This window comes from Bombilactobacillus sp. ESL1202, from assembly GCF_058107125.1.
In genome coordinates this window covers 1,903,161-1,960,831 of sequence record NZ_CM176590.1, presented here as the reverse complement: position 1 = coordinate 1,960,831, position 57,671 = coordinate 1,903,161, and the positions used below count along the sequence as shown (strand labels likewise).

The following is a 57,671-nucleotide window of genomic DNA, read 5'->3' as shown; positions in this document are numbered from 1 at the left end:
TACTTGCCGAATAATGATGTGCTTCATCGGCTAGAATGGCAACTGAATGAACTTGATAGTCATTTAAGCCCATCGTATTTTCTTTTAAAACAAATAGATCATCGGATATTTTTTGAACCGAAGCCAACTTGATATAAATGGTATTATCTTGCTGAATACGTGGAAAACAGTCTACTTGTTGAATCAAAATTTTGTGACCAGCAATTTCAATTTTATCTGTAAATAGATATTTTTCACTGTTTGAATTGACTAAATTATCCTTAGTTTTCATCAATACCGAATTAGTATTAACAGTAAACAAAAAATTACGATAATTTTTTTCTTGATAGAGATATAAAATAAGTGCTGCCATTAAGTCTGTCTTACCTGAACCCGTTGCCATATTAAAAAGAACATGCTGTGGGTTCGGATTAATATAGGTTTGCGTGTAATGATAATTGCTAAATGCTTGTTCTTGATATGGTCGCAAAGTATGGATTAAATTACTAACAATATACTCTGGAGTTGTGTACCCTTGGTGTTGACTCAACAAATCGTTTTGTGCTTGTTCTGCTTGTTCAACTAGAGGAAAACGCAAAACTTGTGGGTTATTCTTTTTAGATTTAGCCATAGTTATTTCCCCGCCTCATAAAAGTTCTTATTAAACTGATAATCACTATCAGACAAAAGATCTCGCACATTGGCATCATCAATTTCCGAATAATTATAGTACAAGCTATTTTTATCAAGGAGTTTAACTAATAAACGTTTTTGATCATCAAATTTAACAGCACCAGACCAATCAATTTTGTCTAAATCTGCCTTAAAAGAAAGATCAGCGTCATCATTTGAAATCATACGGTCATAGACTGTTTTTAATTCATCTGTCGTTTTAGCTTTAATAATATCTTTTAAATAACCCATATTTTTAGGCAGGAGTTCGGCATACACAAAAGAGCCACCGCCTTGCCAGTTAACGTCTTTAGAGATACCGCCTTGCTCGCCAGCAATGACTTTTTGCAGACGTGGAACTGATACTGTATTGATATAATCCATCTGTTCAATGCCAATGAAACGACGATTCATTTTCATCGCAACTGCTTGAGTGGTTCCAGATCCCATGAAGAAATCAAGTACAATATCTCCTTCTTCACTACCGCTATCTATAATTCTTTGAAGTAATCTTTCTGGCTTTTCTCCGTTATTAAAATCAACTCCTCCTTCTTTTTTTATACTACTCCAAGATATATCTTCCCAAAGAGTACCAGCTTTCTCAGTCTTATAAGCTCTACCATCTTGAATGTAACTAGTTTCACTCAAAAAGCTCACTAAACGCTTGGTTGGTCCAATAAACCCAACATCAGTCACCTTACCTTTATTTTTACCCGATATTGGCACATAACGCGCAATAGTATATCCATCATCTTTCACAGCATACCTAACTCTATCACGAATGGAAGTTTGTGCATTTTCTGTGGTATAAATCTCATCTAGATATTTAACATAAACTTCATCTTCTGACAATCCTTCCTCTTTTGCTAATCTTGAAACAGATTTTGTTTCATACCCTTGCACGTCATATAGTTCAATTACATTATTATGACCGTCAACAGTTTCTCCTATTTTTGTTAATGTCCCTTTATTTATCAAAACCTGTGTATAAGCAAAACTTTTACCTTGTTCCTTACGTTCCAAAATATAATCACTTAACAAAAAAGGTTTTTTCTGAACTTTTATTCTCGCATCATTATTGGCATACACCAAAATAAATTCAACATTTTTCTTTAATCGCTTATCTTCTCCACCACCACTTGCTCCAGATGAAGCTTTGGCCTTTATTACTATTGTATTAAGATATTTATTTATGCCAAAAATCGTATCTGCTAAAACTTTTAAATAGGCATGCTCTTTATCATCAGTCTGTATAAAAATCATTCCATTTTTAGAAAGCAATATCTTTGCTATATCTAGACGATTTTTCATAAACGTCAACCATGCAGAATGATTAAACTTATCATTATATTCAAAAGAGTCTGATCCAGTGTTATACGGTGGATCAATATAAATTAGCTTTACTTTACCTGCATATTTGTCAACTAACGTATGCAATGCTAACAGATTATTGCCTTTGATAATTAGATTGTCTTTCTCCTTATCAAAAGAAACAATCTCATTATCTACAATCTGCTCTGCTCTGCTCTGCTCTGCTCTGCTCTGCTCTGCTCTGCTCTGCTCTGCTCTGCTCTGCTCTCAGTGGATCCGTATCTCTTCACATTTGTCAAGATTTTTTTGTCAAATAACCGATCAATTTCATCCTTTTCGATAATTTCGTTTAAAAAAGCATCATCATATCCATTCTCACTATCTTCCTTCGTCATAGAAGCTGTTAATACACCATCTTTAAATGGAAAATCTAAAACCACATCTTGGCTATCTTGTAAAAATTTTCCTTGGGAAGTCAATCCGACTCGATTTTCATATTTTGTATAACTGGTATCCCAATAATCGTTATAAAGTATGGCTTCTTCCAGTTGGTCAATTTGAAAAATCTTTTGCCCTGAAATTTCCTTGATAAAATGTTGCTTAATATAATCAACTTCCAATAACTTACCCAATAAGTCTTCATCATAACTTCTCAAGTCATCTGCAACCTTGGATCGATTTAACTCATCGCCAAAGAAATACTTATCACCAAATGAAGCAAGCGCTGCCTTTAACTCATCAAAAATTTTTGGTTCAATTTTTGCCATTTTATGCATCTCCTTACATTGTTATTATAAATTGTAACATTATATACTAAAGATCCATTACATTTTTCAATTGAACACAAAATAGTTAGTTACTTATGTCCTAAATCGTTAATGTGAGCCAAATCAAATTCCAATTAAGACTAAATATCTTATCAATTACTAAAATATCATTAGATTCTTGAAATTTCACTTGATTCCTTAATAAAATAAAAATCAAAAGAGCGCCGATAAAATATTTATCAACTATAAATTATTCATACTATTTTTAATTATTTAATATTCTACTTTAATTTTAGTAGTAAAATAAGCTTATGTAAGCGCGATCAATAATTTCTAAAAAATCAAGCAATAAAAAAATCCCAGCCATAGGGTTAGGGATAAGTGTTGAAACTTTGCATTCAAGAATGCATTGTTTGATTTTAAACTATAGTTGTTAGATCAATGAGATTTAGAGTTGGGAGCTACCCAACACAGATAATATAGCACGAATAAAAATAAAAGACAAGGAGAAATTAAAATTTATGGCGTATCAATCAGTTGTTATTACCCCCCCAACATACAAAACTAACACTAATTACTAATTTTCATGTTTTGTTCAAATAATAATACTGATCCATTTAAACTTAAAATTTAACCTTCCAATTTATGATGGATTTTTTGTAATTTAGTTTCGATCGCATCCGTATGGCCTGTGCGAATATCCGCATTTAAAGAAACATAAGCCCTAATATTCTTATCAGTTAAAGTTTGTACTGCTTTTTGGACAGTCGCCATCACTTCCGACCATTCGCCTTCAATTTCGGTTCCCATGGCCGTAGTCTTATAAGTTAAACCAGAATCCTCAATTACACCGATGATATCATCTACATAACTACTGAGATGTTCGCCCACTCCAAGTGGTGCAATCGCTACTGAAACTAAAGTATTCATCTTAACTCACACTTTCTTAAATAATTAATCATGATCAATATTAGCTTATACTTAAATTGTTTTTAAGTAAAATATGACTCTTACAAAGTATAGTACTTCATCATCATTTTAATATTTTCCACCAAAATAATAAACCAGCTACTGTTGGTAAAGTAACCCACCATGGTATATTAACTGTAAGGTAAATATGCCGTCCACCATCAGAATCAACTTTATTTTGATAAACAAAAATTTTTTTCATCATTATTTTATTTTCCTTAATTTTAATTAAAGCAGCAATTAAATATAACTAATCAAATATCAGAATTAATTATATAACTAATTTGCAAAAAGTTAAATCATAATTGATTTAAAAAATTGCTTTTCAATATTATTTAATTTGAACTATTCATAAAGATCGCTGATTTACTTTATGATGAAAAAATTTTGAACCCAAAAAACAGATAATCGCCAGATATTAATCTTCCAACTAATTATCTATTTTTCTTAATTTTTAGGAACTATAAATTCCGTATATTTACCCAAAGTTTTATCTGTTCGATCTGAAATTAACGTTATATCTTTTAAATCTAAAGCATGAACCGTTGAAAATTTATGAAATTTACTACTATCACAAAGTATGTAGGTTTTACGAGAATGTGCGCTAATAATTCGCTTTTTCTCAGCTTCATTAATATTAGGAGTTGTCACTCCTTTATCTAGGTCAACTCCATTAGCACCTAAAAAGGCGCAATCAAAAAATAAATTTTCTAAATTAGCATTAGTCAAACTACCACTTAATGAAGAGATGACTGGATTATAATTGCCACCTAAAACAATAATTTTAGCAACTATCTTATTTGAAATATTAAATACCGTGGTATTAGTCGTATAAATAGTTATTTCTTTATTAATTACTTCATTCAATAATAAAGCATTATTAGAACCAGAATCAATATAAACACTATCACCAGTGGAAATTTGCTGTGCTGCCAATTTAGCAATTAAAGTTTTTTGTTCAATATTCAATGCTGTCTTGCGCACAATAGATAATTCTCCCGAATTATCAAGACGTCATAATAACAGTAATGTTTTAGCTTTTGGTGCGCGGGTGATTGGTAGTGAGTTAGCAAAAATGATCGTTAAGTCTTGGCTTGACGCCCAATATGAAGGCGGTCGTCATCAACGAAGAGTTGATGAGTTAAGCGTTGAAGATCAAAGAAATAACGAACTTTTTCAACAAACCGTTAATTCAACTGCTAAAAAATATCAAGACTAATCAAAACAAAAAACTTTATGCTAAAGTAAATTGATATACTTAACATAAAGTTTTTTTATTTTGGAGTTTTTAATATGACAAATCAGAGCAAAGTTTCAATTAGAGATATCGCTAAATTAAGCGGTGTTTCTGTATCCACGGTATCTAGAGTCATCAATAATAACGGGCGTTTTTCTGAAGCTACTCGACAAAAAGTTCTTCAAACTATTCAAAAATACCACTACCAAACTAACACCGCTGCTAAAACCTTACGCATGAAAAAATCCAATACAATCGGTATTTTAGTTCCTGATTTAACTAATTCTTTTTTTGCCGACTTAGTAGAAAACATTGAACAAACTCTATTTAACAATAACTATGCTACCGTAATTTGTGACACTAACAAAAATTCTCAACGCGAAGATACCTATTTAGAAATGTTAGAAGCTAAACTAGTTGATGATGTGATTATGATTTCTGGTCAAGCTTTGGAAAAAAACACCAATTTGAACACTTCAATGCCTACAGTTTACATTGACCGCAATGCAAACACTGAAAATATTTATGTTGGTTCTGATAACGAACAAGGTGCCCATTTGGCTACTAAAAAATTAATTCAAGCTGGCACCATTCCTATTATGTTAACTTCATCCAATCAAAAAATTTCTTCTAATAATGCACGTATCGAAGGTTATCGCAAAGAAATGTTACAGAACAATTTTGGTAAAAACAAGCAGACTATCATTGATATCCAGACAAATCGTAATGAAATCAAGCAACGAGGCATTGAAATCCGCGGTATTTTGCGTCAACTAATAGCAAAACAACCTTTACCGTTAGGCATTTTTGCCATTAGTGATACGATTGCTGCCGAAGTTATCTTAGCTGCCCATGAACTCAACTTAAATATTCCTCAAGATTTGAAAATCATTGGCTTTGATGATGCTCCGATTGCCCGTTATTGTTATCCGCAATTAACAACGATCAAACAAAACACCGCAGCCATCGCTCAAAATGCTAGCAACTATTTATTACAACTAATTCAAGGTAAATTAGATAATTCCGATATTACCAAAATTGTTGATGTTCAATTGATTGAACGAGGAACTGTTTAAATTGTAAGATTATTAATCCGTCTCATTCTTCCTACTAAAATGATTAACAACATTAGTATAAACTTTTGCCGTAATTCCATAGATTATTCCGTAATAGGCAGCCACTAATACTATCAGCGTCGATGAAATAATGGCAAGTAATTTAAAGCTATAAACAAAGAACACTACTAAGACGTTTTTGATTGCTGGTAATGCAAAAAGTAAATTCATAATAGCCCCAACTAACGGCAACAGAAACAACAATAAAATTTGACTATGAATAGCCTTTTTAGTTTCTAATTTACTCAGTCCTACTTCTTGCATAATCAAAAAACGTTTTTGATCAGCATAACCTTCTGACAATTGTTTATAATAAATCAGTAGTGCCATGACAATAATCATACTTAAACTAATCAAACCACCAACAAACAAGACGCTGCCTACTAACGAATTCATATATTGTTCCATTTGTACTTTAGCTGAATATTTATCGCTATCCAATTTTAGTAGTGACGGTATCTGGCTTGCAAATTTTAATTTCTGATTTTGTGTTCCTTGAATATTTTGTCCTTGAACATATAACCAAGGTTGGGGATTAATTTGATGTGCTACTTGCTGATTAGCTGTAATAATAAAAATGGGGCGATAAATTGAACGCTGATAGCTAAATCCTAACTTAAATTGCGAAATAATTTTAACCTGATAGCGTTGATGATTGAAATCCAAAGACTGCTTTAAAGCTAAATGATCAGCCGAATATACTAAAATTTGGTGCTTTTTTAAATGCAAGTCAGTTTTTTGAATTCTATTATAATCACTAACACTGATTGTACTGACTTGATAAATAAGATCCAGACCACCAGCCATTGGACGTAATTGTCCATCTTTAATCACGGATGGTATTGGAATAGTCATTTGCATTTGCTCTGGTTGTTGCAAATTAATTTGATTTTGATTAGCCGCCTGACGCAACATCCGCTGCTGTTGGTGCGAAAAAGGATGCTGTTGAACCATCATTAAATCGGCGGGATTATACGTACTAATCATTTTTTCCTTGCCCAAATAAAGTCCTGTACTGCCAACTAAACTAACTAGAATAGCACTACACAACAAACAGATAGATGCCAAGCTTAACGCGTTTTGTTTCATTCGATATAATAATCCAGACAATGCAATAAAGTGCTTAGGTTGATAATAAAAATGTGGTCGTTGCTGTAAAAAATTTAATAACCAAATGCTGGAAACTAAAAAGACCAAGTAAATTCCCACAACAACCAATACTACTGCCAATAAAAATTGGGAAAATGCAACAGCCGTAGGTTTTGTTTTAACAGCTAGATAGTAACCCACCACTAAGAGCAACACACCTAAGCTACCTAATAAGCCATTGCTTTTAGGCTTAGTTTCAACCTGATTAGTTTGTTGCCACAAAACTACTGGTTGTAATTTACGAATTTGCCAAAAGTCACTGAGTAATAACCACAAAAATAGCAAACTAAAAATGACAATAACGGCTAACAAACCAGTTTGCGAAAATTGTTCAATAATCGCTTTGGTTTGGAGCAGACTACATAAAATTAAGAAAAATAACTTATTAAACACTAAGCCACTAACTAAACCACCTACTAAACTAACAATTAATAAAAAGAAGATTTCGATGGTTAGAATTAAATTCAAATCTTTGGTAGCTAGACCTAACATTTTATATAATGCTAACTCATGAACCTGTTGTTTAATCAAAAAACGATTAACATAAATCATTAAAAATATAGTTAATAAAGTAACAAAAACAGTACCCAAGATCATTAACAAATGGGTCTGTTGGCCTAATGCCAACTTGTTCAAACTAGTATTAAAACAGGTATTCCAAAAAATGTAATTGACGACAACCAAAGTAATACTAGCCAAGATAAACGGTCCGTATTGTTCACGGTGGTGCGTTAATGCATGCCAAGCTAATTTAAAGTGAATCATTGTTGTTCACCTCCAACTAGTAAGGTGGTACTTGCAGTGATTTGTTGTAAATATTGACTAGCTGTTTGACTACCGCGAAAAAGTTCATGAAAAATCAAACCGTCTTTAATAAATAAAACGCGTTTGGAATGACTGGCAGCCAAAGCACTGTGCGTCACCATTAAAATAGTTTGTCCTTTAGCGTTAACTTGTTCAAATAAATCCAACAATAATTCAGAATTATGTGAGTCTAAGGCACCTGTAGGTTCATCAGCTAAAATTAATTGTGGTTGCGTGATTAAAGCCCTGGCTGCTGCCACTCGTTGTTGCTGCCCACCAGATATTTCGTAGGGATAACGCTGCAATAAATCATTAATTTGTAAAGCCTTAGCCAGTGGTTGTAAACGCTGTTGTATAATTTTAGGATCAGTTTTAGCTAGTACCAACGGTAATAAAATATTGTCTTGATTATTAAACGTATTAAGCAGATTAAACTTTTGAAAAACAAAGCCTAAATGTTGTCTACGATATAAAGCGGCTTGATTTTCTGTTAGTTGAGCTAAATTTTGCTCATTTAATTGAATTAAACCACTAGTTGGCTTATCTAAAGTAGCAATCAAATTTAAAAGCGTTGATTTACCAGATCCAGACTCACCCATTATCGCTACATATTCTCCCGATTCAACTGTCAAAGAAATATCTTTCAAAGCTTGTACTTCAACTTGATGCGGTTGTGTAAACTTCTTTTGCACATGCTGTAATTGTAATAAACTCATCGTTTACCCTCCCTAAGTTATTCGATAAGTTTATTTTAAAAAGCTTTCACTTTAACAACAAGTTACAATCTCCGCCGTTAAGTTACAGTTTAGCAACCTCTTTAACTTGATCTAATGGGAAAATCAGACTAACTGTCGTTCCTTGCTGATATTTGGACGATATCGTTAACTGATCGTGAAACTTTTGACTAATTTGTTGTGCCAAATATAACCCCATTCCTGTTGCATTAGGATTATTCCGGCCATTAACTCCAGTAAATCCCGCTTCAAATACGCGTGGCAAGTCACTAGCCACAATTCCAATACCTGAATCAATAACCTTTAAGCAATTGTGTTCCCAAACCAACCTAATTTCACTTTGATTGTCCGAATACTTCCAAGCATTAAAAATTACTTGTTCCAATATTACTTGCAGCCATTTAGCATCTGTCAAAACCTGAACCGTTGGAACTTTAATCCGTGGAAAAATTTGGCGTTGAATAAAAAGCGGCGCAAATTTTTGCAAAACAGCTTCTATAACTTGTGTCAAAAAAATCCAACTAAAATGTAAATCATGTGTTAAATTTAAAAAACGATCATAATCTAACATCGAATCTAATTGTTGCTGAATCAACTTAGTTTGCGTTCGAACTACGGCAGTATTCAGCTGCTCGATAATCTCACTCATTAATAACAGATCTGTAACTGGAACTTTAATTTCATGAGCCCAATGCGTTAGATAATCTTGTTGAGACTGAGCCTTTTGCTTTTGCACCTTTTGGTCAGACTTTACTTGCTGCTGCAAAGTTTGTAATTTGTGCAATAAAAGATAGTTTTCCCAATTACTAACCGATAAATCACGAAACAATTCTGGCTGGGAAAAAACTGTTTGCTGCAACTTTTGACCCCTACGCCACTGATAATAAATTTTCAAACCGCAATAAACCAATACAAGTAGTAAACTAAAGCGAATAAAATCACCCAAAATAATTATCGGTAAATGATACAAAACAAATAAAATACTTAGTAAAATTAACAAGCCACAATAACTCAGTAAGCTTAGCAAGGCCGGTTTAATCAAGAGCCACATTTCTTTTTTATCCATAAGTACACAACCGATAGCCACTACCAGGTTCAGTCACAATATATTGTTGCAAGTCAATTGGTTTCAGTTTACGTCGCAAGCGGCTAAAATTAACTCGCAAAGCTTGCTCATCCAAAAATAGTCCACCCTGCCAAAAAGTCTCCAAAAAGTGTTGCGTAGAAATTACTTGATTAACATTTAAAAATAACAATTGTAAAATATTACCTTCAGTCGGTGACAAACTAACACGTTGCTGGTTAAAAACTACTTCATTTCCTAAAGTGTACAGGGTATAAGGTCCAAACTGTAATTGACCACTTTGAACTTGTTGATCATAAGTCTGTAATCGACGTAACATCGCTTGAACTTTAGCAAGTAAAAGGCTAATCGTAAAAGGCTTAGTAACATAATCATCTCCACCTTCAGCTAGTGCTCGCAACATACTGGTTTCTTGATCAATAGCTGACAAAAATAACAATGGTACTGTCGAGATTTGACGTAACTGTTGCGCCCAATAGAAACCATCAAAATATGGCAAATTAATATCCATAATAACCAAATCTGGCTTTAATTGTTTAAATTCTTCGATAATCTTTTGAAAATCTGAAGCGCCAACTACTTTCAACGACCACTTAGCGAAGTTTTTTATTACGGTTTGCAACAAAGTACTGTCATCATCAATCATCATAATTGTTTGCATCTGGACTGCCTCTCCCCCAAATTTATGCATTAACGTTACAGCTAGCTCTAATTTACCATAAGTTGACTAAAATTAACTCCAGATTAACAAATATCTTTCTTAGAAATTTTTCTGCAAGATTTTTTTGAATTTCACTAAGATATGAAATCTTATAGATATAATTTTATCCGGTAACTCACCCCGAGAGGGGGCTATCATGATTCCAATGATCTTCTTAAACGTTATTGCTCCCTTAATTGTAAGTTGAATCACGCAAACGTTTATTTATTGGTTGAAAAATAAGAACAAATAAAAGTTTTATCACTCAGTCCTGACGATATTACTCAAGCAGTTAAATATATGATTTACCCACCCGAACACGTTACCATTAGTGAGATGCTAATTCATCCAACTAAGCAAAGTGTTTAATTAAAGGCTATTACTTCCTAAATAAAAAACTCTATAATAATTGTAGTACGGTTTTTTGATGTTTTAATTTAGCAATTTAATATAGAAGGAATAATGATGACTCAGACTACTTCCACCGATACTGATATTGGTGATTACTTGAAAACTTTTGCCTGTACAGCAGTCATGCTGCAGTCAATTTTGGCACAAGTCTTACAAACTTACTGTACCAATCCGCAACAAATTGGCATTGGCAGCACTTATAATTTAATTAAATTCACGGCACCAGCTTTCATTTTTGGTATTATTTTTTCGACTGTCAAAAATACACCATCGCAAATTTGGTACCAATATCCGACGTATTTGAAACAACAGTGGCACGCACTCTTTGTCCCCAGTATTTGGTGGACTTTAATTTATTTGATAATCTTCCCTAACGTGCAACAAATCAAACCATATCATCATCTGTCCACTTTTTTGTGGCAAATGATTAACGGCAATGCCGCACCGCATTTATGGTACAACACAATGATGTTGCAATTTATCATCTTAATGCCACTTTTTTGGTGGCTCCAAAAATTTACTCAGCAAAATAAGAAGCGCTCATTTTGGGTATTAGTTATTAGCAGTGTATTGTATGGTGGATGGCTAGTTTTTTATCAGCTAAATGTTTTTCATGGTCCACACCAACATGATTGGTATTTATTAGATCGCCTTTGCTTAAGTTTTTTTATCTATGCAATTTTGGGCGTCTTAACTTGGAATTGGCAAAAACAGATTGCTAAATTTTTACATAAAACTTGGTCATTACTCGAAATCTTGCTGCTTTTAATTTGGCAGTGGACAAACTTTGAATTATTTAGTTACGGTTATCCAATCATGTTGCAAAATGCGCCCTATTATAAATTATCTATGACTTTATATTGTGTCATCGTTATTAGCTTAATCGCAGCATTAGCACTACATCATTTAAATCAGCAAGCCAAAATTTTACCAATCATCCACTTTTTAGCACAATATGCTTATCGCGCTTATTTATCAAACCTTTGCTGGCTTCAAATCATTTGGAAACTACTGGGACGGTGGTTGCGTTATCACAGTAATCTAGCACTAACAATCACTATCGTTTACCTATTAACCTGGTGTTTAGCATTTTTATCGGCCTTTAGCTTACACTGGATTTGGTCACGAATAAAACTAATTTTATCTAAAAAAATCTTTAATCTTTAATTTGAATAACGTTGTTGAATTGTTGCTAAAGCTTGATATTCAGCCTGCAAACTCGGAGTTAAACGAGTATAAATCGAAAACAGCTCTTGATAAATGCCTTGATTAGCAGGATTAGGAACATAGTCGGTCATGGGACCAACAAAACGCTGAGTTTCACTTAAATCGTTAATGATTCCTAAAGATTTCAATGCTATTTCAGCTGCTCCTAGACAAGAAGATTCAAAATTTTGTGGAACACTTATGGGCTGACCCACAATATCTGCTAATAACTGACACCAAAAAGCGGAGCGCACAAAGCCACCAGTAGCGATGATAGAATCTGTTGTCCCTACTAAATCTTCAACCATCAGTAAGACCGTTTTTAGATTATAAATAATTCCTTCTAAAATTGCGCGAATTAAATGAGCTTTGGTATGTAATTGATTTAACCCAAAAAATGATCCACGCGCATCAGCATCCCAAATTGGTGCTCTTTCACCACCCAAAAAGGGATGAAAGATTAAACCACTCGCACCAGCAGGAACCGTAGCAGCCATTTGTGTCAGCAAATCATAAGCATCCAACTCTAACAATTTAGCTGTTGATTTTTCTGCGTCAAACAACTGATCTCGTGCCCATTGAAAAACTACACCACCATTGTTAACCGGACCGCCAACAACAAAATTTTTATTATCTAAAGCATAACAAAATAATCGCCCCTGTTTTTCAAGCAACGGTTGTTGTGTCATTACGCGTACCGCACCAGAGGTTCCAATGGTAATTGCAATTTTATTTGGATCTAATGCTCCTACTCCTAGATTGGATAAAGCTCCATCAAATGCCCCTTGAACAAAAATGGTTTCTTGTGCACAACCAATTTTTTGAGCTAATTGCATTTTCAAACCCTTAAATTGCGTATACGCATCCACCACCGGAGGCAATTGTTCAACTTTTAAACCAGTTAATTGTAAAAGTTCTTTATCCCATTGCTGTTGTTGTAAATTGTATAGACCCGTTCCGCTAGCGATGGAAACATCCATTTGCCACACGCTGCACAAGCGATACAAAACGTATTCCTTAATGCCACAATAATAAGCTGCTTTTTGGTAAATTTCTGGCTTTTGATCCTTGAGCCATAATATTTTGCATAATAGTGACATCGGATGAATGGGAGTTCCCGTCTTTTGGTAGATCAGTTTTCCTAAGTCAGTTTGCTTAATTCTTGTAGCATATTGGCTAGAACGACTATCACCCCAAGTTTGCATGCGCATTAGTGAATGATGTTTTTGATCTAAGGCAATCAAACTTTGATTGGCACTAGAAAAAGCAATTCCTTTCAAAAGCTTAGTTTGTCCATGAAGTCCAGCTACTATTCGCTGTAAAACTTGAATGACAGCCGTTAAGATTTCTTCCTGATCTTCTTCAGCTGCCCCCGCTTCCGTATTATATAACGGATATTTTTGATAAGCTTGTGCCTGAACTTTGCCAGCTTCATTATATAGAATAGCTTTGGTACTAGTCGTACCAATATCAACACCAATTACATAAACCATTCTTTTGTCTCCTTTTATTTGTTGGAACAGCTAAATCTTTTTTAACAATTTCACTATTATAGCCCAAATAATCAACTCTTAACTAAATTAATTCTAGCTAATTCCGAACAAAATTCAATTCCTTAGGACAATAAATTAAATTCTAATCTTAATTGCACTACTTTTTATTTTTGCTTAAAATGATTTTAATATTGAAATTAAAGAAAGCTGGGTCAAAAATTGCACTATCCTAAAGACTTGATTAGCCAAGTTAAAAAAAGAAGTACTGGTTTGCAATTGGAAGGTTTAAATGAAGGTGCTGGTCCGAAAAATCCCATAATCATGATTATTGGTGAAGCACCTGGACGTGATGAAATACAAAGTCATATTCCATTTCACGGTCGTTCCGGTCAAGAATTAATGAAATCACTAGCTTTATTGAATTTAACTCGGCAAGACGTTTACATTACGAGTGTCGTTCGCAGTCGCCCTTATGCCATTAAAAAAACAGTCAGTAAAAAAGAGCAAAAAGTAGTTACCAAATCCCCTAATCGTAAGCCTAATCAAAAAGAAATTTTAGCTCATGCTCCCTTTCTAGATTACGAAATTAATTGGGCTCAACCAAAGATAATTGTCACCGTTGGCAGTACGGCACTGCAACGTTTATTAGGCCAAAAGATCCAAATTAGTCAAGTCCATGGAAAGATTCTGACTCAACAAAAAATTCAACAATTAAATTCAACACAAGACGGTTTTGGGCGGTCCCAAAAACAATACACAATTTTACCTACTTATCATCCGGCGGCTATATTTTATAATCGTCAGTTAACTCCTATCATTAAACAAGATTGGCTAAATTTAAAATCTTATTTAAAATTATAATTAACTGGTCACTTAGCTTCAGTAATTGCTGCTATAATTTTCATAAGAAAGAAATAGAAAGGAATTTTACAATGACTAATAAAATTTACCAATTAAAATCTGCTTTAAATTTAATCCCACATCCTGAAGGCGGTTATTTTCGAGAAACTGCCCGTAGCAAACAATTAATTGCTACTCCTCAAGGCAAGCGTTCACTATATACGTCCATTTTATTTTTACTAACTGAAGATAATCCCTCACACCTGCATCGTCTGAAATCAGATGAAACCTGGTATTATCATGGTGGTTCAGTTCTCAGCGTTCACTGTATTTTTGCCGATGGTTATTATCAAGAAATACAAATTGGTCCTGACGTTACTAAGGGGCAACTATTATCTTACACTGTTCCGCAAAATACAATCTTTGGTTCTAGTGTTAAACATGATTATAGTTTGGTCAGTTGTGTGGTGGCTCCTGGTATGATGATCGTGATTTTGAATTATTTACACAAAAAGAGTTGCTGACCAAATATCCTCAACACACAGCCATCATTCAAAAAATGGCTTATCAAAATCTTAATTCGAAATAAGTATCAATAGCAATAACAAGAATCGCTGAAAAATCATAGAACCTATTAAAAAAGTTGAGAACTTAATTATTAAAAGTTTACACTATTCCCAACAAATTGCTCATAATACAAATCTTGTCGTAATTTGTCGTCATTAAGTACAAACTGTTAATTATTCTCAACTTTTTAAATCAGCATTAAATTCAAAAATCACTTGGCCTACAATCATAAATTAATATTCATTAGTTTTACAATGATCAACCTTAACTTTTTATTATCACTCAGGTTTTGTCTTATTGAACAAGATAGTTTTTACCCGCTCAATCACTATTTCAGCAATTTCAGATTTAGCTAATAAGGGCGTAACTTGCGGAGTTTTTTCAGGTTGAATTAATGTCACTTGGTTGGTATCACTATTAAAACCTACTCCTGGTTTAGAAACATCATTAGCCACAATTAAATCTAAATGTTTTTGCAATAATTTAGTTTGCGCATTAGTAATTAATGATTGCGTTTCGGCAGCAAAACCAACCACCACTTGTTCAGGACGCTTAATTGCAACCACTTGTTTTAAAATATCTGCTGTTTGTTCTAATTCTAATGACCAGCGGCCTGTTTTAGTTTTTTTAACCTTTTGTTCAGCTACTTGCAACGGCCGAAAATCAGCAACTGCAGCCGCCATAATTAAAACATCACTGTTAGTAAAAGCCTGCAAAACAGCCGTCTGCATTTGTTGCGTAGTTACTACTGAAATAAATTCCACCCCGATTGGCGGTGCTAAATTAGTTTTTCCGGATATTAATGTTACCTGTGCTCCTTGTTGTTGCAATACTTGTGCCAACGCATAACCCATTTTTCCTGAAGACTCGTTACCCAAAAACCGAACTGGATCAATTTGTTCACGAGTTCCACCAGCGGTAACAACAACCCGCTTTCCTTTTAGTTCATCATTGGTAAGTACTTTTGCATTGATTGTTGCCATAATTTGCTCTAAAGGAGCGATATGACCTTTACCATTGTAACCTTCAGCCAAAAAACCAATAATTGGTTCAACGATTTCTACATCATCAGCCTTTAAAACTTCCAAATTACGTTGAGTGGCCGGATGAGCTAACATTTGGTTATTCATAGCAGGAACGACAATTTTAGGTGCTTTGGTTGCCAACAAAGCCAAACTAGCCAAATTAGCGGCAGAACCATTAGCCATTTGGGCAATAAAATCTGCACTCGCAGGCATGACCACTGCCAAATCCGTCCATTGTGCTAATTCAACATGTGGCACTTGCATTGTTTCCATCATCTGAAAAGTATCTGTTAAAACTGGGTGCTGGGACAACACTTGAAAGCTTAAAGGAGCAACAAATTTAACTGCGGCTTCAGTCATAACTACTCTCACTTGGGCTTGTTGTTTAATTAAGCACCGAACTAATTCTAGAGCTTTGTAAGCAGCAATACTACCGGTAACATATAACGTGATATTTTTATTTTTTAACATTTTACATTCCTAATTTCTTCTAAATGAAACCTGACGTGAACTACATCACAAAAATAATAGTGATTTTTAATCCAACTTTTTATTAAATTAGCCTTCACTTAATTTTAGCCAAATCAACAGGTAATAATCAACCCCCAAATTATTTATGGTTGAGTTGAATTAAAAATAGTTACACTGAAAGTTTTTCAATGATCTTGTAGGTTGGACTACAACTTGGATAGAGAATTAGGCAATACTCGTGGTTTCAAACCATAAATTACCGCCATAATAATGGCTAATTCATAATTAGCACACAATGAACTACACCGTAACTTTTGAATGATTTCAGCTACAGGCGGCCACTTTTGATGCGTTTTTTGTTCAAAAAATTGTTGAGTAATTTCTATTTGGCGCTGATCAGGCCAAATATACATTAATTCTTCAAAGGGACTCATGAGCTTGGATTCAATCTGTTCTAAGATGCGAATTCGCTCTTTAACAGCCGTTGGCAATTGACTCGCCGGCGAAACCAGCTGGTGTTGATCATTTATCCGCCATGCAATTAAAGATTGCCAAAGCTGCGCTTGTTCATTCACCAACGGCGCAAAATTATTCGCTTGTTGTGTTTTAATATATTCGCCAAGAATTGCAACTAAAATATCTACTTCATATTGATTACTGCTAGGGCTATTTTTTAATTGCCAAACCTCATCGGTCACTGGCAACCATTCGCAATTAATTCGTCGTTCAAAACTACGCTTAATTTCAGTAATTTGTTCCTGCTCTGGAAAAATATACGTCATCAGCGTAAAAGGTTGTAATTGTTCAAATTTAGCAAAAAATGTCATCCGTTTTTGTAAAGAAAGTGGTAATAAACCTTGCGGTGCAATCACAACTCCGCGGTGATCAAGTTGCCAATTATAATCTGAAAGCTTCGATTCTAAAAATTTATTCATCATTTTCATCCTTAATTTTAGAGTTAAGTGTTTCAATAAAATCATACAGTTTTATTGATGATTTTTCATTATTACTTCAATAAAACAGCTAACTTCAATTAAAATATTTTTAATTTTTAAAACTTTTTATCACCATAATATTTAGTAATCATAAATCAAAAGAATATTTCTTACATATTTTAACAAAAAAATGTCAAATAATCTGCTTCAAAGCGGATAACTCATTGACAAAGTTGTAAATTATGATAGATTAATATCAATTTACGTAGTATTTTTCAGGAGGGATATTGTGCAAGCTAAAGACAAATTTTTAAAACAAGGATTGACTTTTGATGATGTTTTGTTAGTACCTGCTGCCAGCGATATTTTACCACGAGAAGTTAAACTAGAAACACAATTAGCTTCCAATCTAAAATTACATTTACCTATTTTAAGCGCCGGTATGGATACCGTTACTGAAGCAGAGATGGCGCAAGCCATGGCTTTGCAAGGCGGATTAGGCGTTATTCATAAAAATATGAGCATCGAACAACAAGCTCAACAAGTTAAACAAGTTAAAGCTGAATTGGCCACTGGCAAAACAGCTGCCGTAGACGAAACCGGTCATTTATTAGTTGCTGCTGCTGTCGGTATTACTGCCGATACTTATCAACGCACTAAAGCCCTAATTGATGCTGGCGTTGATGCTATTGTGATTGACACTGCTCATGGACATTCAAAGGGTGTCTTAGATAAAATTGCACAAATTAAAAGTGACTTTTCCAAATTGACCATCATTGCCGGTAACGTGGCAACCGCTAGTGGAACAAAAGCCTTATTTGATGCTGGTGTTGATGTTGTCAAAGTTGGGATTGGTCCAGGTTCGATTTGTACTACTAGAATTGTCGCTGGCGTTGGTGTTCCACAAATTACTGCTATTTTTGATGCTGCACAAATAGCTCAAGAATACGGCAAGCAAATTATTGCTGATGGTGGCATTAAATATTCTGGCGATGTCGTTAAAGCCCTAGCTGCTGGTGGTAATGCAGTGATGTTGGGAAGTATGCTAGCTGGAACCAAACAGGCTCCTGGTGAAATTTTTAGCGATGCTAATGGTCAACAATATAAAACATATCGTGGCATGGGTTCCGTTGCTGCCATGAAGCAAGGCTCCTCTGATCGCTATTTTCAAGGTAATGTTCATGAAGCAAAGAAATTAGTTCCGGAAGGAATCGAAGGTAAAACCAAGTACAAAGGTGACGTGGCCGATATTTTATTTCAAATTGCTGGTGGCTTACGTTCTGGTATGGGCTATGTTGGTGCTCATAACCTTTCCGATTTAATCAATCATTCTCAGTTTGTTCAAATCACAAATGCTGGATTAATTGAATCACATCCACATAATATTACTATTACTCGAGAAGCGCCCAATTATAGTGGTAAGTAAAAATTACAATGATTTTCAAGTAAGTCTAAATAGAAATTACTTAGCAATTGCGTCATAACGGTAGCAAATTTCAAACCGCGAACAGGACTGGAAAAATTTAATCCGTTAGACCTAAGTTGCTGACTTATGCAAAATAATTACAAGCTGGGCCAAGAAGCTTTAGTTTCTTGGAATATAATAATGAATTAATGTTCGCTTTATTTTCCACTGAAGTCGATCATTGATATTATTGCCTCCGGCTTTTTTTATACTCTAAAATTGACCTGCTGAAGTAAATTTAGCTAAGAAGTTGGAACAAAAGTCACTTAAAAAGTGAATACTAACTGTCTCCAGCACGAAAATACAAACTTTTACTTTATGCAGTTAAAAAAACTTCTAACTTCGAGAACATAATAGGGAAAATTTTCATTTAAATTAACAAAATTTTTGTCTCAACCTCTCGACAAAAGCTAATCGCTTCATACTTTCTTTAATTTTAAATCACATTTTATTTTTTACCGTCGCTAGTGGTAGAATATTTAGGTAACTAAAATTTTAAGTGAGGCTTTTAGCATGAAGCAAACAGTTTCTTGGTCGACTAAATTAGCTATTCTAGCAGCTGGATTTTTATCATTTATTGGTATCTTAGTTGAAACATCAATGAATGTCACTTTTCCCACTTTAATGAAAGAATTTCAGGTTAGTTTAGCAACCATTCAATGGGTAACTACTGGTTATTTATTATTAGTTACAATTGTCATGAGTACCACTTCTTATTTGATTAAACGCTTTAATGCGCGCAACTTATTTTTAGTAGCCACTTTGATGTGTTTGGTTGGAACTGTAATCTGTATGACAGCCAACAGCTTTTCCATTTTAATGATCGGTCGCCTATTAGAAGCAGTAGCCACCGGGTTATCTACACCTACATTATTTCACATTATTATGTCTTGCATACCGACCTCTAAAATCGGAACTTATACTGGATTTGCCACTATGATTACCTCATTTGCTCCAGCGCTGGGGCCTACATACGGTGGCATTATTAACAATTACACTTCTTGGCGGTGGATTTTCATTGGTGTTATTCCGATTATTTTCATCATTATGGTTGTTGGTTGGTTAACTATTAAAATTCCCATCCGCCAGCAGCCGAAAGCGTTTGATTGGTTCGGCTTAATTAGTTTAGCAACCGCCATGATTGCTCTGATTGTTAGTTTCGACCAAGCCGGAATTCATAGTTTTTATAGCGAACAATTTTTAGTTGGGCTATTAACTACCTTCATCGGTCTTTCTTTGTTTCTGTGGCATCTCAAAGTGGGACAAAAACAATTATTAAATTTTAAAATTCTAAAAAACCCGATCATTAGCTATCGAGCCGGTAACTTTTTTATTTTACAATTTATGAATATTGGTATTTCATTTGTAATTCCAATCCTTGCCGAACAAACTTTAGGTGCTAATTCGATGTTAGCCGGTCTGATTTTATTGCCTGGTTCATTATTAGGTGCCTTTGTATCACCTTTAGCAGGTAAACTTTACGACCGTCATGGTGCCTTTTCACCATTAATTTGTTCAAACATTGCTATTTTAATTGGTGTTTTAGCTTTTACCATAACAACTAAGCAAATTAATCTGGGCTTAATTATTTTCTTCTACTGTTTCATGCGCGGTGGTTTTAACTTAGGCTATGGTAATACGATGTCTGATGCCAGTAAATATGTAGAATTAACCGCCAAGCCTGACGTTAATTCACTTTTCAATACATTGCAGCAATATGCAGGTTCACTAGGAACCGGTATTTTATCGGCGATCATCTCTAATCAACAGTTGAACCATCCACATCAACTAGTGACTGCCACAGCTACAGGTTGTCAGATTGATTTTGGAGTATTAATTATTTTATCGCTATTGGCTTTAACAACTACTATTCTTAGCCAAAAATACCTCAAGCAACAAACAAGTCTTAAACAAGAGCACTAACTTAAAAAATAGCTACAGATATAAAAAGCGTTGCTGAACTTAATCATCAACGCTTGATATGAGCGAAACTTATGCTACATTTTAGCGGTATCTTTCATCCAGCCTAAAGCCATCGCCTTTTCGCCCAAATGCGTACCAATCACTGGCCCAAAATAGGTTTGTTCAATTGTCACGTCTGGAAATTTCTGACGTAAATGTGCTGTCCAACGATCATTTTCAACTGGATCATTGGCGTCAATTACTAATAAACGATAAGGGAAATCAGCTTGTTGCATAGCTGCCTCAAAACGGTCTTCACTCTTTAAATAAGCCCGCTTTTCGGAACGAACTTTGCCATAGGCCACAATTTCATCAGATTGATCATCAAAGGTTAACAACGGTTTAATATTCAACATGGTACCAATTACCGCCGATGCATTAGACAAACGTCCACCCTTAACTAAATTATTTAAATCTTTAACGACAATATTTTCATCAATTGAAGAACGTAAATCATCCAGTTGCGCTAAAATATCTTTTAAACTAGCCCCTGCTTGTGCTAAACGACCGGCTTCTAAAGCTAAATACCCCATCAATTTGACAGTAATTCTTGAATCATAAGGAACAATTTTGATATTTGTTTTACTAGCAGCTAAAGTATGTAGACTGTTAATAAAACCCGAAATAGTCGCTGCCAAATGAATCGAAATTACAGTATCATATCCTTGATCGGCTAAATTATCATACAACTTATCCATTTCACCTAAACTCGGCTGTGATGTTTTGGGTAATTCTTTTAAATCACGAACTTTATCATAAAATTGCTGATTAGTTAAATCAACGCCTTCACGATAAATTTGATCTTGAATAATCACAGGAATTGAAACAATGGTAATGTTATAGCGTGCCGCTTCTTCCTTAGTTAAATATGAAGTACTATCAGTTACTACGGCAATTTTCATGTACTACCTCACTAATTAATTTTTATTGCTAAAAGTATAATCCAATAGCAACCATTCTACCATAATTAATATCTTGGTGTAAAATAATAGTTTAAGAGTTTTTATCCGTGAAACTAAAGGAGTTTTATTATGTCATTTGATGGTCTTTTTACACATGCAATTGTTCGAGAACTACGTCCTTTATTAGTTGGTGGCCGGCTTAGCCGTATTCAACAACCATTTGCTCAGGAGTTAATCTTAACAATTCGTAATCAACGGCAAAATTACAGTTTATTATTATCAGCTAATCCGACTTACGCACGGGTTCAAATTACTAACCTAAAATTTCAAAGTCCCAAAATCCCCAGTAATTTTGTCATGACTTTACGCAAACAATTAGATGGGGCCATTTTACAAACCATCGATCAAATTGATAATGATCGTATTTTAACGTTATGCTTTCGGAACCGTAACGAACTAGGTGACTTACAGTTAAATACTTTTTATGTAGAAATAATGAATCGTCACAGCAATATTGTCGTGGTCAATGAGCAGAATCAACTTATTGTCGATGCTATTAAACATGTAGACTTAACCCAAGATCGTTATCGGCAATTACTGCCTAAAGAACACTATAAATTGCCACCTCAGCAAAATAAGATTAACCCGTATGATCTTTTTGCTCGTGAAAAATGGCTCAAACAAAACAGTAATGATATTCCAAATTTAAATCAAGCTGAATTAGCCCAATTAATTCAGACTAATTTTCAGGGACTGGACAAAAATAGTGCTCAAGAATTGAGTTTTCGTACGCAGAATCAAGAACGTCCAGAACAATTACAACAAACTTGGTATAACTTTTTTCATGATTTTAATTCTCCACAAGGAAAACTTGCTACCAAGAATTACCAACAAATCTTTGCTGCTCAAGCATATCACTTTTTAACTGCCCAAGATTATCAATGGACCACTTATCCTAGTTTAAGTCAAATGTTAGATGATTTTTACCGCGATCGCGCCCGTCAAGACCGCGTACGCCAACAAGCCAGTAATATTCTTCAGTTACTCAAACGAAATTTAAAACGCAATCAAACTAAAATTAAACGGTTAAGCCAAGACCTTGCTAAAACAGAATCTGCTGAACAATATCGAGTAAAAGGCGAATTACTGACTACTTATTTAAATCAAGTTCAGCGTGGTAGTCAACAAATTGATTTACCAAATTATTATGACAATAATAATCTTTTAACAATTAAATTAAATCCAGCTAAATCACCAGCAGTCAACGCCCAATATTATTTTAAAACTTATCAAAAATTAAAAAATTCGGTGCGCCACTTAAACGAACAAATTCAACAAACTACTACTGAAATAAATTATCTTCAAGGAATCCTAGCACAAATAAGTTACGCTAACCCTCAAGATCTCGCCGATATTCAACTAGAATTACAGCAACAAGGGTACCTTAAACCAAAAAATCATAAACGAAAACGCCCTGCCAAAATTAATACGGGGGAGACTTATCAAGCTAGTGATCAGACCCTTATTCGAGTTGGTAAAAACAATTTACAAAATGATTATCTCACTAATAAAACTGCTGATAAACGTTATACTTGGCTTCATATTAAAGGTCTTCCTGGTTCGCATGTCATTATTGAATCATTGAACCCCAGTGATCAAACTTTACAAGAAGCTGCAGAGTTAGCTGCCTACTTTTCTAAAGCTGGTCAAACAGCCACTAAAGTTCCGATTGACTATACTTTAGTGAAACATGTTCATAAACCAAATGGCAGTAAACCGGGTTTTGTAACCTACACAGACCAAAAAACTTTACTAGTCGACGCACAATTAACTTTAAAACGGCTCAAATAAAAAAAAGCGAACTGTCAGCTGAAACATAAAAAACAATGTTTTCAAAGTTAACATCGTATTTAACCACGAATGAGTTTTATTTCAGCTTTCAAGAACGCTTTTTTTTTACGATTGAATTTTCAAAAAATATTCCAACCAGTTTTTAATTATTGGGCAAATCAAAATAACTCAATCTACTACTGTACAACCCATTTTGATGCTTAATTAATGTTACTTTACTGCCGAAATAAGCTTGCTGATTATTGGAATATTTAGAATTGATCCCTAATAAAACATGGCCTAAATTACTAACAAAATTGGAATTAATTTGTTGAACCAGCCCAATATTATGGGAAAAACCTGGTAATACATTAATAACTTGATTATCTTGTAAGAACAAAGTTCCAAAACGTGCCGTTGGTAAATATCGTTTAATATAATTATTAGTTTGTGCAACTAATTGGGGACGATGTTTACCTGGAATTGAAGTCAGTTCCAAACGCTTTGAACCCAAGCGTTTAAAGATGGTCGTAATCGGTGAAGATAACCAAGTTTGTTGGTTTTGATCTTGAATAAACACAACTTCTTTAATAGGAGCCGTTGGCAACAAGTTAAAATAATTGTTAATACTATAAATGGTTAATTGATAACATTGTTCGCCCATTTCTTGAGTATTAATTTTAAGACGTAATTGATTATGTTCGCTATACAAAGAAGAATTAGCCTCTCGTGCATCCAAATAAAAATCAATCGTCGTTGCTGTATCAACTTTATTAAACAAATTTCCAAAAATGGCCGTCGACAAACCATCATCTTGAAAAGAATGCATTAAGTTATGAGTTAACAAAACCTGTTCATAATTAGACAGCATATCTGAATTTTGATAGCCATCAATTTCAATTTGATATTGATGGTCCATTGATGGCGAATGCAAAAACACTCCATAATAGCTATTAACCTGATTCAACTGCGGTAAGCCAAAAGAAGCAGCGGTCGATTGCTCAACAAAATTAAGCTCTAATTGCTGTGTTAATTGACCAGCTTGTTGTTGTGTCAAATGCCAAAATTTAGCCAATAGATAATCATCAAAACCATATAATTTGCTTTGAGCATAAAGTTGTAAATTGCCCTTTTGCTGGCAGAGTTTTTGTGCGAGTTGCACTAAATGTTGTAAGGCCTGCAAGAAAGTCCAATTATAATGCGTAAAGCTTTTAACTTCTGTTAGATCAAAACCGCGGATTAAAGCTTCACAAATCACTAAAATCCGGCGAACTTTGGTTTGGAAAAGATCTGCTTCTAATTGCTCATCACTCAATTCTTTCAAAGACCGATTAATAAAAACTTCCCGTGTTAAATCCAAACCATTAAAAGCTTTCATAATGACTGTTTCTAAATTATTACCATTAACCACTAGCGAACCATTTGATGTTTGGTGTGGACCCAACAAAACTTTCAGCTGTTTATTATCCTGTGTTTGCCAAAGCGGTATCCGTGCTGTTAAGTGATTAGGCGTCAGTTCTAAAGCTGCATTAAAACTGGATTTGGTTAAGGTTTCAATGTCTTGCAATCTTTGACCAAGACTAACTTGACTAATCACCTCAAATAGCGGATAACCAGTACTAGCAATCACTGGTAAGACTTTGCTGCGAAAAACTGGTGAAATTTCTAAAACGTAAAAAGAAGCTGTGGTCTCATCAACAGCTAAATGGAAAGTACAAATACCCACAATTTTTAATAACGTGGTCAATTTTAAAACTGCAGTTCGCAAGCGCTGAAATAAAGCATCATTAATTGAAAAAACTGGACTAACACTAATTGAATCATTAGAGTGGATTCCAATCGGATCCATATCTTCCGATGAAAAAATTAAAGCACTATTATCAAATTTATCTCTAATAGTAACTAAAGTTAACTCTTTAAAATTATTAATCCCGCGCTCAATTTCAAAGCTTTCTACCGCCGTTTCAATTTGAAAAAAATCTTGTAACTGATCAGCGTTGGTAATAGTATTCCAATACATCTTTTCTTCAGCCACATTAGCCCGAATAATCACGGGAAAATTTTGTTGTTGCGCAAAATTAAAAGCTTCTTCATATGATTGAACATTTTCATGCTCAATTAAGCGAAATCCATGATCTTGTAAAAACTTGTTTAAAGAACGCTTACTTAAACTTAACGTCAAATTTTGCTGATTAAAATTCAACAATTCTACCTGACTCTGAATAAATTGTTGATCCCGCAATAAATTGCGAAATACATTTAAAGTATTACCACCGCTAAAACCAGGAAAAATAGCAGTTATCGTGTAACGCGTTAATATTTGTTTAATATTAAAGACATTAATTTCCTTATAGACAATTTGGACAGTGTCTATAAAGGAATTAGTTAAAGATTCTCGATTTTCAGTTAACAACACTACCTGATAACCACTTTGTTGGAAAGAAAGAACAGCAACACGTATCGCACGTTCACGTTCAAGTTTTTCATTGGTCATTAAACCAGTGGTACTACCAATTACTAAAATTGTTTTTGTCATAATTTTTTACCTTGAACAAAGGAATTAATCATTTCAATAAACTCATCAAAAATATACATTGCATCATGCGTTCCGGGAGCAGACTCGGGTTGAAATTGAACAGTCATCGTTGGATCACGCCGATGACGCAAGCCTTCAATCACATTATCAGTTAAGCAACGATAAGTCACAAAAAAGTTCTGTCGTGCTAGATCTGTTAATTTAACCTCATAGTTATGATTATGATTCGAAAATTCAATATTTTCAGTTGCTATTTCCAAAGTCGGCAAATTAGATCCATGATGACCTAAATGCATTGGTTCAACTTGAGCACCATTAGCTAAAGCCACTACTAAATGGCCTAAGCCAACACCTAAGATGGGAATTTTCCCTTCCAATTCCTGACAGGTCGCAATAGTAGCCGGAATTTCTTGAGGATTTCCTGGACCGCTAGTAAACAACACGGCATCTGGTGCTAAGTCTAATATTTCTGAAGCCGAAGTGTTATAAGGTAAAATTACAGAATCACAATTTCGAATTGATAATTGTCTTAATAAGGAAAATTTCAATCCGAGATCAATTACTGCAATTTTAAAACCAACATTAGGATTCGGATAAGGTTGTTTGGTAGACACGATTTTGACACGATCACGTGGAATCACCAAGGCTCGAATTTGATCTCTGGCATGCTCATCAACAGTATCCATAATACTAGCTTTCATGGCTCCCGTTTTATTAAGATGCTGTGTCAAACTTTGAACATCTAAATTAGTAATTCCTGGAATTCGTCTTTTCTTCAAAAAAGAATTTAACGAATTGGGATCTTGATTACTAAGTTGCGGGTAAGCCACACTGTTAAAAATAACGCCCTTGCAGCTGGGGGTAATTGACTCATAGTCATCACGATTCATCCCCGCAGTATTAATAATCGGACTAATAAAAACAATAATTTGATCATTATAAGTTTGGTCAGTAATTGCGTGTTCAAATCCATTCAGATTATTAGTAACAACTAGCTCCCCCGTCGAAATAATCGGCGCCCCAATCGCATCTCCTGCAAAAGCTGTTCCATCTTCCAAAATTAAATATCTAGTCTTGTTTATCATGGATAATCTCCACGCCATCTTCATCATCAATCTCAGCCATTGAAACTTTAATGGATTCTTGACGTGCAGTCGGAATATTTTTGCCAACATAATCAGCTCTAATTGGTAATTCCCGATGACCGCGATCAATTAAAACAGCTAAAGAAATCTTGCCCGGACGACCAATACTCATAATAGCATCTAAAGCTGCCCGAATAGTTCGCCCAGTATATAAAACATCATCAACCAGGACGACATTCTTATTATCAATATCAGTAGCCGTAAATCGGGGATTTTCTCCAGTTAATTTTTTCTGATCATCTCGAAAATTGGTTACATCTAAATCAAACTGTGGCACTTCATACTCTTCTAACTGGCGTAACCGATTTTGAATCCGTTGAGCCAAAAAAGCCCCCCGAGTTTTAATCCCAATTAATACCAAATTTTGATCGCCTTTGTTTTTTTCAATAATTTCATAGGTAATTCGCGTCAAAGTTCGTTTCATTGTTTTATTGTCAACAATTTCTTTTTTCATCACGCAACTCCTTTTACTCTTTTGCAATTAGCTTAGAGATATTAGTTAAAGTTGTCAATTCAGTTTTTGCGATCGCAACAATTGTAATTGCTGCTGAAAAATTGCAGGCGGCTGCACCTGAAATTCCAACCATTTTCGTGTCCGTGGGTGAGTAAATCCTAAACATTGTGCATGTAAAAATTGACCAGATCCTTTCAACGTATGACGTGGACCATAAAGGGGATCACCCGCTACAGGATGACCAATATACTTTAGATGCACGCGAATTTGGTGTGTTCGCCCAGTTTCTAATTGACATTCTATCAAAGCATAATTCTGGAAGTTTTCTAAAACTTTAAAATGTGTTACTGCTGTTTTACCCGTTGCCACTACCGCTTGCTGTTGGCGATTCTTGGGATCACGTCCGATTGGAGCATCGATGGTTCCCTCTTTTTCCGAAAAAGGATGGTACACTAACGCAACATAACGTCGTAAATTAGTTTTGGCTTTTAATTGTTGACTTAAAGAATCTTGTGCCAATTGTGTTTTAGCAACCATTAACAATCCCGAGGTATCTTTATCAATGCGGTGCACGATTCCCGGCCGAATCTCATCATCACTCTGTAAGTTCGTATGATATAAAATGGCGTTGACTAAGGTATGATCTGGATGACCAGCTGAAGGGTGGACTACCACACCTTGAGGCTTATTCACGACTAATACATCGTCATCTTCATAAATTATCTCTAATGGCAACTTTTGTGCAAAAGCTTTCAGTGGTTCTGGTGCCATCGGTTTTACCTGAATTTGAGCCTTTTCTTTAATCTTAGTTCCACTTTTTAAAATTGCTTTTCCATTCACTAAAACATTGCCCTGCTTAATCCATTTTTGTAATTGGGCTCGTGTTAAAGTAGGCTGCTCACTCAAAATGGCTTTATCTAATCGTTGATTAGCTTGTACATTAATAAAAGTAAATTCTTGCAAAATTATGCTTCTTCCTGTCCTGTTTTAAATAGATAAATTACCAATAATATCACGCCTAGTGTAATCCAAATATCCGCAAAGTTACAGACAAAATTTAGCAATGACCAATTTCCTAAACTAACGGCAATCATATCGACTACATAACCACGAAATATCCGATCCAAAACGTTTCCTAAACTACCTGCTAGCAACAAAGAAATGCTTGTTAAAAACCAAGGTGAACGTTCACGTCCTTTAACTAACAAATATCCCAAACAAATTACTACAATCAGAGTTATTACATAAAATAACATCAATTTACCCGAAAGCAAATTATAAGCTGCTCCATGATTATTAATCCGTGTAATTCCTAAAACGTCCGGAATTACTGTTTGAACATGGGCAAACGAAACGTGACTGATCGCCCACCATTTAACCAACTGATCAATTAAGACCCCTAATAGTATTAATATCAAATAAATTATCATTTTTAATAATAGTCCTTTAAAATAAACCTGTAATTTGTCCTTGTTCATCAATATCCATTTTTAAAGCAGCGGGCTTTTTTGGCAACCCTGGCATGGTTAAAACATTACCAGTTAAAACAACTAAAAATCCAGCCCCTAACTTCGGTTGAAGTTCTTGAACATGTAAAACAAAATTACTTGGTGCTCCTAACTGATGTGGATCATCACTAAATGAATACTGTGTTTTAGCAATACAAACTGGTAATTTTGACCAACCATTAGTTTCAATTTGGGCCAATTGTTTAATAGCTTTCGCACTAAAAACAACTTCTTTAGCACCGTATATTTTTTGGGCAATACGGGTAACCTTTTCACGAACAGGCAACTGATCTTGATATAAACGTTGATAACGACTAGAGGTCTGTTGTTCCATCAATGCTTTAGCCAATTCTATTGCACCAGCACCACCATTTTGATGAACAGTGACTGGATAGGCAGTAACTCCTAGTTGCTGACACAAATTTTGAACTAGTTCTAACTCTGCAGCAGTATCAGCGGGAAACTGATTAATAGCAACTAAAACAGGAACTCCAAAAGTTTGTAAATTTATTATATGACGTTTTAAGTTACTAAAACCAGCTTTTATTGCTTTCAAATTGGGCTGAGTTAACTGTTCTTTAGTTTGACCGCCATTATACTTTAAGGCACGAACAGTCGCTACAACCACTGCCGTATCTGGAGCTTTAGGTAATTTAGGTGTTACCAAATCTAAAAATTTTTCCGCCCCTAAATCTGCCCCAAAGCCAGCTTCTGTTAAAGCATAGTCGCCTAATTTTAAAGCTAAATTAGTTGCAATTAAACTATTACAACCATGGGCAATATTAGCAAAAGGACCCCCATGAATCAAAACTGGTGTATGCTCCAAAGTTTGAACCAAATTGGGTTTAATTGCATCTTTCAAAAGTAACGCTAACGCTCCTTGCGCATTTAAATCGCGGACAAAAATCGGCTGCTTGTTATAGTTATAACCAATTAAAATTTGACTGATCCGCGCTTTTAAATCCGTTAAATCTTGTGCTAAACATAAAATAGCCATGAGTTCAGAGGCCACAGTTATTTGAAAAGATTCTTCACGGACAACGCCTGAGGTCAAACCACCTAACCCCACAACAGTATGTCTTAAGGCCCGATCATTAACGTCTAAAGCGCGCTGCCAAGTGATTGTTCTTGGGTCTAACTGTAATTGATTGCCCTGTTGAAGATGATTATCAATCAAAGCGGCTAACGTATTAATAGCCGAAGTCAATGCGTGTAAATCACCGGTAAAATGCAAATTAATATCTTCCATGGGTACAACCTGGGCGAAACCACCGCCAGCTGCGCCACCTTTGAGTCCCATGACTGGACCTAAAGAAGGCTCACGTAAAGCCACAACCGCTTTTTGCTGCAGGCGATTTAAGGCATCGGCCAAACCAATTAAAACTGTCGATTTACCTTCGCCCATTGGCGTCGGACTCATTGCTGTTACTAAAATTAATTTTCCCGATGACTTTGATTGTAAACTTTGTTGGGCTTGCGTGGTAATTTTAGCTTTATCATTACCATAAGGCTCTAAATCTTCAGGATTTAAACCAATTTGCGCTGCAACTTTTTGAATAGGCCACATTGTAGTTCGTTCATTTTCTTGCGCAATTTCAATATCAGTTTTCATTTAAAAATCTCCTTTGAACACAAATTAATCAATGAAAGGCAATAACTTTCCTAATAAACAAGCTATTTTAAAATTTGTTTTAACAAACGATAAGTCTTCGGACGAACAATTAATTTTAGGGGCAAAGTACTGGGCAGATTAAAGTTCAATGTACAAATTCCATGTTGATAAGTAACTAACTGAACTTGTTGAAAAGACCAACTAGTCTTTTGAAAAGTTAGGCTAGAAAATTCAATTTGTTGGTGGCTTTCATCAATTATCATGCGACCATGAATTATCAAATAACTCATACTGATAACCGCCAATAAGATAAAACTGACTGCCCAATAATTTAAAGACTCAGATTCTAACTGAAAAATCGCACCTAATAATAATAAAATAAATAGCCAACACCATAACAAAAAATTAATATTAGTTGCTTTTTGGTAATGAAATTTTTGTATCATTTTATCCTCACAAATCTACAAACTTTTGGTAAATTTTACCATATCTCATTGATGTATGATTAAATTTTATAATGATCTCACTAACTTTTTCATAATTAATGAGCAAAAACATCCAGCTTAAACAAAAGTAACTTAGTACTTAACTCTGACTTTCTTTATTTACTAAGAGCACAACCACTGAGTTTTCATAGCTATTTAAGCCTTAAATTCTCAAGTTTCTTATGGTTCAATACCAAATAAGTGACAAACATGAGCGCAACGCTTATCATGACAATAAAATCACAAAAATAAAATGAGGGTTCATAATGATTACTACTTACACTAGTAAATTACCAATTCAAATCATCGATGCCAATAATATTAACGCGCATGAACAAAGTGAACTAATCAAAAATCACCATGTAACACGCGAAATAATTAATTATGCGTTAGATAAGTTTGAACGCCCTAGAATTACCTACAATCAATTTACGCAAAGTTTTCTCATGGTTTTATCAATTCCTAATCAGCAACAAACATTAACTACCACCGTTCAATCTATTACTTTGTTTGCCAATCAGCACCAAATTATTTGTTTTACTAATGATCAAAGTCAACACATTATTCAATACTTACAATCATTTATCAAAAGCTATCCTGATCAAAACAATCTCATTTTTCGTCTGTTTGCAGATTTAATTCGGCAAGTTTCAGATGATTTTTTAGATAAAGTCAAAAAATTCTATGACGAACAAGAACAAATTGAAATGGAATTTCAACATCACCGCCATCGCTCAGCCACAATTAATCAATTAGCCAATTTACAAACCAAAATCACTTTTGGCGTCACATCAACTACGGGTAATGCTGATTTAATTAATGAATTACTTGCCTTTTTTAATTCTGATGACAATCATTTGCAGCTTGATCACTTTACCGCCAAACTCTTTGACTCTGCCCACATTGAATCGACACAAGCTTTAAAAAATTTTCAATTAATCAATGAAATTGCCCAACAACTATCTGGAACTTACAACAATTTATTAAATAATGAAACCAATGATGTTATGCGTTATTTAACCGTTTATTCTTTAATTTTAACTATTCCTTCAATTGTTGTCGGCTTTTACGGGATGAACATGCATCTACCCTTAGCTAATAGTACGTGGTCATGGATTATTTCGCTTGCCATCATGGTTTTATTATGCATTATCCTTGTCATTGATATGTTGCGCCGTCATTTTTTATAAGTTGGATGACCCCAATATTGAAAAAGATCCGTTCGTAAAGCGCCATTATATAATTTGCGCCGTTTCGTTGGTTTTTGTCCATAATACTTAGAAAATTCCAGATCACTGGTTAAATAATATTTGCTCCAGGTTCGTAAATCACGAAAACTAGTTCCCATTTGTTGATATAATTGATGAACCTTGGTTTGATCTTGCATTCTCTTACCGTATGGTGGATTAGCAATTAAGATTCCATTTTGTTTTTGTAAACGTAAATCTTTTACAGCTAATTGCTTAAATTCAATATCATGCAAAACGCCAGCTTGATGTGCGTTTAATTTAGCCACGTCAATCATAGAACCGTCAATATCGCTCGCTCCAATTTGCAATTGACCACTAGGTAAAATTTGAGATTGAGCATTTTCTTTAGCTTCCTCCAATAACTTGGAATCAAACCAATCAAAACTTTCAAAGGCAAAATGGCGCTTTAATCCAGGAGCAATCTTGCGTCCTATTAAGGCAGCTTCAATCGCGATAGTTCCCGATCCTGTTGTCGGATCATAAAAAGGATCGTTAGCTCGCCAAGGTGTTAACAAAACTAAAGCAGCTGCAAAGTTTTCCTTTAAAGGAGCACCACCATGTTCTACACGATAACCACGCTTAAATAACGAAGCTCCGGTTGTATCTAGCGTTAACTCAACTTGATCTTTAACAATTCGGACTTCAATTTGAAAAGTACTACCCGTTTCTGGTAACCGTCCCCGCCGATGATAAACTGCCGCCATTTGGTCCACAATCGCTTTTTTAGTAATAGCTTGAATATCAGGTTCCGAATGCAATTGTGACTTAACTGATCGCCCCTTAACCGGAAAAGCAGCATCTAAAGGTAACCAATGATCCCACTTTACTGTTTGTACACCAGTAAATAATTCTTCAAATGAAGTCGCCTTGAATTCTGCTAACACAATTTTAATCCGGTCGGCACTCCGTAACCATAAATTAGTTTGAACAATGGCCGCTAAATCACCTTCAAAATACACCTTTCCGGTGTCAACTTGTTCAATATCAAAACCCAAATGTTGTAATTCTTTTTTAGTAACGGCTTCAAACCCACTAGCCATAGTTGCTAGTAATTTCATAAATAATTTACTCCTTTTCAAAAAAGAGGCGAACTTAAAAGTCCGCCTCTTTAGCCTACAGGTCTCTATAAGCCACGTTTTGTTCCAGTTAGTGTGGCCAAAGACTAACCTTCAGTAATCATCTATCTACACAAAATGTGTTTTTGACGTGAGTTTATTTTCTCGTATCAAAACTCCCCTACCAAAGTTTGGGTTTCCTGCTCGCGGGGTTTACCCGTTCCACTTTTTTGTTTCCAAAAAATTACGTCTCTGTGGCACTTTTCAGATTACTTTAGCATAGTTAAAATAACCGTAGCTATTTCATCGCCGTTATTTATCTCAAGATAAATACTCCAGCTTATTGGGCTGAACACGAACACTACAAGCATTGCAGCTTGTGCCGGCGTGGACTTTCCTCAACTTGTCATTACAAGCAGCGATTACTCAAAACCTGCTTTTACAATGATACGCTATTTCCATCTTAATTACCAGTCAGACTTAAAAATTATTTAGTCGTGTAACTGATCACTCGAATTAATAATTGGTTGTTGTTCAGATGCACCCACGGTATTTGCAACCGAGGTATACTTGTTCGCGTGTGGTTCAACACTTTGCCCAAACACATGACGTTCTAAGTTAGACAAACGTTTTAAAATATCATAATTAGTAGTACCTGGTGCTGAGTTTTCGCTTATATTTTGATGCGATTCAACTTGCTCTGGTTCAACTACAGAATTAGAGCTTGATGATTCCAACTGGTTTTGTTGTTCCAATTTTTCAGTTAGCCGGCGATTATCAGCTTTTAATTCTTCAATGTTAGCAGTAAAAGCCTCATAGTCTTGAATAATTTCATCTAAAAAAGTATCAACATCTTTGCCATTATAACCACGAACGGCATGGTTAAATCTTTTTTCAACAATTTTTTGTGGATTTAATTTAATATCTTTCATTTGGCGTACACTCCTTGTCTTACTTAATTAAGTATAGCAGTGAACTACGTCGGCACTAAAGTGCCGAGCTTCTGGGAACAGACTTAACTTGCTAAGCTTTGTCTGACAACTTAGTAGCGGTTTATCCTAATTGACCAAGGTTTGTTCCAAACCTATATTTTTATTAATTGTGTAGAACTCTTGGTTTTCGAATTCTAACTTAAATGTTAGCACATTTAAGTTTAGAAGCAATTCATCACGTCCTTAAAAGAACGTGTTTCCTTGCTCGTTTTCAAAAATTTCTTGACAATAAAAAAAACTACATCATTTTCAAATTTTTTTAAAACTCTTGCTGATTAGATAAAAAATCTTGTAAATCATAAAAATTCGCCCATCGACTATCATAGTCATGATTTTTTTGATAATTTTGAATAGCTTGATACTCATATTGACTTTTGCCTGGATATTCCAAGTCATAGACAAAAAAGCTCCCATCAGTATGTTTAAGTTGAAATTGCTGCCAATTTTTAAATTGTTGTGGACTTTGATATAACTGATGACTTACACTATTATGATAATCTGCTAGCTGCAACGTTTGATTAAAAATTTGTTGATTTTGTTCATTCCAACGTTTCTCCATTCCCTCAAATGGCAAAATAACTGCCGTTTGTAAATGATATTGTTGAAAAATTGGTCGTCTGGCCGCTCGTACTACCGCTTGTTCGACCCCTAGATAACCACCAGTTAAAATCCATTCTAAACCATCAGCACAATATAATTGTAACTGGTGAGCTAAAAAATCTTCCAAAACTTTTTGTTTGGGATCATCAGCTTTAAAAATTTGTAATTCAAATGCTCGATAACCACCAACCCATAAATTCTTAATTACACGCATCAAATTTCATTCTTTCTAAAAATTGATAGAAGCATGCTATAATATTCATCAATTAGGAGTGAAAATAAGTGTCCATCAATTATCCCAACGGAAGCAAACAACCAAATAATTTTCAAAAACAACCGATCATTTTTGGCGATCGTGGAATGACCTTAGAACAAGAAATTAATGAAAGCAACATTTACTATCGTAATCATAATCTCGCTGTCATCTATAAAAAACCCACTCCCATTCAAATTGTCAAAGTCGATTATCCCAAACGAAGTCGCGCTGTAATTAAGGAAGCTTATTTTCGGCAAGCTTCAACAACCGACTACAATGGGGTTTTTCAAGGACATTACATTGACTTTGAAGCCAAAGAAACGCGCCACAAAACTTCTTTTCCCCTCAGTAATTTTCATACACATCAGATTAAACACTTACAACAATGTTTAAATCAGCAGGGAATTTGCTTCGTAATTATCAAATTCGTAACTTTAGGGAGATATTTTATTTTACCAGCTCAGAAATTAATTAATTTTTGGCATCAAGCCCAACAAGGCGGCAAAAAATCAATGACCCTATCTTTTATCAAACAGCAATCCATTGAAATTCAAGCTGGCTATAATCCTATTTTACCTTATCTACAAGCTTGTCGACAATTAATTAATTTAAATCAGGAGGATTTATAAAGATGGCTGAATCACGCCTTGCGCGATATCATCAAAAAAACAAGCATCATCATCCCTTTATTAAAATAATAGCCATTACAGTAACAACGATTATTATTGGTTTATTAGCAATTTTTATCTATTACGGTTGGAGTGCACCTAAAATCAATTCAGAAGTCCTTCAAAGTGGTGGTTCTTCCAGTATTTATGATCAAGCCGGCCATGAAATTACTACTCTTGGTAATCAAAATCGGACTTACGTCACAATCGATAAAGTACCAAAGACCATGCGGGATGCTGTTATCTCCATTGAAGATCGTCATTTTTACAAAGAACATTTTGGTGTTAATCCGCTTCGTATCCTAATGGCAGCCGTTAACAATTTACGTGGTGGCGACTTACAAGGTGGTAGTACTTTAACCCAACAATTAATTAAATTGTCCGTTTTCTCCACTAAAAAGTCTGATCAAACTATTAAACGTAAAATGCAAGAAGTTTGGTTAGCAGCTAAAGTTGAACGAAATTTTTCCAAAGATCAAATTTTAGAGTATTACTTAAACAAAGTTTATCTAGCTAATGGAACTTATGGCTTTCAAACCGCGGCTCAGTATTATTTTGGTCAAAAACTAGAGCAATTAACATTACCGCAAATGGCTCTACTAGCAGGAATGCCCCAAGCCCCGAATAGCTATAACCCTTACACCAACCCTCAGGCTGCTAAAAAGCGACGTGACGCTGTTTTACAAGCAATGTATACCAATGATAAAATTTCGGCACAGCAATTACAAAGCGCCCAGCAAACACCTATTAATGCTGGCTTAAAAGCTTATCGGCCTAATTCAGGTGTGGGTGAAAATAAAATGATTGTTGATCCCTATATTAAAGAAGTCATTCAAGAAACCAAAGCCAAGGGCTTAGATCCGTACCGTGATAATCTAAAAATAACTGTTAATATGGACTTAAAAGCACAAAAATATCTTTATGATTTAGTTAATAATGATGCTTATGGGATTTTTAATTCACCTACCATGCAAACTGCCGTTTCCGTAGTCGATCCGAATAATGGAGCAGTTATTGCAATGATTGGTGGTCGTAAACTAGGTAATGTCCAACTAGGATTAAATCGTGCTGTGCAAACCTCACGTAGTAATGGCTCCACAATGAAGCCAATTTTAGATTATGGTCCGGCTATTCAAAACTTAAAATGGAGTACCAATCATTTAGTAACTGATGAACCTTACACCTACCCAGGAACCAATATCGCACTCCAAAACTGGGATCATGCTTACGATGGAACCATGAGTATCAGAACTGCTTTAGCACAGTCACGTAACGTCCCTGCTATCAAAACTTTACAAGCTGTCGGTTTTAATAAAGCGCGTAGTTTTGCTAAAAAATTAGGAATTAATGTTCCTTACAAACAAGGACTATCAGCTGGAATTGGTAGTAATGTTTCTACATTACAGGTTGCCAGTGCCTACGGTGCTTTTGCTAACGGGGGAACTTATCATAAGCCGCAATATATTGCTAAAATTCAAACAACTGATGGCTTAATTCATGATTATGATCAGCAAAGTAAAAAAGCAATGAGTTCCAGCACTGCTTATATGATTACTGATATGTTAAAAGATGTTGTTCAGCCTAGTGGTATGGGGTCTCAAGCTTATATCAGTGGCTTACATCAAGCTGGCAAAACCGGAACAACCAATTATAGTAATGATGAATTAGCAAAAAATCCTGGATTAGCTAACACTGCTAAAGATTCTTGGTTTGCTGGTTTCACCAAACATTATTCTATTAGTGTCTGGACAGGTTTCGATAGTCCCAATCAAGCTGGAGTTAATTCAACTCAACAAAAAATTGCTGGTCAAGTTTATCAACGCTTAATGCGTTATTTATCAGCTTCCAAAACAAATTCTGATTGGAAAAAACCTCACGATGTTATTCGGGTCGCTGGAACTAATGTCTTATATGTCCGTGGTAAACAACCGAAAAATTTGCCGCGAGCTCATCAAAATAGTAATTCCAACCACTTTAATAGTGATAATAGTGATGTAATTCCGAATCGTAATGAGCATAGCAATTCGGAAACCGACAGTAATGAACAGGAAAATCAAAATCCTACCGATGGTAACAGTGCTGATAACTCGCAACCTAACAACAACCATAACAACTCTTCTAATCACGCAAACTCTTCAAACAATCCGCCAAATGGTTCTCCTAACAATGCTAACGGCAATAACTCTGACACCAATCCAAATAATAGTAATCCAAGCAGTAACAATCCTTCCGTAACACCACCAACAACCAACACACCAAATAATCAAAACTAAAGTGGTAAAAAAAACTCCCATTAATTTAACAGTTTGTTTAGTTATATCAAACTATTATAATGGGAGTTTTTCAGGGTCTTTATTCAGTCAACCTACTCAAATAAGGGAATAATTTGCTTTAAATTGGTAACCACAAATTCAGCTGCTGCACTATCATGAAAACTATCGACATCAAAGTAAATTCCGGCAATTTTAGCATTGTGGCCTGCATGAACATCTAAACTCCGATCACCAATCATCACCGTTTGAGAAAGTGGTAATTGATACTTAGTTATCAAGTAGTTAAGTGCTTGTGGATCAGGTTTTCTGGCAAAATCTAGACTAGAAGTAATCACGTCAGTAAATAAATTAGCTATTCCTTGTTGTTCTAATAGTTGCCGTACTAAATCATCACGATGTGTTAACAAAAAGTTCTGTCCACCGCCTTGTTTGACTGCTTGTAAAACTGCTTGAGCATTCGAGTACAAAGCGACTTTTTGCTGAGCTTGATGATCCAAAGTTTGATAAAAGTTTTGGATAGTTAAAAAATCTAATTGCAAATCCGAGGCGACTGCGCGTAAAACTTGCGTTACAGAACCAAGTTTAATTTGCCGATATAATTCATCGTCTGAATCAATCGTGTAATTAAAATGTTGAAGTGTTTGTTTCAAACTTTGTAAAATGCCCGCATAAGTATCGGCCAAAGTTCCATCATAATCCCAAATTGCATACTGAAACATTAAAAACTTACCTCTCATAAATAATTGTCATCGGTCCATCATTAACTAACTTAACTTGCATATCTGCTCCAAACTGACCAGTTTGAATTTTCAAACCACTTTGCTGTAATAATTGATTGAAACGTTCATAAAATTGTTCTGCTAAATCAGGCTTTAAGGCTTGCGTAAAACTCGGACGGTTTCCTTTTTTAGTATTAGCATAAAGCGTAAATTGAGAAACAGACAAGATCTCACCCTGAATATCCAAAACAGATAAATTAGTCTTACCGGATTCATCAGCAAATATACGGCTATGCAAAATTTTAGATGCCAAATATTCAACTTGCTCTGCGGTATCATCTTGACCAAAACCAACTAACAACAATAATCCCTGCTTGATCTGACCAACTATTTGTTGATTAATACTAACTTTTGCTTCCAAAACACGTTGAGCTACTACTTTCATAATTTAACCTCAATTAATTACCCGTTGAACATCATAAACATCCTGCACATTATTAATTTTATTAATAATACTTTTTAAATGTTCTAAATTGCGAACTTTTACAGACAAAGTTACATGAGCCATTCGGTCTTGATCCACATGACCATTGACGCCAGACAACAAGTCACTATGTTTATTAACAACTTGTAAGACATCGGTTAATAAACCGTTACGGTTATAACCAAAAACCTCTAATTTAACATTATAATGGTGATCATGTACATTACCCCAGCTGGCTTCAATTAAACGATTATTGGATGCTTCTAAATCAATATTCGGACAAGATTGGCGATGAATAGTCACGCCGCGACCTTTGGTGATATAACCAACAATCTGATCACCTGGAATTGGGGTACAACATTTTCCCATATGAATTAAAAGATTATCAGCACCTTGAATATTAACTTCTCGATCTTGTGTTTCATTTGCTAAAATAGGTGGATCTACGTTCGCATCAGTTTCATTGGGAGTTTCCGTTAAAATTTTCTGCTCTAATTCCGCTTGTTTTTGTTGTTCAGTTTTTTTTCGTATCTCTTCAGTCAACCGATTAACTACACCAATAACAGAAATTTCGCCATAACCAACGGCTGCTAATAATTCATTTTCTGTTTCAAAATTATAACGTTGAGCCGCAGTCAATAAACTTTTTTTGTTTAAATAATTTTTTGGTGCAAAGCCCCGTTCCAACAGTTCGCGTTCTAACTTATTACGACCTTGGTCAATATTATCCTGACGATCAACACTTTTAAAGTATCGTTTAATTTTATTACGCGCCCGTGAAGTATAAACCAAATTTTCCCAATCACGACTAGGAGCCGCATTACTTTGCGTCAATAATTCGACGATATCTCCATTACGTAATTTATAATTTAAAGGCACCATCTTACCATTAACTTTGACACCTGTGGTATGATTTCCAACTTCAGTATGCACTTGATAAGCAAAATCTAAAGGAATGGATCCCTTTGGTAATTCAAGAACTTCACCTTTGGGAGTAAAAACATAAACTCGATCACTAAAAATATCTCCCTTAACACTCTGCATAAAATCAGCATCATTTGTGGTCTCTTCTTGAATTTCCATAATCTCACGAAAAACATCAATTTGATGATCGTTTTGATCTAAGGAAATGGCAGATTTTTTACCTTCCTTATAGGCCCAATGTGCTGCTACACCATATTCTGCTACCTCATGCATTTTATACGTTCGAATTTGCACCTCTAAAGGTCGACCCTGTGGTCCAATCACGGTTGTATGCAAGGATTGATAGCCGTTAACTTTTGGTACCGCGATATAGTCCTTAAACCGCCCTGGCATTGGTTTCCATTTAGCGTGAATATTACCTAAAACACTATAACAATCCCGGACAGAATTAACCATGATTCGAATTGCCAACAAATCATACAATTCTTCAAAGCGCTTGTGTTTTTCTTGCATTTTCTTGTAAATAGAATAAATATGTTTGGCTCGTCCACTAATATCATAATCAATTTGTAATTGATCAATATTAGCTTTTACTTCTTGAACAGCTTGTTTGATATATGCTTCTCTTTGTGTACGTTTAGAATTCATTAAATGAACAATTCGATAATATTGTTGCGGGTTCAAATAACGTAATGATAAATCCTCTAATTCCCACTTAATCGTACTAATTCCTAACCGATCGGCTAACGGTGCGTAAATTTCCAAAGTTTCATTAGCAATTCGTCGTTGTTTATCCGGGCGTAAATAATTTAAGGTACGCATATTGTGCAAACGATCGGCCAATTTAACCATGATGACACGCATATCTTTTGCTGTAGCCAATAACATTTTTCGATGGTTGGCAGCTAATAACTCTTGATGTGACTTATATTTATACTTAGAAATTTTAGTCACACCTTCTACAATATTAGCTACGTCTGTCCCAAATAATTCCCTAATGTCACCAGAAACCACTTTAGTATCTTCGACAACATCGTGTAAAAAACCTGCTGAAACGGTATCAGGATCCATTTTTAAATTGGCCAAAATGGCTGCCACTTGAATCGGATGAACAATATATAATTCACCAGAAGCTCGTTTTTGGTCTTGATGAACATAAGCTGCCATTTGATAAGCTTTTTTGATATAACTGACATGTCGTTCGTTCATATAAGTCGCACAAAGCGCGAAAACTTCATCCGCTGTATAGACCTTTTCCTTAGACAAAACTTCAACACCACCTTATATTAAAACCCTTATTAAATTCATTATTCCAATTATTTAGACGAACTAATTAAAAATGTTAAATACTCAACTAACAAATATAAAAGCACTAGTAAATAAGTATAAACACTCGTCACATAATGAATTAATACCAAAATTAAAAACATTCCCGGAAAAATTCCAAAAGTCCACTTTGGCTGCTGCGTAACTTTGATCCAACGACCATAAAATACAGACAAAAGTAAATTAAAGACTAAAAAAATCAACCCTACTCGCCAAGATTTACCTACTTTAAACGTACTAGCAATCAAAGGGATTGTAATTGTCAAGATAATAGTTAATAAAAACACTTTACAATAATTTGACTGCCAATTTCTAATAATAAATTTTTTCACATTAACATTCCTTATTTAATTCAATTTGATAAGATAACGCACTTAAAAAATACAATGGTGCTGTTTCAGCTCTTAAAATTCGTGGTCCTAAGCCACAACTAATATAGTTATTGTGCAACAATTGTGTAATTTCTTCAATATTAAAACCACCTTCAGGACCAAATAAACAAATAATTGATTGCTGAGGCTGCAAATTTTGAAATGCCTGAACCAATTTTGCAGTTTCACCTTTTTTACCATCTTCTTCATAAGCAATTAAACGATAATCTGCTTGATAATTTAATAATTCGGACAGATTATTGCAATAACTAATCTGTGGTACTAGCAAACGATGCGATTGAGCAGCGGCAGCGGTGGCAATTTCTTGTAGTCGAGCTAATTTTTTAATTTGAGTATCTGCTTTCCATTTCATAATTGAATAACGGGAGGCGAAAAAAATCAAATTAGTTACCCCTAGTTCTGTCGCTTTCTGTGTAATTAATTCCAATTTATCTTTTTTAGATAAAGCACAAGCTAAAGTTACCTGAACCGAAAGCTCGGTGGTTTGTCGCCATTGTTGTTGCAAGTGAACCTCAAAATCATTTTTAGCAATTTTACTAATGGTTGCTAAAAATGTTTGTTGTTGTTCATCAATCAACCAAAATTTGGCACCTATTTGATAACGTAAAACCTTAATCAAATGTTGATAATGGGGCTGCCCCAAAGTTAAAGTAGTCAATGACGATTCGATTGACTCTGACCAAAAGATTTGTTGCATTAATTTGATTCCTTTCTAGCAACTAAGCAACCCCAACCTTGTAAAGTCATTGCTTGACAGATAACAAAATTTTGTTGCTCCAATAAAGTTCTAACAGTTCCCAGCTTCTCAATTAAAAAACCAGAAACAACAACCAGCCCAGCTGACAGTAAATGTTCATTTAATTGCGGGATTAAGTCAGTTAAAGGATCTAACAACATATTCGCCACAATAATTTCTGCTTGCGTCGTAATACCTGTCAACAAAGAATTTTGCCGAACTTGAAAAGTAGCAGTTAGTTGATTTAAATTAAAATTAGCCTGAGCTACTTCTACTGCTGAATGGGAGATATCATAGCCATAAATTCGTGAGACACCTAACTTAGCTGCTGCAATGGCTAAAATGCCAGTTCCTGTTCCCACATCAATCAGCGAAGATTGGTCTTGAATATAAATTTCCAAAGCCTGTAAACAGAGCTGAGTTGTTGGATGTTCACCAGTTCCAAAGGCTTCTTCTGGTTGCATCAAAATATCATGATTGGTCAACTGAAGATTATTTTTCCAAGCAGGAATAATTCTTAAAAAATGAGTAACATTGACTGGCTGATAATACTTTTGCCAAGATTTCCCCCAATGTAAATCTACATCTTGCTTAATTTGCAATTGATACTGCTTAGGATCAACTCCCCGTTGAGATAAAACTTGGACTAAATTATTACACCATTGTTGGGTTAAAACTTTTTTGGGCAAATAAATCGTTAAGCCTTGATCGTCGGGCAAATTTTCAATACCTAAAATTCCCTGTTGAATTAAAACTGCACTAATAACATCCAAATTAACTGTCGTCTTAATAATTAATTGATTAAATTCCAATTCATTCATTGCTTCGTTTTTTCCTTTGTTTGATCTAGATTAGAATAACTTTTAGACAAGTGTTTAAATTGCGCTTGGACTTGCGTCAGATTATCCTTATCTTGACGAATTTGCGCTATGATGTTTGAAAAATCTTGTTCACGTAAATTAATTTTACTTGATTTCTTACTTTTAAACATTAAATTCTCACCCATTGTTTTTTAGAATAGTAATCATGTTAATATTATATAGGAGTTTTAGAAAGGAGACATGATATTATGTCGAAAAAAACACATTTATCCAAAACTTTAGTGGAAAAAATTTTAGATAAACACAAAATTGCTTATCAATCAGTCAATTTTAAGACTCAACAAATTGGCGATGTCCAACAAATTAATGATCAAAAAACGACTGATTTAAAAGTTTATAAAACTTTGGTCTTGACGGGTAATCAAAGTGGACCGTTAGTCGGTGTAATCCCGATTAATCAACACCTGAGCTATAAGCTGTTGGCCAAAGCTTCAGGCAATAAAAAGGTTGCCATGGTGCCCCTCAAAAAATTAAAAACAACTTCCGGATTTGAACACGGAGCCAACAGTCCGGTTGGGATTCGCGAGCAACATAACTATCCGATTTTCTTTGACCAAAAAGCCTTAACTGATCGCCAAATCACATTTTCCGCCGGTAAAATTGGCCGCTCTGTTACCGCCGATGCCTGCCAAATTGCTAACTTAGTTGCTGGTCATTTTGCCTCAATTGCCGTTGACAATCCCGAATAATTTTGAGTTTTTGAAAAAGCCGGTAGTATAATTGTCAACAAATAAAATGGTAAAAATTGAATTAAATAACGGCTCATTCCTGATTCAAATAACATTAGATACAAAATGCCCCCAATAATTGTCAAATATAGACTGGCTTGAATAAAGTTGGGTTGATCCCACTTTACCTTCCAAACCGCGAAAATTGCCAAAATTAAAAGGACAATCCACCAAGCTTGAGCTAAGGCATAAAAAATATTAACATGACGCCCAAGTGGATAATAAAAGCTTCGCAAATAACCACTAAACGTTTTATTTTGTGGCCGCGACTGAATTAAAAAACCTGTTGGCGTCGAGTTTTCACCCCAACCCCAAGAACCATCACGAACAGTATAGTAAAATTTTTTTGCTAAAAACGTCGAATAACTTAACCCCATTTTTTGAACGCGTTGCCGATAAGTTTGCCAGCCGAGTTGCTGCTTATTTTTTTCGCCCTGAGTAGCCACAATTTTATTAAAATCATCAGGATTCCAGCCCCCCTGGTTCCGTGCCCCCAACATCATAAAATAAGTTACAGGATGCTTTAATTGGGAATTAATCGGATAAAGCTGTTGTTTCTGATTAATTGTCTTAATTGTTACAAAACAAAGACCAAAGCTCAGTAATCCTGTAATCATCAAGAACCAAGTTTGCTTTTTAAATGGGAACAATAAAATAAACATTAAGAGCAAAACAGCTAATGCAAAAATAATGCTAGAGGCCTTCATATACCAGCCCAAACTAATAACGATTCCAGTTGTCACGCTCCAAAAATATTTTTGCTTAGTAGTCCCCGTTTTTACATTAATTAAACCAAAAATTGCTAAAGCCGTAGTCAATAACGATAAAGTGTCAGTATAAGTTATAATTACCCACGGACTAAAAACAAGGGTGAGACTCATGACAATCAATCCGCTTGCCGAAACAGAAGCAGCAACTAATTTTTTTAAACTTAAATAAAAAATTAGCACTGCTAGATCAATGGCCAAGGCATTGAAATAATTAATCAACGTCCAAGTCAAATTTAAATGCAAAAAATTAGCCACAGCTGATAAGCCTGCATAAAAATAAAATAATAGCAAATTATTAGGACAATAAGATAAATAATTATATAAGACATAATCATTCTTCAAAGTTGATCGAACCGTTAATGAGTTTAAAGTATTTTGGGGATCCCAATTATTATTAGCACTTAATGCGACAATTAAAATTATTTGCCACAAAACACCAATAATAAATATTAACCAACTAAGCTTAATTTGCTGACCAATAGCCAATTTTCGCCAGTAATAAACCATAATCCCCAAAACCAATAAAAAAATTAATGTTATAAAACTTAATAAAGCTTTGTTACTTTGTAAACGTTGTGGCCAATAAATGACCGCTGATAATAACATGCCAACTAGCAAAACTAGTGTTAACCACTGCAAAATTTTTGTAAACTTTTGTCGTCCAAGTAGCATTATTTTCCCCTTTTAATGATTGTTCTTTATCAGAATGAAGCTAAGCACTAATTTAGCCTAAAAAAATAAAAAAGATTCTCAGCTGGACCATCAGCCTCGAATCCCTTTGAGTATTGCCCCTGCCAAGGAATTACATTATACACCTAAACATACCTGAACGCATCTAGTCATCTTTATGAAAATGTTACAATGTTGTTGGGACAAAATTACTTAAAGCTTGTGTTTTAATTTTAACTCTCACCATTTAGCTTTAAACCCAAAAGAGACTTTAAGCGTCAGGTATAATTGTGCTTAAAGTCTCAATTTTAGAGTATTCCTTTGTAAATATGTAATTCTAATTATCTAAATTGTTAGGAGTTTTCACCGAACACATCTCATCCAAAATTTTTTTAGAAAAGTTCAATTGTGAGAATTGCGGAACATTATTCAAACCATTAACCATGGTTATCTTTTGTGAAGCATAAATTGACGAATTGCCAAATAAATAGCGCGGAACATTAATGTCTTCATAGAAAAGGTCTTCAATTGACACATGGAAATTATGCGAAATAATTAACATCTCATAGTCATGAAATGGTGCTTTTCCGCTTTCTTTTAGTTCATACTGCCTCCGATTTTTCAAACCAATTAAACCAGCCATTTGCTCAGTAGTTATAAACTTTTCTTCTCGTAAATGACGTAATTTCACTTTGGGTTGCAAATAAATTTCTTTTAAAATTTTTTTATCTACTTTTTCCATAATCGTTTACACTCCCTAATGCATAATATCTCACATTGATATATTTTCGTCAACCTTTTCTTAAGCGATTGCCTATTTGCTTGTTATTTATTGAGTGTGATATATTTGTCTCAAGGGGTGATTCTCATGCAAAAAAATGTTTTAGGTCCGATTATCAAACAATTACGTTTACAAAATCACTTAACACAAAATGAATTAAGTCAAAAAACTGGCTTTAATCAAAACACAATCTCTAATCACGAAAATCAAAAACGTTCCTTAGGTGAAGATGATATTTTAATCTATGCTCGTGCTTTAAATGTCTCGCCTCAATTCTTATTTAACCAATACAAAAAACCTCAAGATAAAATTAATATTTATAATTATTTTCCTGAAGGTATTTCTGCTGGTTTACCACAATCTGTAGATCCTTTTACAAATTTTCAGGCTCAAAAGATCAGTCTCCCCGATGATATTATGGGAAAATACGCTAACGAAAAAAACGTTATCTTTTTACGCATCAATGGGGAATCAATGAATCGCGTCCTTCCTAATAACTCTTTGATTGGTGTTTATAAAGTTGACGGCCTATCTGAATTACATAATGATGATTTAGTTGTTTTTGAAGTCAATCAAGAAATTTCAGTTAAACGTTTTCATTACGATGTATCGAAAAATTTGATTAAATTTATGCCCGATTCCAGTAATCCAAATTTTCCGACTTTAACCTATAAAATTGACGCTTTATCAGAGACACTAATTATTGGCAAGGTAATCCTGTGCATTACCAATTTTTAACGTCAAAAACTTATTTTTTAATCTTCGTGTTGGCTAGCTTACCTAGCTTATATTTAACTGAATACTGATATACTGCTGATCTAAAATTGTAGTAGAAAATTGCTGTTTAATGTCACTCAATAATTAATCAAATGCAGTCCCAATCAATTTCAATTGTCTGAAACAACTAAGCCACAAAAATAACCCCCGAAGCTATCACCAACTTCGGAGGTTAGATTGATTTTAAACTCAGAGTTATTCCTACCTCTACAAATACAACTTGTAGTTGAGAGGCTAAGACCAAAGTCCCTTAGCAGTTGAGCACTAATGGATTTACATTTTTAATCCAAAATAGTTTATTTTAATGAAAATCATTTTTTGTCTCAAGCTCAAGATTTTAGATAACGTGTCGTTCAAATGGTTGATCACTGATACCTTCATTTAAGATTGCGCGACACCATTCTTTAGCAGAAAACAAGGAATGATCCCGGTAATTGCCACAACTATAAACATCAGTTCCTTGAACATCGTCCCACGTAATCTGGTCAGCAATTTCTTTTAAAGAAGACTTTAAAGCTTGAGCAACTTCCGTTGTTGAATGCTGCCCCCAAACAATTAAATGAAAACCTGTTCGACAACCAAATGGTGAACAGTCAATCACACCAGTTAAACGATCTCGTAACAATCCTGCCAATAAATGCTCAATTGTGTGTAATCCACCAGTTGGAATCGCATTTTGATTAGGTTGAACTAAGCGTAAATCATAATTACTGATGATATCACCCTTTGGCCCATGTTCTTCACTAATTAAACGAACATACGGTGCTTTAACCTTTGTATGATCCAAGGTGAAACTTTCTACTTTTGCCATTATATCGCTTCTTTCATTTTATCTTTACCTTATTATTGTACTACTATTCATTTGATTTAACAGAATCAGCTTGCTTTTAAGTTCAGTTTCAGCATATAATTTGCTTGCAGATTGTTAAGTGTTTTGATAAGGAGGCAGTTAAATAATGTTGATTATTCTAATTCTATTCGTGTTATTTCTAATTAGTTGGAAAATATTTAAGTTCTCTGTCAAATTGTTTTTTCTACCAATATTAATTTTATTAGCAATCGTTGCTTCGTTTATTCATTTAATTTGGTTAGTTTGGCCCATCCTACTAATTTTTTTAATCTTTCAATTAGTCAAGCACTAAAAAGTACTTTTTACACACATTTAACATTAGCAGGGAGGTTGGGACAACAAGATGAATGTTCGTATTTTATCATAAATCAAACGAACATTGATCCAATATTGCATTCCAAAAGTCAATGGTTTGCACCTATTAAACAACTTTTGTCCCAGCTTTTTTAGTTGTTTAGAATTACATTAGTTAATAGATTAATTTTTAAAATTTTACAGATGATAGTATGATTAAGGTAAAATCTAATTCGAGGTAAGTTCAATGAAAAAATTAACAATTCTCTTTAGTATAATAACTGCTTTAATTTTAAGTGGTTGCCAAAAAGCAACCAGTTCTCCCAAACAAACTAGTGACGTAATTAATAATCAAGAATTAATTACTATTTACAATAATTTAAATAATCAATACGCAAATATTATTAATAGTTACGCTAACAGTGTTCGGGACAATAAATTAGAAACCAAATCCGCTACTGAAACTGCGCAAAAGCAATTTAACAAAGATCAGAACCGTCTCCAAAAGAAGGCCTTCAATCAAGCTGCTAAGAATAACCTCCTGCAAATGATTCAAAGTTTAAGTCAAATTAACAATTGTTACAAACAAAATAACTTTAAGCAAATAAAAACTTACCAAAAAACATATCAAACAGCCGATAATAAAGTACGACAAGCTTTGAATATTAGTTCTGGCAATGCCAAACTATCCAAAGCTCAACAGTACTTACAAGAAGTTGCTAAATTTCATCCGACTACTAAATAATCAGTACTTTTATTCACATATTTAACTTAACTTTAAAATTTCCTTTTGATAAGGAATAGAAGGTTGCGCACCATAGCGCTGTACCGTTAAGGAAGATGCTTGATTGCCAAACAGGATTGCTTCTTTTAAGTTAGATAAATCTGCTTTTAAAACACTGCTGAAAGCCCCAATAAAAGTATCGCCAGCTGCAGTAGTGTCAACTGCTTTGACTTTTAAAGCTGGGATCAAAACTGCTTGATCACCATCGTCTAAAAAAGCGCCCTGACTACCTAAAGTAATAATAACTATTGGTATTCCTAATTGATGTAATATTGAAGCTGCCTTTTTAGCAGATAATTGATCAATAACTTCAATCCCCGTCAAAGTTTGCGCTTCAGTTTCATTGGGAATAATAATGTCACTTAAACCTAACAGTTCAGAATTTAAGTTTGTTACTGCTGGCGCGGGATTCAAGATGGTTTTCACTTGATTAGCGTGTGCTATTTTAAAAGCTTCCGTTGTGGTTTTGGTTGACGTTTCTAATTGTGCTACTACAAAATCACTTTGTTTAATTAGAGCTTGATAGCGATCAATGTCAGAGATGCCAAAAGCAAAATTGGCTCCTGAATAAATAGTAATACTATTTTCTCCAGCATCATCAACAAAAACAAAAGCTTGTCCCGTCGCCTCATCGTCAATAACTTTAACTCCGATTACATTAATGCCTTCATCTTGCAACTGTTGTTTTAATAATCGTCCCGAAGCATCAGAGCCAACTGCTCCAATAAAATTAGTTGAGCTACCTGCTCTTTGAGCAGCAACTGCTTGATTAGCGCCCTTGCCACCACCAGCACTATAATGTTCTTTAGCATGGATGGTTTCACCAGGTCGAACTAAATGTTCAACGCGTAAGTTAATATCTAAATTAATACTACCAACAACTGTAATTGTATTCATACGATTCACTTTCTTTCTAAACTAATCACTTAATCAAAAACCACTATAATAATTTCAATATCTTATACTATAACATCAAAAAGCTAATTCATTTTAATTAATAATATAAAACTAATAAAAATTATATTTTTTATTTAAAAGTCGAACGTATATTAACATTAAATTTTGACAACAAAAGATAGATTAATTTATTTTTTATGTTATAATCATTTCATCAATAAAAAAGAAGGTGAAATATATGTCATGGATTGATATCGTACAAAGTGCTTTGCAAATGAGTTCTGGTATTTTACAAAATGTTAGTGGTTTCTTTAACATTTTTAAATAGCTCATTAACAGACTAGGTTAACTCCTAGTCTTTTTTATTGCACTTAATTATTATTTAAACTTACATAAGAGCAAAGTTCTTTCTATCAGTATGACAGTATGAATGAGAAAAAATTAAAACAATAAAGTTTCTTGTACTATAATTCAAAATCAGACTTCATTACCAGCTCAATAGGAGCATGATCCTGTCGTTGACCCGTATCTAAGACTTTAAAGTCAGCTAATTTAGTTTTTAAATCTGCTGAAGTTAAGTAGTAATCTATTCGCCAACCAGAATTATTGATTTTAGAAGTTTTAGAAATCTGTGCCCACCATGTATAAACATCCTGTTTTTGTGGATTCAAATATCGAAAAGTATCAATAAAGCCAACCTTTAATAATTGGGTGAAATGAGAACGTTCTTCATTAGTAAAGCCGGCATGATGGTGATTTGCTTGTGGATTTTTTAAATCAATATTTTCATGAGCAACATTATAATCACCAGAAGCAATAACCGACTTTTTGGTTGCTAATTGACTAAGATAAGAGCGGTACTTATCGTCCCAAACTTGTCGAGCGGGTAATCGTTGCAAATCACTACCAGAATTAGGTGTATAAACCGTTGATACAAAACTATGTTCAAATTCCAATGTGATAATTCGACCTTCTTTATCCATCTCACCAGGAGCTCCAATTTGAGGATATAAGACAGTTTGTGGCTCAATTTGACTTAACATCATAGTTCCAGCATAGCTAACTCTAACTTGACTAGAGCTAGTATAAATATAGTAATTAGGAAATAATTGCTCTAATACTTTTTTTTGCTTCGGTGTTAAACCTTGCGGACGTAATTTAGTTTCTTGAATAGCTAAAACCATAGGTTTCATAGCAGCTATTTGTTGTAAAACCTCCCATGTCATAATCCCTCGCTTTGATTTATGTTCAACCACTGCATTAATACTGTCAATATTCCAAGATATAAATTCCATAATTTTACCATCCTTATCGTTCTGTCTTTATTATAACGTTTTCTAAAATCAATTAATATTCAAATTGACTGCAGCTCAAACCAACAACTGAACTAAGAACAAAAATTTACCTAGCAATAACCTGTATTCTAATTAATGATACTAAAAACTTTATCTCTATATCAAAATAAAAAGCGTTGAACAACTATCACTTGTTCTAACGCTTTTCGCTATTTACTAGGAATTTCTGCTACTAATTGTTTAATTTTTGCTACTTGCTTTTGGTAACCATCAGCCTGTTTATCTGGCAATTCTTTTAATTCATAAAGGATTTGTTGACCTAATAACAATACTTTTTCAATCTTAGCATCATCATTGCTGATAAAAGAAATAGTCAAAAATAATTCTAAAGTTTTTAAAGAATCTTGCTCATCATTTAAAGCCTGATTAGCCATACGCTTAATTCCCAAGCAAATATTGCGACACTTTCTCTTATTATTTCTCCGCTCATTATAATATGGTAATAATAAAGCTACACAGACTGCTAAAAATTCAGATATTGCAGTTAACCATTCAGATATTGAACCCACTTCCATGATTACATTATCCCCCTAAAGATGATATCACTCGGTCTAATAATCCATGCTAATCAGACACAAAATCTAGTATAAAACTTCAGATTAAGAGAAACAAGAACCAAATCTCAATTCTAATCAAAATAATTTTTTCAATAAGAATAAAGACCTTCTAAAATTTAGAGATTTCAATACCTAGTCATTTTAATGGTGCTCATTGGCATAATGCCCATGATAATTTGCCGATTTTCCACCAGCTTGAACATAATGTTGGTGATAATATTGTTTTAATTTACGGATCTGTAAAACATAATTTTCCCAAGCATTTTTACAACCAATATACTGTGCAGGTTTAACCAACGCCCGTCTTAACCGCGTTAAAGCTTGATAAACCGCTTGAACGTAAGGTAATACACTATAACCACGCCTAATATAAAACTTTCGATGACGAATTTGATGAATAGTGTTAACAATATCAATAGCATCTGGTCTAGGCTGAACTTGAATTAGTTGCAGCTGTTGAATAACTTGAGACAAACTTTGTTCCAAATAAATGCTGTACTCCCACTTTAAAATCTGTAACAATAATTTTTGTTTAGCACGTTGGGTTAATCTTTGATATTGTAAATAACTAGTTAATCCCAACTTCTGCCAATATCGTATTTGTCTGAGCGCTGATTTTAAAGCTTGTCCTTCCAATTTCTGAGAAACTTTTTGTTCCAAACGCTCCAATAATGTACTTAACCGTCGAACTAATTTCTTTTCTGTATTAAGCGCCATTTGCCATTCTTGTAGTTTCACTAAATACGCTGGCAACAGTTGCTCTAATGTTTGATAACCATCCAGTAAATGTAAGATTTTCTCATTATTATTTATCATTTTTATCAATTCCTACAAACTTAACTTCGGTCCGTGGATAATTTTTTTCATTTAATTTTAGGGCATTAATCCCAACAATTCGACTGTCTCGAACTTTTAAGCCCTTAAAAATACTATCTAAAATGGCTTTTTGTAAGTTGTCAATATCTGGCGCTGTTTTTCTCAGCAAACTCTTAACTTGTTTTTGATTTTTAGGAATCGCCAAATAAAAACTAATTTCTGCCAAAACGCCAAATGGTGCATTAACCGTCTGATAAAAATCATCATTGTATAAATTATGATCAATTAAATACTGCTGCACATCATGCATATAATCAAAATAGTTACTAGGATAATAAGTAATAGTATGAACCTGACTATTGCTTTTAACCTGTTTAAAACGGGGTCTCGGGGTCGCCATAGGTGGATAAGGAATAATCGCATGCCATTCACTCATAAATTAACATCCTTTTATAATATTACAAAGCAAACTAAACTAAATGCTCCATAATAGTTAGACAACACAACTAATTATTATAGAGCATTATAAAATAATTAATTAAAATCAATAATAAAAACGAGCACTCCAACTTGCGTTAAAAATTTGCTGTGGTTGCAAAAGATTAATACCAAATTTATGTTCAATTTGACCATCACTATTAACTGTATCTGCTAGTCCCCACCATGGTTCTAAACAAACAAAATCAGCTGTTTTAGGATACGGTGACCAGACACCCAGATAAGGAGCATCCGTTGTCACACTGACTTGCCAAGTATTATTCGTCCATAGTTCAAAGGCATTGCGCCCACGACTATGAAATACCAGAGCATCTTTAGCAAAACTCTCCTTATTTAAAGGAATAATTGCTTGTGGTACCCATGTCTGATCAATATCAATCAAATTGTCACTTGTAAAGGTAATTTGCCGCAAACGTTCAGGATGTTGTAAGACTAATTTGGCTCCTAGGGATTGATAATTAAACATAAAGCCCGGATGACCGCCTATGGAAAAATACATTTGTTTCGCAGCTAAATTTTTTAAACTATAACTGACTTGAATTTGATCACTAACTAATTGGTAGCTAATATATAATGAAAAACTAAAGGGATAGTTTTCTATCTCGCTCATTTTTCTAGTCAAACCCAATTCCAGTAAAGCCGGTTCCCTTGTCATAATCTCAAATTCTTGATCACGCGCAAATCCATGCTGGGTCATGTGATAAGTTTGACCTTGATACTGATAAGAATCATTCTTCAAACGTCCAACGATTGGAAATAAAATTGGTGCCTGCCGCTTCCAAATTGCTGGATCACCACTCCAAATTCGTTCAGTATTAGTAGGATCTTTAACACTAATAATCTGAGCACCTAAGCTATCAATCTCAACGGTTAACTTCGAATTTTGTAAAGTGACAACAGTCATCCACTAAATCTTCTTTCATTTATAAAATGTATTTTGATAAATCACTATCATTTGCAATTTTACCAACTTTTTGTTCCACATAATCTTGAGTAATCATAATTTCACCCATTTGCATATCAGGGGCTTCATACATAATATCTGCCAAAACTGTTTCTAGAATAGTTGCTAAGCGGCGAGCACCAATATTTTGACTATCATGATTAACTTGATAAGCTATTTTAGCAATAGTTTCAATTGCTTCTTGTGTAAAAGTTAGCTTAATCCCGTCACTTCCTACTAAAGCAATATATTGCTTAATCAAAGCATTATCAGGGGCTGTCAAAATTCTAATAAAATCTGCTTGCGTTAAATCATTTAATTCTACACGAATGGGGAAACGCCCTTGTAATTCAGCAATTAAATCACTCGGCTTACTTTCGGCAAATGCTCCTGAACCAATAAATAAAATATGGTCAGTTTGTACACTACCGTATTTAGTATTCACGCTAGATCCTTCAACAATTGGTAAAATATCCCGTTGCACACCTTCACGTGACACCTCACCAGAACTTTTTTTGTTTCCCGCAGCAATTTTGTCAATTTCATCAATAAAGACAATGCCATCATTTTCTGCACGTTTAATAGCAGCTTGATAAATCACATCAGAATCGACTAATTTTGCTGATTCTTGTTCAATTAAAATCTCGCGTGCTTGACTAACAGGTAGGGTTCGCTTAATTTTTTTCTTAGGAATCAAGGAATCCATGGCACTATTCAAGTCAATCCCCATCTGGCCCATCATGTCATTCATGGGATTCACTTTTTTGCTCTCAGCGACTTCAATTGTGACTTCTTGATCTTCCAACAATCCACGATCTAATTGCTCTTTAACACTTAAACGTTGATTACGAATTTCATCAGTCAGTTCCTCGCTATCATTACTAGCCATTGGATTTTCACCACGACTCATGGAATTAAAAGCTGACATTAAGTCTTGAAAATTATTCATCGCTGGCTGTTGAACTTTTTTGGCTGGTACCAGTAATTTAACTAAAATTTTATCTGCCTGTCGACTAGCCTGTGCTCGGACTTCTTGATATTTAGTTTTTTCTTCCATTTTTACTGCTACGTCCACTAAATCTCGAATCATTGATTCCACATCTCGCCCAACATATCCAACTTCAGTAAACTTTGTTGCTTCAACTTTTACAAAAGGTGCCTGCACTACATCTGCTAAACGACGCGCAATTTCAGTTTTTCCAACACCTGTTGGCCCAATCATTAGCAAATTTTTTGGTGTAATATCCTTTTGCATCGCTTTGGATAATTGCATTCGTCGATAACGATTATATAAAGCAATGGCTACAGATTTCTTAGCTTGATCCTGCCCAACAATATACTTATCCAATGCCGTTACAATTTGCTTTGGTGTCATTTGTTCTGTCATTTATTTCTCCTAAATTTGATCCGTTAAAATACTTTTATTTGTAAAAATATCAATATCAGAAGCAATATTAATGGCTTCCTTGGCTATTTGCGAAGAACTCATCTCAGGACTATGACGAATCATTGCAATGGCAGCAGCCTGTGCAAAATTACCACCAGAGCCAATAGCAATTACATCTTCATCTGGTTCAATGACCTCGCCGTTGCCAGAAATCAATAAAAGATCTTCTTGATTAAAGGCAATCATCATTGCCTCTAATTTTTGTAAAGTTGGATCTTTGCGCCAATCTTGAGCCAATTCCACAGCTGCGCGTTTTAAATTGCCTGCATAACTCTGTAATTTTTTTTCAAACCAATCCTCTAAAGTAAAAGCATCGGCTACACCACCTGCAAAACCGATAATCACTTGATCATTAAAAATTCGCCGTACTTTATGTGCTGAAGCTTTCATAATCGTCTTTTCACCTGCGGTTACTTGACCATCACCAGCAATCGCAATCTGGTTTTGATGTCTAACTGCACAAATTGTTGTCATAACTTACCTCGATTATTATTTATCATTAAATTAAATTTAAAAAAATACCAATGTTTACTCTATCATACCATAGAGATAAACATTGGCGCTAATTTCTTATTTTTGCACTTCTTCTTGATAATCCCCATTAGGACAAATGACTTGCCGCCCACCTTTAACCTTTTTTTCCACCAAATAGTGATCATCTTTAGGACAAGCTCGGCCTATCGGCTTATTCCAATCAACAAATTCACAATCAGGATAACGAGAACAACCATAAAAGATCCGGTTTTTCTTAGACTTACGTTCTACCACTTGACCTTTTTGGCATTTAGGACAGGTCACACCAATTTCTTTAATGATTGCTTTTGTATTACGGCAATCTGGAAAACGACTGCATGCAATAAATTTACCATAACGTCCGAGTTTGATTACCATCGGAGCGCCACAAATATCGCAATTCATACCAGCCGGTTCATCTTTAATTTGTAATTTTTCAATTTTTTCATCAGCCGCTTTTAACTCTTTAGAAAAAGGTTGATAGTACTCGTCAACTACTCGAGTCCAATCTTCTTTTCCTTCTTCAATTCCGTCGAGCTCATTTTCTAAATTAGCAGTAAAATCAACATTTACAATATCCGGAAAATATTGTTCAATCAAATCATCGACAATTTCACCTAGCTCGGTAGGTTCAAAACTTTTACCATTTAATTTAACATAGTAACGACGTTGAATGGTATCAATTGTGGGAGCATAGGTGGATGGTCGACCAACACCATTTTCTTCCAAAGTTTTAACTAAAGTAGCCTCACTAAAACGCGCTGGTGGTTGGGTAAAATGTTGTTCAGGATTAGTGGAAATCAACTTCACATTTTGCCCTTCCTTCAAGTCTGGCAACAAATTATCCTTAGTTTTCTGATCATCTTTATAAAGTTTTAAAAAACCATCAAATTTAATTTTAGAACCATTAGCCCGAAATTGAACATTGTTTTGTTCAACTGTCACGGTCATGGTATCTAAAACAGCTGGGGTCATTTCACTAGCCATAAATCGATTCCAGATCAAAGTGTACAAGCGCAATTGATCCCGTGTTAAAACTTTTGCCACAGATTTGGGTGTCCGTAAAAC

At 34.5% G+C, this 57,671-nt stretch carries 54 protein-coding genes, 1 other RNA gene and 2 pseudogenes (2 of these 57 cut by a window edge); 14 read left to right on the top strand and 43 right to left on the bottom strand.

The window, feature by feature from the left end; all coding sequences use genetic code 11:
* The 5 genes and pseudogenes from AC3B7A_RS08810 to AC3B7A_RS08790 all read right to left on the bottom strand — a co-directional run.
* Positions 1–610, bottom strand: partial view of a DEAD/DEAH box helicase family protein gene (locus tag AC3B7A_RS08810; RefSeq protein ID WP_489755727.1) — the beginning only. It extends 2,120 nt beyond the left edge of the window; 610 of the gene's 2,730 nt are visible here — the first part of the coding sequence; it begins with the start codon at positions 608–610; the stop codon falls past the left edge of the window.
* 2 nt (positions 611–612) lie between these two features.
* Positions 613–2,729: pseudogene (locus tag AC3B7A_RS08805) on the bottom strand (DNA methyltransferase).
* 630 nt (positions 2,730–3,359) lie between these two features.
* Positions 3,360–3,659: an MTH1187 family thiamine-binding protein gene (locus AC3B7A_RS08800; protein WP_489755726.1), complete on the bottom strand. Its 300-nt coding sequence runs from the start codon at positions 3,657–3,659 to the stop codon at positions 3,360–3,362.
* A 103-nt stretch (positions 3,660–3,762) separates the two neighbouring features.
* A complete protein-coding gene (locus tag AC3B7A_RS08795) occupies positions 3,763–3,903 on the bottom strand; it encodes a hypothetical protein (protein ID WP_489755725.1) in 141 nt (46 codons plus the stop codon).
* 242 nt (positions 3,904–4,145) lie between these two features.
* Positions 4,146–4,682 carry a DeoR/GlpR family DNA-binding transcription regulator gene (locus AC3B7A_RS08790; RefSeq protein WP_489755724.1) on the bottom strand — a complete coding sequence of 179 codons (537 nt, stop codon included), beginning with the start codon at positions 4,680–4,682 and terminating at the stop codon, positions 4,146–4,148.
* Between AC3B7A_RS08790 and AC3B7A_RS08785 the strand changes: the two genes are divergently transcribed.
* Together AC3B7A_RS08785 and AC3B7A_RS08780 are read left to right on the top strand one after the other, a co-directional pair.
* Positions 4,675–4,917, top strand: coding sequence for an RpiB/LacA/LacB family sugar-phosphate isomerase (locus tag AC3B7A_RS08785; RefSeq protein WP_489755723.1), 243 nt, complete (start codon positions 4,675–4,677; stop codon positions 4,915–4,917). The two genes, AC3B7A_RS08790 and AC3B7A_RS08785, sit on opposite strands and share 8 nt — an antisense overlap.
* 74 nt (positions 4,918–4,991) lie before the next feature.
* Positions 4,992–6,011 (top strand): LacI family DNA-binding transcriptional regulator, encoded by a 1,020-nt coding sequence (locus AC3B7A_RS08780; protein WP_489755722.1) that lies wholly within the window; start codon positions 4,992–4,994, stop codon positions 6,009–6,011.
* 12 nt (positions 6,012–6,023) lie between these two features.
* Here the strand turns inward: AC3B7A_RS08780 and AC3B7A_RS08775 are convergent, their stop codons facing one another.
* The 4 genes from AC3B7A_RS08775 to AC3B7A_RS08760 form a co-directional block, all read right to left on the bottom strand.
* On the bottom strand, positions 6,024–7,964 hold the full coding sequence (locus AC3B7A_RS08775) for an ABC transporter permease (protein ID WP_489755721.1): 1,941 nt from the start codon (positions 7,962–7,964) through the stop codon (positions 6,024–6,026).
* On the bottom strand, positions 7,961–8,719 hold the full coding sequence (locus tag AC3B7A_RS08770; protein WP_489755720.1) for an ABC transporter ATP-binding protein: 759 nt from the start codon (positions 8,717–8,719) through the stop codon (positions 7,961–7,963). The genes AC3B7A_RS08775 and AC3B7A_RS08770 overlap by 4 nt, the downstream gene beginning before the upstream one ends.
* 82 nt (positions 8,720–8,801) lie before the next feature.
* On the bottom strand, positions 8,802–9,803 hold the full coding sequence (locus AC3B7A_RS08765) for a sensor histidine kinase (protein WP_489755719.1): 1,002 nt from the start codon (positions 9,801–9,803) through the stop codon (positions 8,802–8,804).
* Positions 9,796–10,482, bottom strand: coding sequence for a response regulator transcription factor (locus tag AC3B7A_RS08760; RefSeq protein WP_489755718.1), 687 nt, complete (start codon positions 10,480–10,482; stop codon positions 9,796–9,798). Before AC3B7A_RS08760 ends, AC3B7A_RS08765 begins: the two co-directional genes overlap by 8 nt.
* Positions 10,483–10,983: 501 nt before the next feature.
* On the opposite strand from AC3B7A_RS08760, the gene AC3B7A_RS08755 reads away from it, so the two are divergent.
* A complete protein-coding gene (locus AC3B7A_RS08755) occupies positions 10,984–12,099 on the top strand; it encodes an acyltransferase family protein (protein ID WP_489755717.1) in 1,116 nt (371 codons plus the stop codon).
* On the opposite strand, the gene AC3B7A_RS08750 is transcribed toward AC3B7A_RS08755, so the two are convergent.
* Positions 12,096–13,631 (bottom strand): gluconokinase, encoded by a 1,536-nt coding sequence (locus AC3B7A_RS08750; protein WP_489755716.1) that lies wholly within the window; start codon positions 13,629–13,631, stop codon positions 12,096–12,098. The genes AC3B7A_RS08755 and AC3B7A_RS08750 overlap by 4 nt on opposite strands.
* A 219-nt stretch (positions 13,632–13,850) precedes the next feature.
* Between AC3B7A_RS08750 and AC3B7A_RS08745 the strand changes: the two genes are divergently transcribed.
* Together AC3B7A_RS08745 and AC3B7A_RS08740 are read left to right on the top strand one after the other, a co-directional pair.
* Entirely contained in the window at positions 13,851–14,492 is a 642-nt protein-coding gene (locus tag AC3B7A_RS08745; protein ID WP_489755715.1) for a uracil-DNA glycosylase, read from the top strand.
* Between the two features lie 71 nt (positions 14,493–14,563).
* A pseudogene (locus AC3B7A_RS08740) lies at positions 14,564–15,060 on the top strand (cupin domain-containing protein).
* Between the two features lie 256 nt (positions 15,061–15,316).
* On the opposite strand, the gene coaBC reads toward AC3B7A_RS08740, so the two are convergent.
* Together coaBC and AC3B7A_RS08730 are read right to left on the bottom strand one after the other, a co-directional pair.
* A complete protein-coding gene (gene coaBC, locus AC3B7A_RS08735) occupies positions 15,317–16,534 on the bottom strand; it encodes a bifunctional phosphopantothenoylcysteine decarboxylase/phosphopantothenate--cysteine ligase CoaBC (RefSeq protein WP_489755714.1) in 1,218 nt (405 codons plus the stop codon).
* A 206-nt stretch (positions 16,535–16,740) separates the two neighbouring features.
* Entirely contained in the window at positions 16,741–17,469 is a 729-nt protein-coding gene (locus AC3B7A_RS08730) for a hypothetical protein (protein WP_489755713.1), read from the bottom strand.
* Between the two features lie 286 nt (positions 17,470–17,755).
* Here AC3B7A_RS08730 and guaB point away from each other — a divergent pair, with 286 nt between their 5' ends.
* Positions 17,756–18,895: an IMP dehydrogenase gene (guaB, locus tag AC3B7A_RS08725; RefSeq protein ID WP_489756571.1), complete on the top strand. Its 1,140-nt coding sequence runs from the start codon at positions 17,756–17,758 to the stop codon at positions 18,893–18,895.
* Between the two features lie 552 nt (positions 18,896–19,447).
* Entirely contained in the window at positions 19,448–20,857 is a 1,410-nt protein-coding gene (locus tag AC3B7A_RS08720) for an MFS transporter (RefSeq protein ID WP_489755712.1), read from the top strand.
* Positions 20,858–20,931: 74 nt separating this feature from the next.
* Here AC3B7A_RS08720 and AC3B7A_RS08715 read toward each other — a convergent pair whose 3' ends face one another.
* Positions 20,932–21,798: a DegV family protein gene (locus AC3B7A_RS08715; protein ID WP_489755711.1), complete on the bottom strand. Its 867-nt coding sequence runs from the start codon at positions 21,796–21,798 to the stop codon at positions 20,932–20,934.
* 129 nt (positions 21,799–21,927) lie between these two features.
* On the opposite strand from AC3B7A_RS08715, the gene AC3B7A_RS08710 reads away from it, so the two are divergent.
* A complete protein-coding gene (locus tag AC3B7A_RS08710) occupies positions 21,928–23,649 on the top strand; it encodes an Rqc2 family fibronectin-binding protein (protein WP_489755710.1) in 1,722 nt (573 codons plus the stop codon).
* Between the two features lie 142 nt (positions 23,650–23,791).
* Here AC3B7A_RS08710 and AC3B7A_RS08705 read toward each other — a convergent pair whose 3' ends face one another.
* The 7 genes from AC3B7A_RS08705 to AC3B7A_RS08675 all read right to left on the bottom strand — a co-directional run bounded on the left by AC3B7A_RS08705 (position 23,792) and on the right by AC3B7A_RS08675 (position 31,329).
* Positions 23,792–26,164: an ATP-binding protein gene (locus AC3B7A_RS08705; RefSeq protein WP_489755709.1), complete on the bottom strand. Its 2,373-nt coding sequence runs from the start codon at positions 26,162–26,164 to the stop codon at positions 23,792–23,794.
* The gene (locus AC3B7A_RS08700; protein WP_489755708.1) at positions 26,161–27,249 is read right to left on the bottom strand and encodes a carbamoyl phosphate synthase small subunit; all 1,089 of its coding nucleotides are present in this window, start codon (positions 27,247–27,249) and stop codon (positions 26,161–26,163) included. Before AC3B7A_RS08700 ends, AC3B7A_RS08705 begins: the two co-directional genes overlap by 4 nt.
* Positions 27,233–27,766, bottom strand: coding sequence for a bifunctional pyr operon transcriptional regulator/uracil phosphoribosyltransferase PyrR (gene pyrR, locus AC3B7A_RS08695; protein WP_489755707.1), 534 nt, complete (start codon positions 27,764–27,766; stop codon positions 27,233–27,235). Before pyrR ends, AC3B7A_RS08700 begins: the two co-directional genes overlap by 17 nt.
* Before the next feature lie 51 nt (positions 27,767–27,817).
* Entirely contained in the window at positions 27,818–28,729 is a 912-nt protein-coding gene (locus tag AC3B7A_RS08690) for an RluA family pseudouridine synthase (RefSeq protein WP_489756570.1), read from the bottom strand.
* Complete coding sequence (gene lspA / locus AC3B7A_RS08685) at positions 28,729–29,193, bottom strand: signal peptidase II (protein ID WP_489755706.1); 465 nt, start codon at positions 29,191–29,193, stop codon at positions 28,729–28,731. The genes AC3B7A_RS08690 and lspA overlap by 1 nt, the downstream gene beginning before the upstream one ends.
* Positions 29,194–29,209: 16 nt before the next feature.
* Complete coding sequence (locus tag AC3B7A_RS08680; RefSeq protein ID WP_489755705.1) at positions 29,210–30,883, bottom strand: formate--tetrahydrofolate ligase; 1,674 nt, start codon at positions 30,881–30,883, stop codon at positions 29,210–29,212.
* 62 nt (positions 30,884–30,945) lie between these two features.
* Positions 30,946–31,329 carry an EbsA family protein gene (locus AC3B7A_RS08675; protein WP_489755704.1) on the bottom strand — a complete coding sequence of 128 codons (384 nt, stop codon included), beginning with the start codon at positions 31,327–31,329 and terminating at the stop codon, positions 30,946–30,948.
* Positions 31,330–31,634: 305 nt separating this feature from the next.
* On the opposite strand from AC3B7A_RS08675, the gene AC3B7A_RS08670 reads away from it, so the two are divergent.
* Positions 31,635–32,558 carry a magnesium transporter CorA family protein gene (locus tag AC3B7A_RS08670; protein ID WP_489755703.1) on the top strand — a complete coding sequence of 308 codons (924 nt, stop codon included), beginning with the start codon at positions 31,635–31,637 and terminating at the stop codon, positions 32,556–32,558.
* Here the strand turns inward: AC3B7A_RS08670 and AC3B7A_RS08665 are convergent.
* The 4 genes from AC3B7A_RS08665 to AC3B7A_RS08650 all read right to left on the bottom strand — a co-directional run bounded on the left by AC3B7A_RS08665 (position 32,546) and on the right by AC3B7A_RS08650 (position 35,479).
* Entirely contained in the window at positions 32,546–33,676 is a 1,131-nt protein-coding gene (locus AC3B7A_RS08665; RefSeq protein WP_489755702.1) for a THUMP domain-containing class I SAM-dependent RNA methyltransferase, read from the bottom strand. The two genes, AC3B7A_RS08670 and AC3B7A_RS08665, sit on opposite strands and share 13 nt — an antisense overlap.
* Before the next feature lie 63 nt (positions 33,677–33,739).
* Positions 33,740–34,107, bottom strand: an RNA gene (rnpB, locus tag AC3B7A_RS08660) — RNase P RNA component class B.
* Between the two features lie 57 nt (positions 34,108–34,164).
* A complete protein-coding gene (gene gpsB / locus AC3B7A_RS08655) occupies positions 34,165–34,605 on the bottom strand; it encodes a cell division regulator GpsB (protein WP_489755701.1) in 441 nt (146 codons plus the stop codon).
* Positions 34,606–34,924: 319 nt separating this feature from the next.
* Positions 34,925–35,479 (bottom strand): SLOG family protein, encoded by a 555-nt coding sequence (locus tag AC3B7A_RS08650; RefSeq protein WP_489755700.1) that lies wholly within the window; start codon positions 35,477–35,479, stop codon positions 34,925–34,927.
* A 68-nt stretch (positions 35,480–35,547) separates the two neighbouring features.
* On the opposite strand from AC3B7A_RS08650, the gene recU reads away from it, so the two are divergent.
* Positions 35,548–36,150, top strand: a complete 603-nt coding sequence (gene recU, locus AC3B7A_RS08645) for a Holliday junction resolvase RecU (RefSeq protein WP_489755699.1) — start codon at positions 35,548–35,550, stop codon at positions 36,148–36,150.
* 2 nt (positions 36,151–36,152) lie between these two features.
* Positions 36,153–38,462, top strand: a complete 2,310-nt coding sequence (locus AC3B7A_RS08640; protein WP_489755698.1) for a transglycosylase domain-containing protein — start codon at positions 36,153–36,155, stop codon at positions 38,460–38,462.
* A 92-nt stretch (positions 38,463–38,554) separates the two neighbouring features.
* Here AC3B7A_RS08640 and AC3B7A_RS08635 read toward each other — a convergent pair whose 3' ends face one another.
* Genes AC3B7A_RS08635 through AC3B7A_RS08605 form a run of 7 tightly spaced genes read right to left on the bottom strand, consistent with a single transcriptional unit; the run spans position 38,555 to position 44,034 of the window.
* Positions 38,555–39,181: an HAD-IA family hydrolase gene (locus AC3B7A_RS08635; protein ID WP_489755697.1), complete on the bottom strand. Its 627-nt coding sequence runs from the start codon at positions 39,179–39,181 to the stop codon at positions 38,555–38,557.
* Between the two features lie 7 nt (positions 39,182–39,188).
* Entirely contained in the window at positions 39,189–39,626 is a 438-nt protein-coding gene (gene dtd, locus AC3B7A_RS08630) for a D-aminoacyl-tRNA deacylase (RefSeq protein ID WP_489755696.1), read from the bottom strand.
* 9 nt (positions 39,627–39,635) lie between these two features.
* A complete protein-coding gene (locus AC3B7A_RS08625; RefSeq protein ID WP_489755695.1) occupies positions 39,636–41,855 on the bottom strand; it encodes a RelA/SpoT family protein in 2,220 nt (739 codons plus the stop codon).
* A gap of 50 nt (positions 41,856–41,905) precedes the next feature.
* A complete protein-coding gene (locus AC3B7A_RS08620; RefSeq protein ID WP_489755694.1) occupies positions 41,906–42,247 on the bottom strand; it encodes a hypothetical protein in 342 nt (113 codons plus the stop codon).
* 1 nt (position 42,248) lies between these two features.
* Positions 42,249–43,004, bottom strand: coding sequence for an RsmE family RNA methyltransferase (locus AC3B7A_RS08615; RefSeq protein ID WP_489755693.1), 756 nt, complete (start codon positions 43,002–43,004; stop codon positions 42,249–42,251).
* Entirely contained in the window at positions 43,004–43,864 is an 861-nt protein-coding gene (gene prmA / locus AC3B7A_RS08610) for a 50S ribosomal protein L11 methyltransferase (protein WP_489755692.1), read from the bottom strand. The genes AC3B7A_RS08615 and prmA overlap by 1 nt, the downstream gene beginning before the upstream one ends.
* Positions 43,861–44,034, bottom strand: a complete 174-nt coding sequence (locus tag AC3B7A_RS08605; RefSeq protein ID WP_489755691.1) for a hypothetical protein — start codon at positions 44,032–44,034, stop codon at positions 43,861–43,863. Before AC3B7A_RS08605 ends, prmA begins: the two co-directional genes overlap by 4 nt.
* Positions 44,035–44,112: 78 nt before the next feature.
* Here AC3B7A_RS08605 and AC3B7A_RS08600 point away from each other — a divergent pair, with 78 nt between their 5' ends.
* The gene (locus tag AC3B7A_RS08600; RefSeq protein WP_489755690.1) at positions 44,113–44,613 is read left to right on the top strand and encodes a YbaK/EbsC family protein; all 501 of its coding nucleotides are present in this window, start codon (positions 44,113–44,115) and stop codon (positions 44,611–44,613) included.
* On the opposite strand, the gene AC3B7A_RS08595 is transcribed toward AC3B7A_RS08600, so the two are convergent.
* On the bottom strand, positions 44,577–46,094 hold the full coding sequence (locus AC3B7A_RS08595; protein ID WP_489755689.1) for a glycosyltransferase family protein: 1,518 nt from the start codon (positions 46,092–46,094) through the stop codon (positions 44,577–44,579). The genes AC3B7A_RS08600 and AC3B7A_RS08595 overlap by 37 nt on opposite strands.
* Before the next feature lie 334 nt (positions 46,095–46,428).
* Entirely contained in the window at positions 46,429–46,833 is a 405-nt protein-coding gene (locus AC3B7A_RS08590) for a helix-turn-helix transcriptional regulator (RefSeq protein ID WP_489755688.1), read from the bottom strand.
* A 126-nt stretch (positions 46,834–46,959) separates the two neighbouring features.
* Between AC3B7A_RS08590 and AC3B7A_RS08585 the strand changes: the two genes are divergently transcribed.
* On the top strand, positions 46,960–47,610 hold the full coding sequence (locus AC3B7A_RS08585; protein ID WP_489755687.1) for a LexA family protein: 651 nt from the start codon (positions 46,960–46,962) through the stop codon (positions 47,608–47,610).
* 376 nt (positions 47,611–47,986) lie between these two features.
* On the opposite strand, the gene AC3B7A_RS08580 is transcribed toward AC3B7A_RS08585, so the two are convergent.
* On the bottom strand, positions 47,987–48,460 hold the full coding sequence (locus tag AC3B7A_RS08580; RefSeq protein ID WP_489755686.1) for an S-ribosylhomocysteine lyase: 474 nt from the start codon (positions 48,458–48,460) through the stop codon (positions 47,987–47,989).
* A 580-nt stretch (positions 48,461–49,040) separates the two neighbouring features.
* Between AC3B7A_RS08580 and AC3B7A_RS08575 the strand changes: the two genes are divergently transcribed.
* On the top strand, positions 49,041–49,538 hold the full coding sequence (locus AC3B7A_RS08575) for a hypothetical protein (protein WP_489755685.1): 498 nt from the start codon (positions 49,041–49,043) through the stop codon (positions 49,536–49,538).
* Between the two features lie 21 nt (positions 49,539–49,559).
* On the opposite strand, the gene rbsK is transcribed toward AC3B7A_RS08575, so the two are convergent.
* The 9 genes from rbsK to topA all read right to left on the bottom strand — a co-directional run.
* Complete coding sequence (gene rbsK / locus AC3B7A_RS08570; RefSeq protein WP_489755684.1) at positions 49,560–50,474, bottom strand: ribokinase; 915 nt, start codon at positions 50,472–50,474, stop codon at positions 49,560–49,562.
* Positions 50,475–50,938: 464 nt separating this feature from the next.
* Positions 50,939–51,769, bottom strand: a complete 831-nt coding sequence (locus AC3B7A_RS08565) for an exodeoxyribonuclease III (RefSeq protein ID WP_489755683.1) — start codon at positions 51,767–51,769, stop codon at positions 50,939–50,941.
* 209 nt (positions 51,770–51,978) lie between these two features.
* Positions 51,979–52,344: a hypothetical protein gene (locus AC3B7A_RS08560; protein WP_489755682.1), complete on the bottom strand. Its 366-nt coding sequence runs from the start codon at positions 52,342–52,344 to the stop codon at positions 51,979–51,981.
* 183 nt (positions 52,345–52,527) lie between these two features.
* Positions 52,528–53,202, bottom strand: a complete 675-nt coding sequence (locus AC3B7A_RS08555) for a hypothetical protein (RefSeq protein ID WP_489755681.1) — start codon at positions 53,200–53,202, stop codon at positions 52,528–52,530.
* Positions 53,192–53,638, bottom strand: a complete 447-nt coding sequence (locus AC3B7A_RS08550) for a RusA family crossover junction endodeoxyribonuclease (protein WP_489755680.1) — start codon at positions 53,636–53,638, stop codon at positions 53,192–53,194. Before AC3B7A_RS08550 ends, AC3B7A_RS08555 begins: the two co-directional genes overlap by 11 nt.
* A 108-nt stretch (positions 53,639–53,746) precedes the next feature.
* Positions 53,747–54,604, bottom strand: coding sequence for an aldose 1-epimerase family protein (locus AC3B7A_RS08545; RefSeq protein ID WP_489755679.1), 858 nt, complete (start codon positions 54,602–54,604; stop codon positions 53,747–53,749).
* A 19-nt stretch (positions 54,605–54,623) separates the two neighbouring features.
* Complete coding sequence (gene hslU / locus AC3B7A_RS08540) at positions 54,624–56,030, bottom strand: ATP-dependent protease ATPase subunit HslU (protein ID WP_489755678.1); 1,407 nt, start codon at positions 56,028–56,030, stop codon at positions 54,624–54,626.
* 9 nt (positions 56,031–56,039) lie between these two features.
* The gene (hslV, locus tag AC3B7A_RS08535) at positions 56,040–56,564 is read right to left on the bottom strand and encodes an ATP-dependent protease subunit HslV (protein ID WP_489755677.1); all 525 of its coding nucleotides are present in this window, start codon (positions 56,562–56,564) and stop codon (positions 56,040–56,042) included.
* 96 nt (positions 56,565–56,660) lie between these two features.
* On the bottom strand, positions 56,661–57,671 hold the final stretch of the coding sequence (gene topA, locus AC3B7A_RS08530) for a type I DNA topoisomerase (RefSeq protein WP_489755676.1). 1,101 nt of this gene lie beyond the right edge of the window; the window shows 1,011 of its 2,112 coding nt (coding positions 1,102–2,112); the start codon falls outside the window, past its right edge — the gene reads right to left on this strand; the stop codon is at positions 56,661–56,663.

What these genes read in the sequence shown, in the direction of transcription:
- AC3B7A_RS08800 (WP_489755726.1), bottom strand. Translation starts at nt 3,659, where the DNA reads ATGAATACTTTAGTTTCAGTAGCGATTGCACCACTTGGAGTGGGCGAA.
- AC3B7A_RS08795 (WP_489755725.1), bottom strand. Translation starts at nt 3,903, where the DNA reads ATGATGAAAAAAATTTTTGTTTATCAAAATAAAGTTGATTCTGATGGT.
- AC3B7A_RS08780 (WP_489755722.1), top strand. Translation starts at nt 4,992, where the DNA reads ATGACAAATCAGAGCAAAGTTTCAATTAGAGATATCGCTAAATTAAGC.
- AC3B7A_RS08775 (WP_489755721.1), bottom strand. Translation starts at nt 7,964, where the DNA reads ATGATTCACTTTAAATTAGCTTGGCATGCATTAACGCACCACCGTGAA.
- AC3B7A_RS08770 (WP_489755720.1), bottom strand. Translation starts at nt 8,719, where the DNA reads ATGAGTTTATTACAATTACAGCATGTGCAAAAGAAGTTTACACAACCG.
- AC3B7A_RS08765 (WP_489755719.1), bottom strand. Translation starts at nt 9,803, where the DNA reads ATGGATAAAAAAGAAATGTGGCTCTTGATTAAACCGGCCTTGCTAAGC.
- AC3B7A_RS08760 (WP_489755718.1), bottom strand. Translation starts at nt 10,482, where the DNA reads ATGCAAACAATTATGATGATTGATGATGACAGTACTTTGTTGCAAACC.
- AC3B7A_RS08755 (WP_489755717.1), top strand. Translation starts at nt 10,984, where the DNA reads ATGATGACTCAGACTACTTCCACCGATACTGATATTGGTGATTACTTG.
- AC3B7A_RS08750 (WP_489755716.1), bottom strand. Translation starts at nt 13,631, where the DNA reads ATGGTTTATGTAATTGGTGTTGATATTGGTACGACTAGTACCAAAGCT.
- coaBC (WP_489755714.1), bottom strand. Translation starts at nt 16,534, where the DNA reads ATGTTAAAAAATAAAAATATCACGTTATATGTTACCGGTAGTATTGCT.
- AC3B7A_RS08730 (WP_489755713.1), bottom strand. Translation starts at nt 17,469, where the DNA reads ATGAATAAATTTTTAGAATCGAAGCTTTCAGATTATAATTGGCAACTT.
- AC3B7A_RS08720 (WP_489755712.1), top strand. Translation starts at nt 19,448, where the DNA reads ATGAAGCAAACAGTTTCTTGGTCGACTAAATTAGCTATTCTAGCAGCT.
- AC3B7A_RS08715 (WP_489755711.1), bottom strand. Translation starts at nt 21,798, where the DNA reads ATGAAAATTGCCGTAGTAACTGATAGTACTTCATATTTAACTAAGGAA.
- AC3B7A_RS08710 (WP_489755710.1), top strand. Translation starts at nt 21,928, where the DNA reads ATGTCATTTGATGGTCTTTTTACACATGCAATTGTTCGAGAACTACGT.
- AC3B7A_RS08705 (WP_489755709.1), bottom strand. Translation starts at nt 26,164, where the DNA reads ATGACAAAAACAATTTTAGTAATTGGTAGTACCACTGGTTTAATGACC.
- AC3B7A_RS08700 (WP_489755708.1), bottom strand. Translation starts at nt 27,249, where the DNA reads ATGATAAACAAGACTAGATATTTAATTTTGGAAGATGGAACAGCTTTT.
- lspA (WP_489755706.1), bottom strand. Translation starts at nt 29,193, where the DNA reads ATGATAATTTATTTGATATTAATACTATTAGGGGTCTTAATTGATCAG.
- AC3B7A_RS08680 (WP_489755705.1), bottom strand. Translation starts at nt 30,883, where the DNA reads ATGAAAACTGATATTGAAATTGCGCAAGAAAATGAACGAACTACAATG.
- AC3B7A_RS08675 (WP_489755704.1), bottom strand. Translation starts at nt 31,329, where the DNA reads ATGATACAAAAATTTCATTACCAAAAAGCAACTAATATTAATTTTTTG.
- AC3B7A_RS08670 (WP_489755703.1), top strand. Translation starts at nt 31,635, where the DNA reads ATGATTACTACTTACACTAGTAAATTACCAATTCAAATCATCGATGCC.
- AC3B7A_RS08665 (WP_489755702.1), bottom strand. Translation starts at nt 33,676, where the DNA reads ATGAAATTACTAGCAACTATGGCTAGTGGGTTTGAAGCCGTTACTAAA.
- gpsB (WP_489755701.1), bottom strand. Translation starts at nt 34,605, where the DNA reads ATGAAAGATATTAAATTAAATCCACAAAAAATTGTTGAAAAAAGATTT.
- AC3B7A_RS08650 (WP_489755700.1), bottom strand. Translation starts at nt 35,479, where the DNA reads ATGCGTGTAATTAAGAATTTATGGGTTGGTGGTTATCGAGCATTTGAA.
- AC3B7A_RS08640 (WP_489755698.1), top strand. Translation starts at nt 36,153, where the DNA reads ATGGCTGAATCACGCCTTGCGCGATATCATCAAAAAAACAAGCATCAT.
- AC3B7A_RS08635 (WP_489755697.1), bottom strand. Translation starts at nt 39,181, where the DNA reads ATGTTTCAGTATGCAATTTGGGATTATGATGGAACTTTGGCCGATACT.
- dtd (WP_489755696.1), bottom strand. Translation starts at nt 39,626, where the DNA reads ATGAAAGTAGTAGCTCAACGTGTTTTGGAAGCAAAAGTTAGTATTAAT.
- AC3B7A_RS08615 (WP_489755693.1), bottom strand. Translation starts at nt 43,004, where the DNA reads ATGCAACAAATCTTTTGGTCAGAGTCAATCGAATCGTCATTGACTACT.
- prmA (WP_489755692.1), bottom strand. Translation starts at nt 43,864, where the DNA reads ATGAATGAATTGGAATTTAATCAATTAATTATTAAGACGACAGTTAAT.
- AC3B7A_RS08605 (WP_489755691.1), bottom strand. Translation starts at nt 44,034, where the DNA reads ATGTTTAAAAGTAAGAAATCAAGTAAAATTAATTTACGTGAACAAGAT.
- AC3B7A_RS08600 (WP_489755690.1), top strand. Translation starts at nt 44,113, where the DNA reads ATGTCGAAAAAAACACATTTATCCAAAACTTTAGTGGAAAAAATTTTA.
- AC3B7A_RS08595 (WP_489755689.1), bottom strand. Translation starts at nt 46,094, where the DNA reads ATGCTACTTGGACGACAAAAGTTTACAAAAATTTTGCAGTGGTTAACA.
- AC3B7A_RS08590 (WP_489755688.1), bottom strand. Translation starts at nt 46,833, where the DNA reads ATGGAAAAAGTAGATAAAAAAATTTTAAAAGAAATTTATTTGCAACCC.
- AC3B7A_RS08585 (WP_489755687.1), top strand. Translation starts at nt 46,960, where the DNA reads ATGCAAAAAAATGTTTTAGGTCCGATTATCAAACAATTACGTTTACAA.
- AC3B7A_RS08580 (WP_489755686.1), bottom strand. Translation starts at nt 48,460, where the DNA reads ATGGCAAAAGTAGAAAGTTTCACCTTGGATCATACAAAGGTTAAAGCA.
- AC3B7A_RS08575 (WP_489755685.1), top strand. Translation starts at nt 49,041, where the DNA reads ATGAAAAAATTAACAATTCTCTTTAGTATAATAACTGCTTTAATTTTA.
- rbsK (WP_489755684.1), bottom strand. Translation starts at nt 50,474, where the DNA reads ATGAATACAATTACAGTTGTTGGTAGTATTAATTTAGATATTAACTTA.
- AC3B7A_RS08565 (WP_489755683.1), bottom strand. Translation starts at nt 51,769, where the DNA reads ATGGAATTTATATCTTGGAATATTGACAGTATTAATGCAGTGGTTGAA.
- AC3B7A_RS08560 (WP_489755682.1), bottom strand. Translation starts at nt 52,344, where the DNA reads ATGGAAGTGGGTTCAATATCTGAATGGTTAACTGCAATATCTGAATTT.
- AC3B7A_RS08555 (WP_489755681.1), bottom strand. Translation starts at nt 53,202, where the DNA reads ATGATAAATAATAATGAGAAAATCTTACATTTACTGGATGGTTATCAA.
- AC3B7A_RS08550 (WP_489755680.1), bottom strand. Translation starts at nt 53,638, where the DNA reads ATGAGTGAATGGCATGCGATTATTCCTTATCCACCTATGGCGACCCCG.
- AC3B7A_RS08545 (WP_489755679.1), bottom strand. Translation starts at nt 54,604, where the DNA reads ATGACTGTTGTCACTTTACAAAATTCGAAGTTAACCGTTGAGATTGAT.
- hslU (WP_489755678.1), bottom strand. Translation starts at nt 56,030, where the DNA reads ATGACAGAACAAATGACACCAAAGCAAATTGTAACGGCATTGGATAAG.
- hslV (WP_489755677.1), bottom strand. Translation starts at nt 56,564, where the DNA reads ATGACAACAATTTGTGCAGTTAGACATCAAAACCAGATTGCGATTGCT.